The organism is Blautia sp. AF14-40, from assembly GCF_003479665.1.
Taxonomy (GTDB): Bacteria; Bacillota; Clostridia; order Lachnospirales; family Lachnospiraceae; genus Fusicatenibacter; species Fusicatenibacter saccharivorans.
Genome location: NZ_QUHK01000015.1, coordinates 25747 through 83417, shown reverse-complemented (window position 1 = coordinate 83417; position 57671 = coordinate 25747). Strand labels below are relative to the sequence as shown.

The 57671-nt window shown below is 51.0% G+C and carries 52 protein-coding genes, 8 tRNA genes and 2 riboswitches (1 of these 62 running past the window's edge); of the genes, 52 read left to right on the top strand and 8 right to left on the bottom strand.

Annotated features, from left to right (window positions below):
- On the top strand, positions 1-191 hold the 3' portion of the coding sequence (locus DWW13_RS11845; protein WP_118720157.1) for a uracil-xanthine permease family protein. 1192 nt of this gene lie to the left of the window's left edge; the window shows 191 of its 1383 coding nt (coding positions 1193-1383); its start codon lies beyond the left edge, outside the window; it ends in the stop codon at positions 189-191.
- 282 nt (positions 192-473) lie between these two features.
- On the opposite strand, the gene DWW13_RS11840 is transcribed toward DWW13_RS11845, so the two are convergent.
- Positions 474-956 carry an acetyltransferase gene (locus DWW13_RS11840; protein WP_055265833.1) on the bottom strand — a complete coding sequence of 161 codons (483 nt, stop codon included), beginning with the start codon at positions 954-956 and terminating at the stop codon, positions 474-476.
- Positions 957-1172: 216 nt separating this feature from the next.
- On the opposite strand from DWW13_RS11840, the gene DWW13_RS11835 reads away from it, so the two are divergent.
- Complete coding sequence (locus tag DWW13_RS11835; protein WP_118720155.1) at positions 1173-2414, top strand: Nramp family divalent metal transporter; 1242 nt, start codon at positions 1173-1175, stop codon at positions 2412-2414.
- A gap of 76 nt (positions 2415-2490) precedes the next feature.
- Here DWW13_RS11835 and DWW13_RS11830 read toward each other — a convergent pair whose 3' ends face one another.
- Positions 2491-3348 (bottom strand): LysR family transcriptional regulator, encoded by an 858-nt coding sequence (locus DWW13_RS11830; protein WP_055219702.1) that lies wholly within the window; start codon positions 3346-3348, stop codon positions 2491-2493.
- Positions 3349-3485: 137 nt separating this feature from the next.
- On the opposite strand from DWW13_RS11830, the gene DWW13_RS11825 reads away from it, so the two are divergent.
- The 41 genes from DWW13_RS11825 (at position 3486) to DWW13_RS11620 (ending at position 39728) form a co-directional block, all read left to right on the top strand.
- Positions 3486-5246 carry an ABC transporter ATP-binding protein gene (locus DWW13_RS11825; RefSeq protein WP_118720153.1) on the top strand — a complete coding sequence of 587 codons (1761 nt, stop codon included), beginning with the start codon at positions 3486-3488 and terminating at the stop codon, positions 5244-5246.
- A gap of 41 nt (positions 5247-5287) precedes the next feature.
- Complete coding sequence (locus DWW13_RS11820) at positions 5288-6997, top strand: ABC transporter ATP-binding protein (protein WP_117760599.1); 1710 nt, start codon at positions 5288-5290, stop codon at positions 6995-6997.
- A gap of 312 nt (positions 6998-7309) precedes the next feature.
- A riboswitch (glycine riboswitch) is annotated at positions 7310-7400 on the top strand.
- A 207-nt stretch (positions 7401-7607) separates the two neighbouring features.
- Positions 7608-8972, top strand: a complete 1365-nt coding sequence (locus DWW13_RS11815) for an alanine/glycine:cation symporter family protein (protein ID WP_118697249.1) — start codon at positions 7608-7610, stop codon at positions 8970-8972.
- Positions 8973-9525: 553 nt separating this feature from the next.
- Positions 9526-9726 (top strand): hypothetical protein, encoded by a 201-nt coding sequence (locus DWW13_RS11805; RefSeq protein WP_055227027.1) that lies wholly within the window; start codon positions 9526-9528, stop codon positions 9724-9726.
- Positions 9727-9845: 119 nt separating this feature from the next.
- Entirely contained in the window at positions 9846-10163 is a 318-nt protein-coding gene (locus DWW13_RS11800; protein WP_022462633.1) for a rhodanese-like domain-containing protein, read from the top strand.
- 106 nt (positions 10164-10269) lie between these two features.
- Positions 10270-10812 (top strand): phosphodiesterase, encoded by a 543-nt coding sequence (yfcE, locus tag DWW13_RS11795; RefSeq protein WP_022462632.1) that lies wholly within the window; start codon positions 10270-10272, stop codon positions 10810-10812.
- A gap of 16 nt (positions 10813-10828) precedes the next feature.
- A complete protein-coding gene (locus tag DWW13_RS11790) occupies positions 10829-11986 on the top strand; it encodes a THUMP domain-containing class I SAM-dependent RNA methyltransferase (RefSeq protein WP_022462631.1) in 1158 nt (385 codons plus the stop codon).
- 161 nt (positions 11987-12147) lie between these two features.
- Positions 12148-12672 (top strand): hypothetical protein, encoded by a 525-nt coding sequence (locus DWW13_RS11785; RefSeq protein WP_055219714.1) that lies wholly within the window; start codon positions 12148-12150, stop codon positions 12670-12672.
- Between the two features lie 44 nt (positions 12673-12716).
- Positions 12717-14447, top strand: a complete 1731-nt coding sequence (locus DWW13_RS11780; RefSeq protein WP_118720149.1) for a carbon starvation CstA family protein — start codon at positions 12717-12719, stop codon at positions 14445-14447.
- 128 nt (positions 14448-14575) lie between these two features.
- Positions 14576-15178: an XTP/dITP diphosphatase gene (locus DWW13_RS11775; protein ID WP_117760504.1), complete on the top strand. Its 603-nt coding sequence runs from the start codon at positions 14576-14578 to the stop codon at positions 15176-15178.
- A 14-nt stretch (positions 15179-15192) separates the two neighbouring features.
- Positions 15193-15678 carry a metallophosphoesterase family protein gene (locus DWW13_RS11770; RefSeq protein WP_022462627.1) on the top strand — a complete coding sequence of 162 codons (486 nt, stop codon included), beginning with the start codon at positions 15193-15195 and terminating at the stop codon, positions 15676-15678.
- A 320-nt stretch (positions 15679-15998) separates the two neighbouring features.
- Positions 15999-16073, top strand: a tRNA-Pro gene (locus DWW13_RS11765).
- A 6-nt stretch (positions 16074-16079) separates the two neighbouring features.
- Positions 16080-16150, top strand: a tRNA-Gly gene (locus tag DWW13_RS11760).
- Between the two features lie 26 nt (positions 16151-16176).
- Positions 16177-16250, top strand: a tRNA-Arg gene (locus tag DWW13_RS11755).
- Between the two features lie 46 nt (positions 16251-16296).
- A tRNA-His gene (locus DWW13_RS11750) sits at positions 16297-16370 on the top strand.
- A gap of 20 nt (positions 16371-16390) precedes the next feature.
- Positions 16391-16462: transfer RNA gene (locus DWW13_RS11745), tRNA-Gln, on the top strand.
- An 18-nt stretch (positions 16463-16480) separates the two neighbouring features.
- Positions 16481-16553 (top strand) — tRNA-Lys (locus DWW13_RS11740).
- A 68-nt stretch (positions 16554-16621) separates the two neighbouring features.
- Positions 16622-16703, top strand: a tRNA-Leu gene (locus DWW13_RS11735).
- Between the two features lie 133 nt (positions 16704-16836).
- On the top strand, positions 16837-18501 hold the full coding sequence (gene rho, locus DWW13_RS11730; RefSeq protein WP_118720147.1) for a transcription termination factor Rho: 1665 nt from the start codon (positions 16837-16839) through the stop codon (positions 18499-18501).
- A 131-nt stretch (positions 18502-18632) separates the two neighbouring features.
- On the top strand, positions 18633-18833 hold the full coding sequence (rpmE, locus tag DWW13_RS11725) for a 50S ribosomal protein L31 (protein WP_022462139.1): 201 nt from the start codon (positions 18633-18635) through the stop codon (positions 18831-18833).
- A gap of 104 nt (positions 18834-18937) precedes the next feature.
- Entirely contained in the window at positions 18938-19921 is a 984-nt protein-coding gene (locus DWW13_RS11720; protein WP_022462138.1) for a DUF1385 domain-containing protein, read from the top strand.
- A gap of 3 nt (positions 19922-19924) precedes the next feature.
- On the top strand, positions 19925-20782 hold the full coding sequence (gene prmC, locus DWW13_RS11715; RefSeq protein ID WP_055219720.1) for a peptide chain release factor N(5)-glutamine methyltransferase: 858 nt from the start codon (positions 19925-19927) through the stop codon (positions 20780-20782).
- Positions 20783-20857: 75 nt separating this feature from the next.
- On the top strand, positions 20858-21934 hold the full coding sequence (gene prfA, locus DWW13_RS11710; RefSeq protein ID WP_022462136.1) for a peptide chain release factor 1: 1077 nt from the start codon (positions 20858-20860) through the stop codon (positions 21932-21934).
- A gap of 91 nt (positions 21935-22025) precedes the next feature.
- On the top strand, positions 22026-22946 hold the full coding sequence (locus DWW13_RS11705) for a nucleotidyltransferase family protein (protein ID WP_022462135.1): 921 nt from the start codon (positions 22026-22028) through the stop codon (positions 22944-22946).
- Between the two features lie 104 nt (positions 22947-23050).
- Positions 23051-24397 (top strand): phosphoglucosamine mutase, encoded by a 1347-nt coding sequence (gene glmM, locus DWW13_RS11700; RefSeq protein ID WP_022462134.1) that lies wholly within the window; start codon positions 23051-23053, stop codon positions 24395-24397.
- Positions 24394-25428: a tetratricopeptide repeat protein gene (locus DWW13_RS11695; RefSeq protein WP_022462133.1), complete on the top strand. Its 1035-nt coding sequence runs from the start codon at positions 24394-24396 to the stop codon at positions 25426-25428. Before glmM ends, DWW13_RS11695 begins: the two co-directional genes overlap by 4 nt.
- An 18-nt stretch (positions 25429-25446) precedes the next feature.
- The gene (gene hflX, locus DWW13_RS11690; protein WP_055227015.1) at positions 25447-26682 is read left to right on the top strand and encodes a GTPase HflX; all 1236 of its coding nucleotides are present in this window, start codon (positions 25447-25449) and stop codon (positions 26680-26682) included.
- A gap of 247 nt (positions 26683-26929) precedes the next feature.
- Positions 26930-29341, top strand: coding sequence for a ribonucleoside triphosphate reductase (locus tag DWW13_RS11685; RefSeq protein ID WP_055227013.1), 2412 nt, complete (start codon positions 26930-26932; stop codon positions 29339-29341).
- A 158-nt stretch (positions 29342-29499) separates the two neighbouring features.
- Complete coding sequence (locus tag DWW13_RS11680; protein ID WP_118720145.1) at positions 29500-30777, top strand: O-acetylhomoserine aminocarboxypropyltransferase/cysteine synthase family protein; 1278 nt, start codon at positions 29500-29502, stop codon at positions 30775-30777.
- 41 nt (positions 30778-30818) lie between these two features.
- A complete protein-coding gene (locus DWW13_RS11675) occupies positions 30819-31301 on the top strand; it encodes an acyl-CoA thioesterase (protein WP_022463109.1) in 483 nt (160 codons plus the stop codon).
- A 116-nt stretch (positions 31302-31417) separates the two neighbouring features.
- Positions 31418-31657, top strand: coding sequence for a metal-dependent transcriptional regulator (locus DWW13_RS11670; RefSeq protein ID WP_118720143.1), 240 nt, complete (start codon positions 31418-31420; stop codon positions 31655-31657).
- Positions 31658-31721: 64 nt separating this feature from the next.
- Positions 31722-31802: riboswitch (ZMP/ZTP riboswitch) on the top strand.
- 78 nt (positions 31803-31880) lie between these two features.
- Positions 31881-32594: an IMP cyclohydrolase gene (locus tag DWW13_RS11665; protein ID WP_022463110.1), complete on the top strand. Its 714-nt coding sequence runs from the start codon at positions 31881-31883 to the stop codon at positions 32592-32594.
- Between the two features lie 31 nt (positions 32595-32625).
- Complete coding sequence (locus DWW13_RS11660; protein ID WP_118720141.1) at positions 32626-33804, top strand: phosphoribosylaminoimidazolecarboxamide formyltransferase; 1179 nt, start codon at positions 32626-32628, stop codon at positions 33802-33804.
- A 143-nt stretch (positions 33805-33947) separates the two neighbouring features.
- Entirely contained in the window at positions 33948-34133 is a 186-nt protein-coding gene (locus DWW13_RS18850) for a hypothetical protein (protein WP_118720139.1), read from the top strand.
- Positions 34114-34356 (top strand): hypothetical protein, encoded by a 243-nt coding sequence (locus tag DWW13_RS11650; protein ID WP_118720137.1) that lies wholly within the window; start codon positions 34114-34116, stop codon positions 34354-34356. The genes DWW13_RS18850 and DWW13_RS11650 overlap by 20 nt, the downstream gene beginning before the upstream one ends.
- On the top strand, positions 34343-34870 hold the full coding sequence (locus DWW13_RS11645; RefSeq protein ID WP_118720135.1) for a DNA-deoxyinosine glycosylase: 528 nt from the start codon (positions 34343-34345) through the stop codon (positions 34868-34870). The genes DWW13_RS11650 and DWW13_RS11645 overlap by 14 nt, the downstream gene beginning before the upstream one ends.
- A 4-nt stretch (positions 34871-34874) precedes the next feature.
- Entirely contained in the window at positions 34875-35105 is a 231-nt protein-coding gene (locus DWW13_RS11640; protein ID WP_022463115.1) for a hypothetical protein, read from the top strand.
- Between the two features lie 38 nt (positions 35106-35143).
- Positions 35144-35488: a metal-sensing transcriptional repressor gene (locus DWW13_RS11635; RefSeq protein ID WP_055219739.1), complete on the top strand. Its 345-nt coding sequence runs from the start codon at positions 35144-35146 to the stop codon at positions 35486-35488.
- Between the two features lie 30 nt (positions 35489-35518).
- On the top strand, positions 35519-36343 hold the full coding sequence (locus DWW13_RS11630; protein ID WP_055219741.1) for an Mrp/NBP35 family ATP-binding protein: 825 nt from the start codon (positions 35519-35521) through the stop codon (positions 36341-36343).
- Positions 36344-36678: 335 nt separating this feature from the next.
- Positions 36679-36906, top strand: a complete 228-nt coding sequence (locus tag DWW13_RS11625; RefSeq protein ID WP_022463118.1) for an HPr family phosphocarrier protein — start codon at positions 36679-36681, stop codon at positions 36904-36906.
- 329 nt (positions 36907-37235) lie between these two features.
- The gene (locus DWW13_RS11620) at positions 37236-39728 is read left to right on the top strand and encodes an ATP-dependent DNA helicase (RefSeq protein WP_118720133.1); all 2493 of its coding nucleotides are present in this window, start codon (positions 37236-37238) and stop codon (positions 39726-39728) included.
- Here the strand turns inward: DWW13_RS11620 and DWW13_RS11615 are convergent.
- Entirely contained in the window at positions 39719-40612 is an 894-nt protein-coding gene (locus tag DWW13_RS11615; protein WP_055219743.1) for an AraC family transcriptional regulator, read from the bottom strand. The genes DWW13_RS11620 and DWW13_RS11615 overlap by 10 nt on opposite strands.
- A 272-nt stretch (positions 40613-40884) precedes the next feature.
- On the opposite strand from DWW13_RS11615, the gene DWW13_RS11610 reads away from it, so the two are divergent.
- From DWW13_RS11610 to DWW13_RS11580, 7 genes are all read left to right on the top strand, one after another.
- Positions 40885-42054 carry a galactokinase gene (locus tag DWW13_RS11610; RefSeq protein ID WP_022463121.1) on the top strand — a complete coding sequence of 390 codons (1170 nt, stop codon included), beginning with the start codon at positions 40885-40887 and terminating at the stop codon, positions 42052-42054.
- Positions 42055-42094: 40 nt separating this feature from the next.
- The gene (gene galT, locus DWW13_RS11605) at positions 42095-43588 is read left to right on the top strand and encodes a UDP-glucose--hexose-1-phosphate uridylyltransferase (protein WP_055219747.1); all 1494 of its coding nucleotides are present in this window, start codon (positions 42095-42097) and stop codon (positions 43586-43588) included.
- A gap of 74 nt (positions 43589-43662) precedes the next feature.
- Positions 43663-44679: a UDP-glucose 4-epimerase GalE gene (galE, locus tag DWW13_RS11600; protein WP_022463123.1), complete on the top strand. Its 1017-nt coding sequence runs from the start codon at positions 43663-43665 to the stop codon at positions 44677-44679.
- 187 nt (positions 44680-44866) lie between these two features.
- Positions 44867-46768 carry an ATP-dependent zinc metalloprotease FtsH gene (gene ftsH, locus DWW13_RS11595; RefSeq protein ID WP_118720131.1) on the top strand — a complete coding sequence of 634 codons (1902 nt, stop codon included), beginning with the start codon at positions 44867-44869 and terminating at the stop codon, positions 46766-46768.
- Positions 46769-46860: 92 nt separating this feature from the next.
- A complete protein-coding gene (gene uvrC, locus DWW13_RS11590) occupies positions 46861-48720 on the top strand; it encodes an excinuclease ABC subunit UvrC (protein ID WP_055219750.1) in 1860 nt (619 codons plus the stop codon).
- Between the two features lie 94 nt (positions 48721-48814).
- Entirely contained in the window at positions 48815-49750 is a 936-nt protein-coding gene (hprK, locus tag DWW13_RS11585; protein ID WP_022463126.1) for an HPr(Ser) kinase/phosphatase, read from the top strand.
- A 4-nt stretch (positions 49751-49754) separates the two neighbouring features.
- Positions 49755-50699, top strand: a complete 945-nt coding sequence (locus DWW13_RS11580) for an ROK family glucokinase (protein WP_117509663.1) — start codon at positions 49755-49757, stop codon at positions 50697-50699.
- A gap of 91 nt (positions 50700-50790) precedes the next feature.
- Here DWW13_RS11580 and DWW13_RS11575 read toward each other — a convergent pair whose 3' ends face one another.
- A complete protein-coding gene (locus tag DWW13_RS11575) occupies positions 50791-53388 on the bottom strand; it encodes a transglycosylase domain-containing protein (RefSeq protein WP_118720129.1) in 2598 nt (865 codons plus the stop codon).
- Between the two features lie 205 nt (positions 53389-53593).
- Between DWW13_RS11575 and DWW13_RS11570 the strand changes: the two genes are divergently transcribed.
- Positions 53594-54289, top strand: coding sequence for a YigZ family protein (locus tag DWW13_RS11570; protein WP_022463129.1), 696 nt, complete (start codon positions 53594-53596; stop codon positions 54287-54289).
- A gap of 13 nt (positions 54290-54302) precedes the next feature.
- Positions 54303-55331: a S66 family peptidase gene (locus DWW13_RS11565; RefSeq protein ID WP_055265801.1), complete on the top strand. Its 1029-nt coding sequence runs from the start codon at positions 54303-54305 to the stop codon at positions 55329-55331.
- 72 nt (positions 55332-55403) lie between these two features.
- On the opposite strand, the gene DWW13_RS11560 is transcribed toward DWW13_RS11565, so the two are convergent.
- The 4 genes from DWW13_RS11560 to DWW13_RS11545 all read right to left on the bottom strand — a co-directional run bounded on the left by DWW13_RS11560 (position 55404) and on the right by DWW13_RS11545 (position 57669).
- On the bottom strand, positions 55404-56087 hold the full coding sequence (locus tag DWW13_RS11560; RefSeq protein ID WP_117509659.1) for a Crp/Fnr family transcriptional regulator: 684 nt from the start codon (positions 56085-56087) through the stop codon (positions 55404-55406).
- Between the two features lie 152 nt (positions 56088-56239).
- A complete protein-coding gene (trxA, locus tag DWW13_RS11555; RefSeq protein WP_022463132.1) occupies positions 56240-56557 on the bottom strand; it encodes a thioredoxin in 318 nt (105 codons plus the stop codon).
- A 108-nt stretch (positions 56558-56665) separates the two neighbouring features.
- On the bottom strand, positions 56666-57514 hold the full coding sequence (gene nudC / locus DWW13_RS11550; protein WP_055226996.1) for an NAD(+) diphosphatase: 849 nt from the start codon (positions 57512-57514) through the stop codon (positions 56666-56668).
- A gap of 83 nt (positions 57515-57597) precedes the next feature.
- A tRNA-Gly gene (locus DWW13_RS11545) sits at positions 57598-57669 on the bottom strand.
- Positions 57670-57671 lie beyond the last annotated feature (2 nt).

Below are 57671 nucleotides of genomic sequence, written 5' to 3'. Positions count from 1 at the left end.
GCGTCATCTTTGTCTGCGGACTGGGCTTCAGCAACGGTCTCTCCTTTACGATCGGCGGAACGACCGTCACCCTGACTGCACTTGCCATTGCAGCCATCGCAGGAATCCTGCTGAACATGATTCTGCCGGGCAATGATTACGAATTCGGCGTAAACGAGTCCGGGGACGAGAACAGAGGAATCCACGCATAAAGAAAAATGAAAAAGAAAATCCGTTTTTTCTGCATCTGTATTCTGCACAAAGGAATGTGCAGAAACAGAGGGGAAAAAGCGGATTTTCTTTGCATTTCGGTACGGGCAAGTGCATACTGGAGAGTAAGAAGATGTAAGGCTGGTAAAAAAATGACACACGAAAGATCGAAAAATGGGATGATGGGACAGGTCGTCGGATCCTTATATTATCTGGATCCAACGGTGATTCCGCGGCTGAAAAGTCTGCGAAGCGGTGACGATCCGGTGTTTTCGTTTGGTGTTTTATTTTACGCGTTCAAACGCAATCCGCGGAGAGTGGTTCAGCACGTAGATGATGCCGCGCCGTTCAAATCCGTTTTTCTGGATCAGATGCTGCATGATTTGATTGTCCGCATGCGTATCGACGCGCAGGTGCGGGATCTGTGCCCAGCAGTAATCGACGATCTGGGAGAAAAATCCGTGGATTGTTCCGTCTGAGGCAACCTGGTGGATCGTGCCATACGGCGCATCGGAGAGCCAGGAGCCGTCGTCGATCTGCAGATACGTCGGATCCTCACCGATGATGAAGGCAAACGCGCCGTGCAGCGTGCCGTTTTCTTCCAGGACAAAAAGCTGTTTGTCACGGATTCTGTTGTGAATCAGCTCCTCCGGCGGAAAATGGTTTCCCCACTGATTCGGATTTCCGGTTTCCTGCATAAAAGAGCGGGCGTACGCATAGATTGACATGATCGAAGTAAAATCCTCCGGGACGGCAAGTCGTATCATGATAAAAATTCTCCTTTTAGTTCAAAATAAGCAGTTTTATTGTAGCACAGCGGACGATGAAGCACAAGAAAGAGAAAACAGGATTTGACTTTTTGAAAAATCCCATGTACAATGCAGTTAGTTATAACTAACTAAAGCAACCAAAACCACAACAAAACGATTTCTGCCGGTCCTGGATGGGCCGGTTCCGTATCAAATTGTCAGAAAGGAAAGAATATGAAACAAAATCGAAAACGAAAAGAGACGGCGGGCATGAATTTTCTCCGCTATCTCGGCCCGGGACTTCTTGTCACGGTCGGTTTTATCGACCCGGGAAACTGGGCATCCAACATTGCCGCCGGATCGGGTTACGGCTACGAGCTTCTGTGGATGGTCACCTTGTCCACGATCATGCTGATTTTTCTGCAGCACAATGCGGCGCATCTCGGCATTGCCACGGGAAAGTGCCTCTCGGAGGCGGCGAGCCTCTATCTGCCTGCATGGCTGAAAAACACGATTCTTGCGACGGCGATGATGGCAGCAGTGGCGACCGCAATGGCGGAGATCCTAGGCGGTGCGATTGCGCTCCAGATGCTGTTCGGCATTCCGATCAAGCTCGGCAGCATGATGATTCTCGTGCTGGTTCTGATCTGCGAGTTTACAAGTGCTTACAAACGGATTGAAAAACTGATCATTGTGTTTGTCTCGCTGATCGGCTTTTCATTCCTCTTTGAGGTCTGGATCGCCGATATCGACTGGGCGCAGGCGGCTGTCGGCTGGGTAAAACCGTCGTTTCCAGAGCACTCAATGCCGGTCATCTTAAGCGTCCTCGGTGCGGTCGTCATGCCGCACAACCTGTTTCTCCACTCGGAAATTATTCAGAGCCGCCAGTGGAATCTTGAGGATGATGAGGTGATTGCGCGCCAGTTAAAGTATGAGTTCAAAGACACCCTGTTTTCCATGATCATCGGATGGGCCATCAACAGTGCAATGATCCTGATGGCGGCCGCAACGTTTTTCCAGCCGCAGAATGCAAAGCAGGTGGATGATCTCGCAACGGCGGGAAAGATGCTGACACCGCTCCTTGGAAATGCCGCATCGGTGATTTTTGCAGCAGCGCTTCTGCTCGCCGGAATTTCATCGAGCATCACCGCGGGAATGGCGGGCGGAACGATTTTTTCGGGGATTTTTAACAAGCCGTATGAGATCAAGAGTAAGGAGACACGCTGGGGAATCCTTCTTGCCATGATCCCGGCCGCAGCGGTCATTCTTCTGATTGATTCCCCGTTCCAGGGCCTTCTCTATTCACAGATGTTTCTTGGAATGCAGCTCCCGATTACGGTATTTACGCAGATTTATCTGACATCCTCGAAAAAAGTCATGGGAAAATACGCGAACAGTCTGCGGCTGAAAATTGCCCTGTTTGCGATTGCGGTGATTGTGACACTGCTGAATATCGCGCTGCTGTTTGTGCAGTAAAAAGAATGAGAAATAAAAAAAGGAAGTCCGCTGCGCTGATCCCTGAAAAAGAGACCGGCGCAGCGGACTTCTTCTATTATAATATGCTCTCCATGCAGGCATCGACAAAGTCCTGTAGAAGCGGAGAGAGTTTCCGCCCCTTTTTCCAGATCACGGCGATCTGCGTTTCCAGGTCGCTTTCTGCGAGCGGCTGGATGCGGAGTCCCTGGCAGAGAGAGCTCATGGACTGCGGGAAAATGGCAGTGGCAAGGCCTTCCTTTGCCCAGAGCATCGCGCCGCGGGGATCGTCGCAGACGCAGAAAAGATCGGGCTCCATGCCGCGCGAGTGGAACGCATCCATGATGAGCGCCTCATACCGGCGGTAGATGATGAGCGGAATATTCAAAAGATCCGAGAGCTTTAGCGATCCGTTCTTCTCGGGAAGCATATCTTTTGAAGAAACGGCAATCATAGGTTCAGAGCTTAAAATTTTATAGTCGACATCGTCGAGCCGCAGCGGCGTGCGGGCGATGGAAATGTCGATGATGCCGTCCATCAGATAGCGGTACAGCGTGTAGGTGATGCCGTCGTGCACCTCGAAGTTGACATCGGGATTGCGGCGGGAAAAAAGCGAGACGCACGGCATGATCGTCGCAACGGTGGTCGGTGTGATGCCGAGGCGCAGAACCCGCTTTTTGCCGACCTTTGCGACCTCAAGCTCCGTCGATTTCACGTACTCGAGCAGGTTGGCGGAGCGGTCGTACAGCAGTTTTCCGGCTTCGGTCAGGCGGACGCCCTGGCGGGTACGTTCAAATAAAGTGACATTCAGTTCGGCTTCCAGCTGCTTTAACTGATAACTGAGCGGCGGCTGGGACATATTGAGGCGGCGGGCGGCCTCGTGAATGCTTTCGGTTTCGGCGATGACGCGGAAATATTCAAGCTGGCGCAGTTCCATAAGAGACTTCCTTTCGTGAAATTATCTATGATATTAAAATTGTATCACTAAGCCATAAAAACAATACTATTCGTATTAATCATATGAGATTATACTGTCAATGTCAAGAAACAAAGAAATGGAGAGTGAAAAAGAAGATGAAAAGTCTTGGAGTCTACTTGAAGCACTACAAAAAAGAGAGCATCATCGCTCCTTTGTTCAAGCTTCTGGAAGTCGTATTCGACCTTCTTGTGCCGATGGTTGTTGCCCAGATCATCGATGTGGGTATCGCAGGCAATAACCGTCCGTACATCGTCAGCCGTTTTGGAATCCTCGTTCTGATGGCGGCAGTCGGACTTTGCTGCAGCTTCACCGCGCAGTATTTCGCGGCAAAAGCGAGCGTCGGCTGTGCAACCGAGCTTCGCCAGGCGGTCTTTGACCACATCCAGGCTCTGTCCTTTACGGAGCTGGATACCATTGGAACCGATACGCTGATCACCCGTCTGATCAACGATATCAACCAGGTGCAGAACGGAATCAACATGGGTCTGCGTCTGCTGCTGCGGAGTCCGTTTATCGTATTCGGTTCCGTTGTGATGGCATTTACCGTCAACGTAAAATGTGCCATTGTATTCCTGGTTACTATTCCGATCCTGTTCGTTGCCGTATTCGGCATTATGCTGGTCAGCATCCCGCTGTTCAAAAAGGTACAGGCGGCACTCGACCGCGTCACCGGAATGACAAGAGAAAATCTGAACGGTGTCCGTGTCATCCGTGCGTTCTGCCGTGAGGAGCAGTCTGTTGCCGATTTCGAAAAGAGCAACGATGAGCTGACTTGTCTGAACGAGTTTGTCGGAAAAATTTCCGCACTGTTAAATCCGCTGACCTATGTCCTCATCAACATCGCAGCCGTTGTCCTGATCTGGCAGGCAGGCCTTCAGGTCAACATCGGCAGTATGCAGCAGGGACAGGTTGTCGCACTTTACAACTACATGCTGCAGATCATCGTGGAGCTGATCAAACTGGCATCGCTCATCATCACCTTAAACAAATCCGTTGCCTGTGCAGAGCGTGTCTCCGGCGTACTGGCGGTTCCGACAACCATGAACTACCCGGCAAAAGGCGGCGCTGCAAAGAAAGTAACTGGCGATGCAGCTGTTACATTTAAAAATGTCAGCTTCACCTATGCAGGAGCCGGCGCAGAGAGTTTATCGGATATCAGCTTTACCGCAAAACGCGGCCAGACCATCGGAATCATCGGCGGTACCGGAAGCGGAAAATCGACGCTGGTCAGCCTGATTTCCCGTTTCTACGATGCGACCAGCGGTGACGTCATGGTAGACGGCGAGAATGTAAAGAATTACACGAAAGAAGAGCTCTGCAATAAAGTCGGTGTTGTTCAGCAGAAAGCAGTGCTCTTTAAAGGCAGCATCCGCGACAATATGAAGTGGGGCAAAGAGGACGCCACCGATGCAGAAATCTGGGAGGCGCTCACCACAGCCCAGGCGAAAGAAGTCGTAGAAGGCAAACAGGATCAGCTCGATTTTATGCTGGAGCAGAACGGAAAGAACCTCTCCGGCGGACAGAAACAGCGTCTTTCTATTGCGCGTGCGCTGGTAAAAAAACCGGAAATCCTGATTCTGGACGACAGCTCGAGTGCGCTTGACTTTGCAACGGATGCAAAACTCCGCAAAGCCGTCCACAATCTCGAAGGAAACACGACAACCTTCCTCGTATCCCAGCGAATCGCCGGCATCCGTCAGGCAGACCAGATCCTCGTTCTTGGAAATGGTACGCTCGAAGGAAACGGCACACACGACGAGCTGATGAAAACCTGCGAGGTTTACCGCGAGATTTACTTCTCCCAGTTCCCGGAAGAGCGTGCAGCTTATAACAACGAAAGCGGGGTGATCGCATGAAAAAGACAGAAAACAAGTCCGGAAAAAGCGGCATGCAGGTCATGAAAAAGCTGATGGCGTTTATCGGAAATTATAAAATTTTCTTAGGCCTTAGTATTGTCCTGGCTGCGGTTACCGTTATTTTACAGCTTTATATTCCGATCCTGTTCGGCGATGCGATCGATGAGGTCGTTGCAGCCCACCAGGTCAATTTCCCGGAGATGTGGTTCTATCTGAAACGAATCGTATTCTTTACCCTCGTTTCCGCACTTTCCGCATGGATCATGAACCTGATCAACAACCGTATGACGTACCGCATCGTGCGCGACCTTCGTTCCCAGGCGATCCGTCATATCCAGGTGCTGCCGCTGTCCTATCTGGATCAGCACAGCTCCGGAGACATCGTAAGCCGTGTTATCGCAGATACCGATATCTTATCGGACGGTCTTCTGCTTGGCTTTACACAGCTGTTCTCCGGCATCGTAACCATTATTGTGACACTGTTTTTCATGTTCTCGAAGAACGTATGGATCACCCTTCTTGTGATCTGCCTGACACCTCTGAGCTTCTTTGTGGCAAAATTTATTTCCGGCCGCTCGTTCAAAATGTTCCAGAAACAGAGTGAGACGAGAGGAAAACAGACCGCACTCATCGATGAGATGATCGGAAACCAGAAAGTAGTCAAAGCGTTCGGCTATGAGGAAAAAGCTTCCGAGCGTTTTGCAGAGATCAACAAAGATCTGCAGAAATACAGCCAGCAGGCCGTGTTCTACAGTTCCTTAACGAACCCGTCCACCCGTTTTGTCAACAACGTGATCTATGCCGGTGTTGCCCTTGTGGGAGCTTTCATGATCCCGGGCGGCGCGCTGACCGTCGGCGGACTTTCCGTTCTGCTGTCGTACGCAAACCAGTATATGAAACCGTTCAATGATATCAGTTCCGTTATCACCGAGATGCAGAACGCGCTTGCCTGCGCAGGCCGTATCTTTGCTCTTCTGGAAGAGAAAGAGGAGAGTGCAGACCCGGCCGGAACGATCGATACCGTGACGGGAAATGTGACGATCGATGATGTAGCATTTAGTTATGACAAAGAGAAAAAACTGATCGAGAACTTTAATCTTGACGTACAGCCGGGCATGCGTGTTGCCATTGTCGGCCCGACCGGATGCGGAAAGACGACGTTTATCAACCTGCTGATGCGCTTCTATGATGTCGATGCCGGAAAGGTCTGCATCGACGGAAAGCCGATCGACGAACTGTCCCGCCATGCGCTCCGCAGCTGCTTTGGTATGGTGCTGCAGGATACCTGGATCAAACAGGGAACCGTGCGCGACAACATCAGCTTCGGAAAGCCGGATGCGACGGAAGAGGAGATCATCAATGCGGCCAAAGAGGCACACAGCTGGGAGTTTATCAAGCGTCTGCCGAAGGGACTTGACACGGTTCTCAGCGAAGACAGCATCAGCCAGGGGCAGAAACAGCTTCTTTGTATCACCCGTGTCATGCTCTGCCTGCCGCCGATGCTGATCCTCGACGAGGCGACCTCCAGCATCGATACCCGTACCGAACTGCAGGTTCAGGAGGCGTTTGACAAGCTGATGCAGGGCAGAACGAGTTTTGTCGTTGCCCACCGTCTGTCCACGATCCGCAACGCTTCGCTGATCCTCGTCATGAAAGACGGAAAGATTATCGAGCAGGGACGCCATGAGGAGCTTCTTGAGAAGAAAGGCTTCTACTACAATCTGTACAACAGCCAGTTCCAGGCGTCATAAAAGATATTTGGAAAAGAGAACAGCAGATCTGTGCCGCGCATGCGATTTTGAGGCGTGCGCGCGCAGATCTGCTGATTTTTTATATGTTTTTGCAATATTCTGAAAAAAAATACGGCATGGGGTATTGACGAATCCTATCACAGGTGCTATAGTTTTACAAAAATAAAAAAAGACGTAGAAGTTTTTAGAAAATGTGCGGAGAGCTTTTGGAAATTTAATTTTCGAAAGGTGCACGACCGAAGAAGTAAAACTTTCAGGTGCTGGTTCTCTTCTTAAAACAAGAACGGACGGGAGACGGCGAGGACTAAAAACGGAGTGGTCTCTGGAGAAGCTCTTGAAAAGAGTGCCGAAGGTGCAATGCAGCGATGCAGAATCTCTCAGGCAAAAGGACAGAGTCAAAAAAGATACAGAAGAAAAACAGCCGCGGAACAAAAAAGCGGTGCGCAGAAACGAAAAAATTCCGGAAGCGCGGTTTTTTGCTGTATTTTCAATCAGAGCCATGTTCTGCAGGAAAAGTCCCGCAGGAGATGGTATTTTTTTTCTCAAAACGGTGCGGATGTGTGATCCACATCGTTCAGACCATACGTCGAATGGAAAGGGAGAAAAGAAAATGGATGCATTGAATCAGGCAATTGCGCAGATCAGTGATGTGCTCTGGAACAGCGTACTGCTGTTTCTGCTGGTAGGTACGGGAGTTTATTTCTCTGTTCGGACCCGCTTTGTACAGGTAAGAAAGTTTAAGACCGCGTGGAACCGCGTCTTCGGCGGTTTCTCGTTAAAGGGTAAGAAGGCCGGAAAAGACGGCATGACTTCCTTCCAGGCGCTTGCAACAGCGATCGCCGCACAGGTCGGAACCGGAAACATCGCAGGATGTGCGACCGCACTCGTATCCGGCGGCCCGGGAGCCATCTTCTGGATGTGGCTTGCTGCGTTCTTCGGCATGGCAACGATCTACGGCGAGGCGTATCTCGCGCAGATCTCCAAACGCCGCGATGAGAGCGGAGAAATCATCGGAGGACCGGTTTACTACATTACCCACGCATTCAAGGGAACGTTTGGAAAAGCACTGGCAGGCTTCTTTGCCGTAGCCGTTATTCTGGCGCTTGGCTTTATGGGAAATATGGTACAGTCGAACTCCATCAGTGATGCGTTCTACACCGCATTTTCCGTACCGAAATGGGTGATGGGTGTGATTGTAGCCGTTCTCGCCGCATTCATTTTCATCGGAGGTATCTCCCGTATCGCATCCTTCACCGAAAAAGTTGTTCCGGTGATGGCAGCACTGTATCTCGTCGGAGCCCTTGTTGTTATTCTGATCAACATCCAGCATGTGCCGTCAGCGATTGCTTCGATTTTTATCTGTGCATTCCGTCCGGACGCCGTATTTGGTGCAGCAGCCGGTATTACCGTGCGGAAAGCCATGCGTTACGGTGTTGCCCGAGGCCTCTTCTCTAATGAAGCCGGTATGGGTTCCACCCCGCATGCCCATGCGATTGCCGATGTCGAGAACCCGGAGGATCAGGGTGAAGTAGCGATGATCGGTGTCTTTATTGATACCTTCGTTGTCCTGACCATGACCGCTCTCGTTATTCTTTCTTCCGGCGTTCTGGAAGAGATGATGAGTACCGGTGTTAAAGGAACCCCGGTCGCACAGGCGGCATTCCGAACCGGCCTCAAAGGCTTCGGACCGGCGTTCGTAGCGATCTGTCTTCTGTTCTTTGCATTCTCGACCATCGTCGGATGGTACTTTTTCGCAAGACAGAACGTACAGTATCTGTTCGGAAAGAAAGCAGTCGTTCCGTTCTCGCTGATCGTCGTTGTGTTCGTTTTCCTCGGCTCTCTGCTGAAAGTGGATCTCGTATGGAACCTGTCAGACCTCTTTAACGGCCTGATGGTAATTCCAAACCTCATGGCGTTGATCGTCCTCGCAGGAACCGTAGCAAAAGCGGCAAAAGGTGAAAAAGTAGAATTCTAATCATATATACAGAACGGGAAAAAGGAGGAAAGTCTGCTGATGCAGACTTTCCTCCTTTTTGCAATTATTCAGAGCCACATCTCGATTCCGCTGCGCTGCATCTCGATGTGGCTTCTCGCCATATAAAATTTCAAGAAGAACTGTTCGTTCATGCGAGCATGACTCACAGTTCTTCTTGAAATTTTGCATGGCTCTGAATAATTGCAAAAAGAAAGACCGGCAGGGGAGCTACCGATCTTTCAAGGGGAGTATAAATAATTAATAAGGGGTTATTAATTGTAAAAAAATTTATGAAGGGTAAATTCTTTTACAAAATTGATTATAATACAGATAACGGGAAAAAGCAACATCGAAATTCAAAAGTTGGAAAAAATTACCACAATTTGGAAAGCAGTGGTCCGAAAGCAGGAAAAACACGGTATTTTTGGGCTTGCATTCCCCACTTTGGAACAGATACCGTGGAAAAACAGGGTTCTGGATGCATAATCTGCGCGGAAAAAGCGATACTAAAGGATGTCGCAGGACAAAAAAACATTCAGGAGGAAACAAGATTATGACCAGAAACAGCAAAAATGAATACAGCAAAAATGAATACAGCAAAAACGAGTACAGCAAAAACGGATACGAGAAAAGCGAATACAGCAAAAACCAGAAGAACAGCAGAGACTGCAATCATGTGAAAGACCGTGAGATGTCATCCTACGGTCAGCAGAACCGGGAGCAGGACGAGAAGGATGAGTATGAAAAATACTAAGTAAACCTTGGGATTCCGGCAGAAAAAGCCGGCGGAGGGTCCCATACGGACTCTGCCGCCGGTTTCTGCATACATATAAAACAGGAGAGAAAGTCAGATCCGGAGAGGGGGACCAGGATATGGCAGGCATGACACTGCTGGCGGCAGACCAGCTGGACTGGTACGTGGGAAAACCGTGGGCGATGATCATCGATGTGCGGAACCGGCGGGAATACGAAAAAGGGCATGTGAAAGGAGCGGTGAATCTTCCCTATGACCATCTGCTCGAACGGGTCTGTCTGCCGCGGGACAAAATTCTTGTGATCTGCTGTGAGCGGGGTGCCGCGAGCATGGCGGAGGGAAAGCGGCTGGCGGAGAACGGATACGAGGTCAAAACGGTCATCGGCGGAATGCATGCATACCGCGGACGATATCTGGTGGCGGGAGAAGAACTGTAAGGGGGCGGCAATCCAACATTTCTTCTTGTCAAGCGGGAAAAGATACGGTAAGATGAAACAGAAAACAATACAAAACCAAACCACAAAACGAAAGAGAGATCACGATATGAAATACATGTTTGCATCTGATATTCACGGTTCTGCCTATTACTGCAGAAAAATGCTGGAAGCCTTCGAGGCAGAGGGCGCAAGCCGCCTGTTTCTGTTAGGCGACCTTCTCTATCACGGCCCGAGAAACGATCTTCCAAAAGAATACGCACCGAAACAGGTCATCGCCATGCTGAATGAGAAAAAACAGTACCTCACCAACGTGCGCGGAAACTGCGACGCAGAAGTAGATCAGATGGTACTGGAGTTCCCGGTGCTGGCAGATTACGGCATCCTGATCGAGGGAGGCCATACCTTCTATATGAGCCATGGCCACATCTACAATGAGCAGAATCTGCCGCCGCTGATGGATGGAGATATCTTCCTGTACGGCCATACCCACGTCCTGCGTGCCGAGAAAAAAGGCGCACACACCTTTCTGAACCCGGGTTCTGTATCTCTGCCGAAAGAGGGCAATATCCCGACCTATGCAATCCTCGAGGACGGCGTATTTACGATCAAAGGCTTTGACGGCACCGTCGTAAAACAGCTCACATTATAAGAGGGGACGGGAGAGTATGGAATTATATGAATTGATCGCCCCGTGCCACTTCGGCCTGGAGGCGGTGATGAAACGTGAAATTCTCGACCTCGGCTACGAAATCGAGCGCGTGGAGGATGGAAAAGTAACGTTTCTTGCAGATGCAGAGGGAATCGCCTACGCCAACCTGTTCCTTCGCACGACCGAGCGTATCCTGCTCAAAGTAGGACAGGTCCACGCCGAGACGTACGATGAACTCTTTGAAGCGACAAAAGCGCTCCCGTGGGAGAAATTTATCCCGAAAAACGGAAAGTTCTGGGTAACGAAGGCAAACTCCATCAAGAGTAAGCTCTTCAGCCCGTCCGATATCCAGTCGATCATGAAAAAAGCGATTGTCGAGCGATTGAAACAGGTCTACCACATGGAGTGGTTCCCGGAGGACGGTGCACAGTACCCGATCCGTGTTTCGATTTTAAAAGACGAGGTTACGATCGGACTCGATACCTCCGGCGTTTCCCTTCATAAGAGAGGCTACCGCAAGCTGACCGCGAAAGCGCCGATCACCGAGACCCTTGCCGCAGCACTTATCATGCTGACTCCGTGGAAGGGTGACCGGATTCTTGTCGATCCGTTCTGCGGAAGCGGTACGTTCCCGATCGAGGCGGCCATGATGGCGGCCGATATTGCACCGGGTCTCAACCGTTCTTTCCTTGCGGAGCAGTGGACGCACCTCGTGCCGAAAAAATGCTGGATGGATGCGGCGGAGGATGCACGCTACCGGATCCGGAACGATATTGAGACAGATATTCAGGGCTTTGATATCGACGGAGATGTCATCAAGAGTGCCAGAGAGAACGCAAAGCTGGCCGGTGTGGATCACCTGATCCATTTCCAGCAGCGTCCGGTTGCCGAGCTGTCGCACCCGAAAAAATACGGTTTTCTGATTACCAACCCGCCGTACGGTGAGCGCCTGGAGGACAAAAAAGATCTTCCGGCCCTGTATCAGACATTAGGAGAGCGGTACCGCGCTCTCGATTCCTGGTCGATGTATCTGATCACGAGCTACGAGGATGCCGAGCGGTATCTCGGCAAAAAGGCGGATAAAAACCGTAAAATTTACAATGGAATGCTGAAAACCTACTTTTACCAGTACGCGGGACCGAAGCCGCCGCGCCGGGAAAAAGAACAGAAATAATACAAATGGAGGAGCAATGCCGAATGATTTTTGGCGTTGCTCCTTTTTGATAACAAAAATTAAAAGAAAAATTTTAGAAAGGTTTAATATTTCCTTGAAATCACTGCACTACTGTGCTAAACTGTCCTCATGCGAAATTTTTTCATCAAGCGGAGGAAACCATGAACGGACAGGAGATCAGAGACAGGCTGCTGCATTCCTACGAGAGGAGCTACGATATCGTAAAGCCGTCCGAAGTAAACGGCCATACATACGATGCCTGTGCAAGCTACCACGAGAGCGGCGCAAAATACGTGCTCTCAAAGAAAGCAGAGCTGTGGAGGATCAGCTGTCATGAGCATGCGTATTTTAAAGCGGTGGAAGAACTGAACGACCAGGACGTCGAAACATTTCTGACGGACCTGACAGAATGGATAGAGCCAAAGGTGGTTCGCGAGGGGAAGGAAGTACCGGATACCGACCACATGTACACGCTGGTCACCGGTATTTTTTTTGCGGACAAACCGGTTGCGGACAGCGTAAAGAAGAAAATCCGAAAATATAAGTATTATAAAAATTACCGGTTTTCTTTGAGAGGCTACTGTCAGGTGCGGCTGCTCGTCTTTGATACGGCAGAACAGAAAGTGTTTGGAAACCGGGCGGCTTGGGAATTGGTAAAGGGATATGCTAAGATGTTCCGGTCTTAGTTATCTATAAATTTATTCTACCAAAAAGAGGGAGGAAAAAACAAATGAATAGTATTCTTGTACTGGTTGTCGGAATCGGCATTCTGATCGCCGGATACGTATTCTACGGAAAATGGCTTGCCGAGCAGTGGGGCGTTGATCCGAAACGGAAAACCCCTGCATTCACCGAGGAGGACGGTGTGGACTACGTTCCTGCCAAAGCTCCTGTCTTAATGGGACATCACTTCTCATCCATCGCAGGCGCAGGTCCGATCAACGGACCGATTCAGGCCGCTGTCTTTGGATGGGTTCCGGTTCTTTTATGGGTACTCATCGGCGGTATCTTCTTTGGAGGCGTTCATGATTACGGCGCACTGTTTGCATCCCTGCGCCACAAAGGACAGTCCATCGGCGAGGTTATCGCAGACACCATGGGAAGTAAAGCGAAAAAACTCTTTATCGTCTTCGCTTACCTGACCCTGATTCTCGTTGTTGCAGCCTTCGGTTCCATCGTTGCCAATACCTTCAAGGCAGCCTACACCGAGAGCGGCGCTGTCGATGTGGCAGCAAGTTCTGCAAATGCAACAACCGCTATGATTTCCATTCTGTTCATCGTACTCGCCGTTGTGTTCGGTTTCATGGTATACAGAAGAAATGTATCTCTTGGCGTTTCCACCATCGCAGGCGTTGCAGCTATCGTTGTCTGCGTTGTTGTTGGATTAAACTTCCATCCGATCTATCTCTCCGAGACAGCATGGATGGTAATCGTTGGTATCTATATCACCGTAGCTTCTGTTGCACCGGTCTGGATTCTGCTTCAGCCGCGTGACTACTTAAGCTCCTTCCTTCTGTACTTCATGATGATCGTAGCCGCTGTCGGTGTCATCGGAAGTGCTCTGATGGGCCATGCATCCCTGGATATCCCGGCATTCACCGGATTCAAAGATACGCTGGCTCCGACCGGAAGTTCTCTTGGATTTATGTTCCCGGCCCTGTTCGTAACCATCGCCTGCGGAGCAATTTCCGGATTCCATTCACTCGTTGGTTCAGGAACTACATCGAAACAGCTTGACAATGAGAAAAATGCCCGCCCGATCGCATACGGCGGTATGCTGATTGAGTGTGCGCTTGCGATTGTATCTCTGTGTGCAGTCGGCTACATCTGGTCCAGATACGCAGACGGAACCACCGTTGTTCCGACCGCTGTATTTGCAACCGGTATCTCCGAGATGGTAGCAACCATTCCGGGACTTGGCGGATCGACCCATGTACTGTACTCTCTGCTGGTTCTGACTGTATCGGTATTCTGCCTGACTTCTCTGGATACCGCAACCCGTCTGGCAAGATACATGTTCCAGGAGTTCTGGCTTGAGCCGGGACAGACTTACAAAGAGGCAACCGGCTACAAAGCCGTTCTGACCAATCCGGTTGTATCAACCGTTATCACCGTAGTACTCGGCATCGGCCTTGGCCTGACCGGTTATTCCAAAATCTGGCCGCTGTTCGGTGCATCCAACCAGCTGCTGGCAGCCATCGGACTTCTTGCTGTTGCCACCTGGCTCGGAAAAGTCGGCAAAAACAACAAAATGTTCCTGTTCCCGATGGTATTCATGCTGATCGTAACCATCACATCCCTTGTACAGACCCTGATCGCAAACTTCAAGGGCCTTGGCGCAGGCGTTGGCATCGGCTGGTGCGTAGCACGTATCGTGCTGGCAGGCCTGCTTGTCATCCTGGCGCTGATCCTGGCTTTCGATGGATTCAAGACTCTGGCAAATCAGAAAAAAGCAAAATAATGTGTGATTACAAAAAAAGGCTCCCGGATAAAACGGGGGTCTTTTTTTGTGACAGGGTTCTTGTGTTTGCGTCACACATACGGTATAATGATCGCAAGTTATTTCAGCGTGAAAGAAGGAAAACGGTTATGAAAAAAATTGTATTTGCAACAGGAAATGCCGGCAAAATGAAAGAAATCCGTGAAATCCTTGCGGATCTGCCGGTGGAAATTTATTCGATGAAAGAAGCCGGCATTTCGGTCGAGATCGATGAGAACGGCAAAACCTTTGAGGAGAATGCAAAAATCAAAGCACAGACCGTTGCCGGATGCACAGACGGCGACATGATCGTGCTGGCGGATGACTCCGGTCTGGAAGTGGATGCCTTAAACGGCGAGCCTGGTGTCTATTCGGCAAGATATATGGGAGAGGATACGTCCTACCGCATCAAAAATCAGAGCCTCGTTGACCGCCTGGAGGGCGTGCCGGTGGAAAAAAGAACGGCACGATTCGTCTGTGTGATTGCAGCCGCCTTCCCGGATGGAACAGTCTGTACCACCAAAGGAACGATCGAGGGAAAAATCGGTTACGAGGAACGCGGGGAGAACGGTTTTGGCTATGACCCGATTTTCTATCTGCCGGATATGAGCCGCACGACCGCAGAACTTTCTCCGGAAGAGAAAAACGCAGTCAGCCACAGAGGAAAAGCACTGGCGGCGATGAAAGAACAGATTGCATCATATTTGAAATAAGAAGAGGGAAGAGAATGAGTATGAAATTTCTGATAGTGAGCGATACCCATGGACGGATGTATAACCTCGAGGAGGCCATGGAACGTGAGGAGTTCGACGGCATGATCCACTGCGGTGACGTGGAAGGGATGGATGACCTGATCAAATCCAAGGTAAACGGCCCGTGCTATATGGTCATGGGAAATAACGACTGGTTTTCAAACCTCCCGGCGGAGATTCAGGTGAACATTGATGATTACCGTGCCTTTATCACACACGGTCATAACTACGGCGTATCGCTCGGCCTGGAGGGAATCTATGCGGAGGCGCTTTCCAGGGGTGTGGATATCGTACTGTTCGGCCATACGCACCGGCCGGTCGCAGAAAAGCGTGGAAATCTCTGGATTGTCAATCCGGGCAGCCTCACGTATCCGCGTCAGATGGGAAGAAAACCAAGCTATGCCATGCTGACGATCAACGAAGAGCATGAGCTTTCGGTGGAAATCAAGTATCTGGATTAAAAAACGGGTCGAAAAAGGGCGGAGAACAGCCCAAAATCGAATGAATTATCGCAACTAACATGACTATTCCAAAGAAAACAGGGTAGTACCGGAGCAGGTTCTGACTAATTCTTAAAAAGTTTGTCAAAAAAATACAATTTAGGTGTTGACAGATGAGAAAAGATATGATAAGATCTCTTTGTTGTCCGGTGAGAACAAAACAACACAAAAAACATTTTGAAAAAAATGAAAAAAAGTGTTGACAAACCGAAAACAATGTAATATAATAAATCTTGCGTCGAGCGCGAAAGGGTTAAACGCAAATCGGGAAACCTTGTTTACGGGGTGTGGCTCAGCTTGGCTAGAGCGCCTGGTTTGGGACCAGGAGGTCGCAGGTTCGAATCCTGTCACCCCGATGTCGTGCGGGTGTAGTTCAATGGTAGAACACCAGCCTTCCAAGCTGGATACGTGGGTTCGATTCCCATCACCCGCTTGCTGCTACAATTTTGTAGAAGCTGTGTGCTTGTAGCTCAGTTGGATAGAGCAACGGCCTTCTAAGCCGTGGGTCGGGGGTTCGAATCCCTCCAAGCACGCTTCACTAAAATTAAATAGTGAAAAAGACTGTAAGTCGTAATTATGGTGGGTATAGCGCAGTTGGTTAGCGCGCCAGATTGTGGCTCTGGAGGCCAAGGGTTCGAATCCCTTTATCCACCCTGCCAGCAAGGCGAAACATTGGGCTATCGCCAAGCGGTAAGGCACAGCACTTTGACTGCTGCATTCGCTGGTTCGAATCCAGCTAGCCCAGTTGGATGCAAAAGTATACGGAGCATTAGCTCAGTCGGTAGAGCACTTGACTTTTAATCAAGTTGTCCGGGGTTCGAATCCCCGATGCTTCACTAAATACCCCATAGAAAACGCCCATGGAGGTTTTCTATGGGGTTTTTCTTTTTTGAAAAAATAATATGCGGTTATGACGGAATTGGCAGACGTGCAGGATTTAGGTTCCTGTGCCTTTCGGCGTGTGGGTTCGAGTCCCACTAACCGCAGAAAAATCCACAGCAGTAAAATGACAAAAATCAGATTCTAAATAATTGCAGCAAAAATATTCGCGCATCAAATATCTTAAAAACTCCAAACAGAACCGAAAATCAAATAGAGAATAGATAGAGGAAAAATGGTATGACAAGAGAAAAGTATGAGTCATTGCCTTTGAGCACGCTGAAAGCGCTGGCAAAATCCAGAAACATGAAGGGGATTTCCACTCTGCGGAAAGAAGCGCTGATTGAGCGGATGCTGGAAGAAGATCAGAAAGAAAACCAGAAAAACATGGAAGAGCCGGCGGTTCTAAAAGAGGAAAAAAAGACGGAAACTGTACAGGATCAGAATCAGGAACCGCAGGAAAAGCGGGAGGACGGTATGGAGCGCCAGAATCGGGAAACCTCGGAAAACGGCACCGCGCGCCCGTACCAGAGACCGCGGTATGTCCGCCGGGAAGAGCGCAGTGAAAACGGAGAGCGCCAGGAGTACCGTCCAAGAGCGCCGCGTTTCAATGAGCGTAGATTTCAGGAACCACGGAATTATAATCAGAATAACCGTGAGGAAGAGCAAAGACAGGAGCCGCGTCAGGAAGCAGGGCAGGAAATGAGACAGGAGCCGCTGCGTCAGGAAGCAAGACCAGAGACGAGACAGGAACCGCGTCAGGAAACCAGCACGCTCGACAGCGGCCAGGAGGCCTGCGGCATCCTCGAGGTCATGCCGGACGGATTTGGATTTATCCGCTCCGACAACTATATGCCGGGCGACAGCGATGTCTACGTTTCCCCGTCCCAAATCCGCCGTTTCGGACTGAAAACGGGAGATATCATCCGTGGAAACACGAGAGTAAAGTCCGCAACCGAAAAATTCAGCGCCCTTTTATACTTAAAGAGCGTCAACAATCTGCCGCTCGACCAGATCATGCGCCGCGGCAATTTCGAAGATATGACACCGGTCTTCCCGGATGAGCGGCTGCGCCTTGAGCGCCCGGGCGGAAGCATGGCGATGCGGATCGTGGATCTTGTAAGCCCGATCGGAAAAGGCCAGCGAGGCATGATCGTCTCCCCGCCGAAAGCCGGAAAAACGACGCTTTTGAAGGATGCGGCAAAATCCATCCTGCGGAACAATCCGGAGATGTATCTGATCATCCTTCTGATCGACGAGCGTCCGGAGGAGGTCACCGACATTAAAGAAGCGATTCAGGGATCGAATGTGGAAGTCATCTATTCCACCTTCGATGAGCAGCCGGAGCACCACAAACGCGTGTCCGAGATGGTCATTGAGCGCGCGAAACGTCTTGTGGAGAGTAAAAAAGACGTTACGATCTTCATCGACAGCATCACACGTCTCGCCAGAGCTTACAACCTGACCGTTCCGCCGAGCGGCCGTACCCTTTCCGGCGGTCTCGATCCGGCAGCACTCTACATGCCGAAACGGTTCTTCGGCGCGGCCAGAAACATGCGCGAGGGCGGAAGCCTGACGATTCTTGCAACGGCGCTTGTGGACACCGGAAGCAAGATGGACGATGTCGTTTACGAGGAATTCAAAGGCACCGGAAACATGGAACTCGTGCTCGACCGGAAACTGCAGGAACGCCGCGTCTTCCCGGCCATCGACATAGCCAAATCGGGAACAAGAAGAGAAGATCTGCTTCTGACACCGGATGAGCAGGAGGCCGTTTACAATATGCGGAAGGCATTAAACGGCATGAAATCCGAGGAAGCCGTGGAAAATATTCTGAACATGTTTGCCCGCACCAGAAACAACGGCGAACTGATTCAAATTTTAAAGAAACAAAAAATAGTATAAGGCTTGCAATTTTCAAAATTGTGTGATACAATGAGAAAGCTGTGCAAGGTTGATGAGATTTTGTCAGCCTGAAATACGAAATCATCAGAGTAAATCTGAGAAGATAACAATATTAAGAAGAGGTGAATAAAATGAGAGAAGGAATCCATCCAGAATACCATCAGGCAACTGTTACCTGCAACTGCGGAAATACTTTCGTAACAGGTTCTACCAAGAAAGAGATCCACGTTGAGATCTGTTCTAAATGCCATCCGTTCTACACTGGCCAGCAGAAAGCTGCTGCAGCTCGTGGACGTATCGAGAAGTTCAACAAGAAATACGGCATGAAATAAGAATTGAATCAAGCAAGATGAAAAACGGGCTGAGGTTGGAAGATCTCAGCCCGTTCTTGCGTTACGGATGCAGAAAATCCCCTTTGAGGAGGTAAACGTAAATTATGAAATCATCCAATATTGGCGGCCAGGCCGTGATGGAAGGCGTCATGATGATGAACAAGGACCGCTATTCCGTCGCAGTACGCCGGCCGGACGGGGAGATTGAGGTTAAAGTAGAGCAGCACAAGCCGCTGACAAAGCACAAGGGGCTTTTAAAAGTTCCGATTCTGCGCGGTGTCTTCAGCTTTGCCGATTCGATGATCGTCGGCATGAGTTCCCTTATGTACTCCGCTTCGTTCTATGAGGACGAGGAGGAGGAAAAGAAAAAGCCGGCGACGAAAGAGGAAGAGGAGCAGCAGAAAGCGAAAAAAGAAAAGACAGACAGGCTGATGATGTACGGAACCGTCACATTTTCCGTTGTCATCGCCGTCGTTCTCTTTCTGATGGTGCCGTACTTCCTGTCCGAACTGCTGCACAAAGCGGGAGCCGGAACGACACTGACCGCGGTGGCAGAGGCCTTTGCGCGTGTGGCACTGTTCCTCGGCTATCTGGCAGCCATTTCCCGTATGGAAGACATTCAGCGCGTGTTTATGTACCACGGCGCCGAGCATAAATGCATCAACTGCGTCGAGCACGGTCTGGAACTGAACGTGGAAAACGTCTTAAAGAGTTCCCGGGAGCACAAGCGCTGCGGAACGAGCTTTCTTATGTACGTCATCGTCATCAGCATCATCTTTTTCATGTTCATCCGGGTCGATTCCCCGGTGCTGAAAATTGTGATCCGCCTGCTTCTCATTCCGGTGATCGCGGGCGTTTCGTATGAAATTATCCGCCTGGCGGGAAAAAGTGACAATAAACTGGTCAACCTGATCAGTAAACCGGGCCTGATGCTGCAGCACCTGACGACGCGCGAGCCGGATGCCGAGATGGCAGAGGTTGCGATCGCCGCTGTGGAGGCTGTGTTTGACTGGAGAGCGTACCTGAACGAAAACTTTGGTTATACGTACCCGGCCAAAACCGAAAAGAAAGAACATGAGGAGCCGTGACCGATGAGTGTGCACGATAGAAAAAACTTGAAATCTGCACTGGAATCCGCTATTCTGTACTTACAAAAGCAGGGGGTGGAGGAAGCCCGGCAGGACGCATGGCTTTTACTGGAACATGTCTGCGGGATCAGCCACAGCACCTACTTTGTACACAGTGAAGATGAAATGCCAAAAGAACAGCAGGAGCAGTACGAAGCGCTGGTCAGAAAGCGCGGCGAACACATTCCGCTGCAGCAGCTGACCGGAGAGGCGTGGTTCTACGGAATCCCGTTTTTTGTGAATGAGCATGTACTGATTCCGCGGCAGGACACCGAGATTCTTGTGGAGGAAGCGCTCCGCGGCCTTCCAAAAGATGCACGGATTCTCGATCTCTGCACCGGTTCGGGATGCATCCTCATATCGCTTCTTGTGACGAGAGAGGACTGCACGGGAATCGGCGCGGATCTCTCCGAGAAAGCCTTACAGGTTGCGGAAAAGAACGGCGCACAGGCGGGCGGACGGGCATCGTTCGTAAAGAGCAACTTATTTGAAAACATCGAGGGAACCTTCGATGTGATCGCAAGCAATCCGCCGTATATCCGCACGGATGTGATTGAAACGCTGATGCCGGAGGTGCGCGACCATGAGCCGCGGATGGCACTCGACGGCAGTGCGGACGGTCTTGTCTTTTACCGGAAGATTACAGAGCAGGCAGGAAGCTATTTAAAAGAGGGCGGAAAGCTCTGTTTTGAAATTGGATACGATCAGGGAGATGAAGTGAGGGAGCTGATGGAAACCCACGGCTTTGCCGATGTACAGGTTCTGAAAGATCTGGCAGGCCTGGACCGCGTGGTGACCGGTATCTGGCACAAAGAACCCTGACAGAAATGAATTTTAATTTTGACACCATAATGACATCATAAACAGACGAAAACAGCAAAAAGGAGCAGTCATTTTATGTTTGATAAACTTGATGATATCCTCATGCGTCTCGAGGAGGTACTGAATCAGTTAAGCGAGCCGGACGTCGCTGCCGATGCGGCGAAGTTCCAGAAGCTGATGAAGGAGCAGGCAGAACTCCAGCCGATCGCAGACGCATATAAGGACTATAAAACACAGAAACAGACCATCGAAGAGAGCCTGATGCTTCTCGAGGAGGAATCCGACGAAGAGATGCGCGAAATGCTGAAAGAAGAGCTCTCCGATGCAAAAAAACGCGTAGAGGAGCTGGAGCAGGAGCTCAAAGTCCTGCTTCTGCCGAAAGACCCGAACGATGACAAGAACGTTATCGTAGAGTTCCGCGCAGGTGCCGGCGGAGACGAGGCGGCACTCTTTACCGCAGAAATCTGCCGTATGTACATCAAATACGCAGAGAGCCGCGGCTGGAAAACAGAGCTGACCAGCGCCGATGAAAACGGAATCGGCGGCTTTAAAGACGCAACACTTCTGATCAACGGAGCAGGCGCGTACTCCCGGATGAAGTACGAGAGCGGCACGCACCGCGTACAGCGTGTGCCGGAAACCGAGTCCGGCGGAAGAATCCATACCTCAACCATGACCGTAGCGATCATGCCGGAGGTGGACGACGTCGAAGTACAGATCGACCCGAAAGATTACAAATTCGATGTATTCCGTGCTTCCGGAAACGGCGGCCAGTGTGTCAATACGACCGACTCAGCAGTCCGTCTGACCCACTTCCCGAGCGGCATCGTCATTTCCTGCCAGGATGAGAAATCACAGTTAAAGAATAAGGACAAGGCACTGAAGATTCTGCGTGCCCGTCTGTACGACTTAGAGCAGCAGAAACAGCACGATGAGATGGCCGAACTTCGAAAGAGCCAGGTCGGAACGGGAGACCGCTCCGAGAAGATCCGTACGTACAACTTCCCACAGGGACGTGTGACGGATCACAGAATCAAACTGACCTTATACAAACTGGACGCCATCATGAACGGTGATCTGGATGAAATCATCGACAGTCTGATTGCAGCCGATCAGGCCGCAAAGCTGAGCAGCATGCAGGAAGAAGCATAATAATAAACGCTGCGAATCACGATTGGTCTACAGGATCGATTGCTGATAGAATAAACAAGAGAAAAAAGGGAAAAGAGAAAGGGAAAACGCTATGAAGAAAACAGCACTTGTGATCATGGCAGCCGGAATCGGCAGCAGATTTGGAAAGGGAATCAAGCAGCTTGAGCCAGTAGGACCAAACGGGGAGATCATCATGGATTATTCCATCCACGATGCACTGGAAGCCGGCTTCAACAAAGTAGTCTTCATCATCCGCAAGGATCTGGAGAAAGATTTCAAGGAAGTCATCGGCAACCGCATCAGCAAAATCACAGAGGTGGAATATGCATTCCAGGAGCTCGATGATCTGCCGGCAGGCTTTGCAAAACCGGAAGGCCGTACCAAACCGTGGGGAACCGGCCAGGCCGTTCTTGCATGCAAAGGTCTTGTAAAAGAGCCGTTTGCTGTTATCAATGCTGATGACTATTACGGAAAAGATCCGTTCGTAAAACTGCACGACTACCTCGTACAGGAGCATGATGTGGATGAAGTTATGCCGATCTCCATGGCAGGATTCGTGCTTGGAAACACCTTAAGTGACAACGGCGGTGTTACAAGAGGTGTCTGCGTCGTTGATGAAAACGGAAACCTGACCGGTGTCAACGAGACGAAAAACATCGTAAAGACCACAGAGGGCGCAGGCGTTGAAAAAGAAGACGGAACGGTTGATCCGATCGACAAAAACTCCCTTGTTTCCATGAACATGTGGGGACTGCAGCCGGAGTTCATTGATCTTCTGGAGAAAGGCTTTGTTGAATTCCTTTCTGCACAGAAAGAGGGAGATGTAAAAGGCGAGTACCTCCTTCCGATCTACATCGACGAGCTGCTGCACGCAGGAAAAGCAGAAGTAAAAGTTCTTCCGACCGACGCAGAGTGGTTCGGCGTAACGTATCAGGAAGACAAAGCTTCCGTAACAGAAGCATTCCGCAAACTGATTGCGGACGGCGTATACAGCGAGAAGCTGTACGACTAATTACGATATTTTGTTATTTGAGTGAATAACCAGAAAAAGCGTGTTTGAATGATTGCAAAAAATTTCAGACACGCTTTCTGCCCGAAAGGGGAAAGGAGCATACCATGGGTAAATATTTTGGAACAGATGGATTTCGCGGAGAAGCAAACATTGATCTGACGGTTGAGCATGCATATAAAGTGGGAAGATTCCTCGGATGGTATTTCGGAAAAGACCACAAAGCACAGATCGTCATTGGAAAAGACACCAGACGCTCCAGCTACATGTTCGAATATTCGCTGGTAGCAGGACTGACCGCATCGGGAGCAGACGCTTATCTGCTGCACGTAACGACCACCCCGAGCGTTTCCTATGTTGTCCGTACCGAAAACTTTGACTGCGGAATTATGATCTCCGCCAGCCACAACCCGTTCTATGACAACGGAATCAAAGTCATCAACGGCCTGGGACAGAAACTGGAAGCCGACATCGAAGCGCAGATCGAAGCCTACATCGACGACGGAACACCGAAGATCCCGTTCGCAACGAGAGAAGACATCGGACGCACCGTGGATTTTGCAGCCGGAAGGAACCGCTACATTGGACACCTGATCTCGATTCCGACAAAATCCTTTAAAAACATGAGAGTTGGACTCGACTGCTCCAACGGAAGTGCCTCTTCCGTAGCCAAGAGCGTGTTTGATGCCATCGGCGCCAAGACATATGTGATCCACAACGAGCCGGACGGAACAAACATCAACTGCGGCTGTGGTTCCACCCACATCGAAGAGCTTCAGAAATACGTAAGAGAGAAACACCTCGATGTCGGATTTGCCTACGACGGAGACGCAGACCGCTGCATCGCTGTCGATGAGCTGGGAAATGTGGTAGACGGAGACCTGATCATGTACGTCTGCGGTAAATACTTAAAAGAAAAAGGCCAGTTAAACGGAGATACGATCGTGACCACGATCATGTCAAACCTCGGTCTTTACAAAGCGTGTGACCGCGCCGGTATCCGGTATGAGAAGACGGCAGTCGGCGACAAATACGTGTGCGAGAACATGATGGCAAACGGCTATTCTCTCGGCGGAGAGCAGTCCGGCCACATCATTTTCAGCAAGCACGCGACGACCGGTGACGGAATCCTGACCTCCCTGATGGTGATGGAAGTGCTGATAGATAAGAAACTCCCGCTCAGCACCCTGACAGCCGAGGTAGTGATTTACCCGCAGCTCTTAAAGAATGTCCGCGTGGCAAACAAAGCAGCTGCAAAGGCCAACCCGGCAGTACAGAAAGCAGTAGAAGACGTAGCAGAGGCCCTGGGCGATGACGGACGCATCCTCGTAAGAGAGAGCGGCACCGAGCCGGTGATCCGTGTCATGGTGGAAGCACCGGACGACGCAACGTGTGCAAAATACGTAGACCAGGTTGTTTCTGTGATGCATAAAGAAGGACTTGTGACAGAATGAAAAAAAGACTGGTAATCTTTTTTCTGGCGGCGGCAATGGTGCTTGGCGGCTGTGAAAATAAAAATTCAAAGCTTTATAAAAAGGGCATCGAGGCGCTCGAACAGAAGGACTACGTAACGTCGATTGCGATGCTGGAGGGAGCCGTAAAGGCAGGCGACCGACTGGCGGAGAGCTACCGGTCGCTCGGCATCGCTTATCTGAAAAGCCAGGAGTATGACAAGGCAAAAGAGGCTTTCAAGAGCAGTCTTTCGAGCATGAAGCACAAAGACGCGGAGTTTTCGCGCGATGTCATGTATTACGAGGCGGAAACCTGCGTACAGGCCGGAGATCTGGATGGAGCCATTGAGATCTGCACCAATATTCAGGAAGAAAAGGCAGATGCCGATGCGCTGTTCCTTAGGGGACGCGCGTACTTCCTGCAGAAGAATTACGAGCAGGCGAAGGTGGATTTTGATGCGGCAGTGGAGACGAAGGAGAGCTATCAGCTCTGCCTTGACATTTACGAGCTGTATCAGGAGAGCAGCATGAAGGCGGACGGAGACCGTTACCTCGAAGCGGCAGTGAAGATTGAGCCGAAAACGACCGAGGATTATTATAACATCGGCTGCGCATACTACTATCTGGAGGAGCAGGACGAGGCGGTCAAAGCGTTCTCGAAGGCAATGAAGGACGGCAGCAGCGCGGCGATGGAAATGCTCGGCGAGGTTTACCTTTCCAATGGTCAGAACGACAAGGCGAAAGCACTGTTTTCTTCGTATCTTTCGACAGATGGCTTTGCGGCGGCAGCAAACAACGGGCTGGCGCTCTGCGCACTTGCGGAAAACGACACGGACAGTGCACTCTCGTATATCGAGGAAGGACTCAAAACGGCAGAGGATTCCGACCGGGAAAATCTGCTGTTCAACCAGATTGTATCCTATGAAAAACGGGCGGATTTTGATACCGCGAAGTCGCTGATGGCGGATTTTCTGGCAGCATACCCGGAAAACACCGCGGCGCAGCGGGAAAATACGTTTCTCCAGAACCGATAACAGACGGAGGAAGTTGGATTGTTTGATTTAAGAGAAGAACAGGAGCGCGTGATTCTGGTCGGCGTACAGGAAAACGGCGGCGCAAACGCAGAAGAATCGCTCGACGAGCTGGCGGAACTGGCCAGCACCGCCGGTGCGAAGGTGGAGGGCCGCCTGGTGCAGGTGCGGGAGGCCATTCATCCGGGAACGTACATCGGAAAAGGAAAATTAGAGGAATTGAAAATTCTGGTGCGCGCCTGCGATGCGACGGGCATCATCTGCGACGATGAGCTCTCCTCGATCCAGTTAAAAGGGCTGGAGGAAGCACTGGAATGCAAGATCATGGACCGTACGCTTTTGATCCTGGATATCTTTGCGGCGCGCGCCGTGAGCAGCGAGGGTAAAATCCAGGTTGAGCTGGCCCAGTTAAAGTACCGTGCGTCCCGACTTTCCGGCCTTGGCACATCGCTTTCCCGTCTCGGCGGCGGAATCGGTACGAGAGGACCGGGAGAGAAAAAGCTGGAAACCGACCGGCGCCTGATCCGCACGCGTATTACGCAGTTAAAACGTGAGCTTGAGGAAGTACGCCAGCACAGAGAGCTCCTTCGTGAAGGCAGAAAACGTTCCAAAATCCCGGTAGCGGCGCTCGTAGGCTATACGTCAGCGGGAAAGAGCAGTCTTTTAAATGCACTGACAGGATCGGAAATTCTGGCAGATGCAATGCTGTTTTCCACGCTGGATACGACGACGCGGTCACTGACCCTTCCGGATGGACAGGAAATCCTGCTGACCGATACGGTTGGATTTATCAATAAGCTGCCACATCATCTGATCGATGCATTCCGCAGTACGCTGGAGGAAGCACGGTATGCCGACTATATTCTCCACGTTGTGGATACGTCAAATCCGCAGATGGAGCTGCAGATGCAGGTGGTATATGACACACTGCGGGAACTGAAAGTTGAGGACAAAAAAATTGTCACCCTGCTGAATAAGCAGGACAAGCTTCTCGCCCCGATGGTTGTAAAAGATTTCCGGGCAGACGCGAGCCTTGCGGTCTCTGCCAAAACAGGACAGGGACTCGAAGACCTCAAAAATTTACTCTCCTCGTGGATGATGGAGGGAAAAATCTATATCGAGCGCCTCTATCCGTACGATAAGGCGGGAACGATTTCACTGATCCGCGGATACGGAATTCTGCTCGAAGAAGAATATCTGCCGGAAGGCATCCGCGTAAAAGCCTATGTACCGAAGGATATCTATCCGAGGGTATAGAGGTATGGCAAGCGGGCTTAAAAACGGCAGTACATCCCTTTAAGCGCCGTACAGCGCCGAAAAATGGAAGGGACAGAATACAAGTAAAAGTACCATATCTAGTGATGTTAGAAAATTTCACACTAGATATGGTACTTTTTACTATTGACGGGAGAAACATGCTCTGCTATCATATGGTTCAGACACTGCAAAGAGTGGAACCTTAAAAAGGCCTTGCAGAAACGGTTGAATTAACAGGAGGGATTCCATGTTTCAGGTAGAAAAGAGAGACGGAACGATTGCAGAGTTCCAGATGAAAAAGATTACCGATGCGATTGGAAAAGCATTCGGCGCAAAAGATATGCAGTTCAGCGATGACATGCTTCAGATGCTGGCACTGCGCGTAACAGCGGACTTTCAGTCCAAGATCAAAGACGGAAAAATTTCAGTGGAGGCAATTCAGGACAGCGTGGAGAACGTGCTGATCCAGTGCGGCTACGCAGAAGTGGCAAAAGCTTACATTCTGTACCGCAAGCAGAGGGAAAAAATCCGCAACATGAAATCGACGATCGTAGACTACAAAGAGATCGTGGACAGCTACGTAAAAGTAGAGGACTGGCGTGTCAAAGAGAATTCGACCGTAACGTATTCTGTCGGCGGTCTGATCTTAAGCAATTCCGGCGCGATCACAGCCAACTACTGGTTATCAGAGATTTATGATGACGAGATCGCCGAGGCACACCGCAACGCGGATATTCACATCCACGACCTGTCGATGCTGACCGGCTACTGTGCAGGATGGTCGTTAAAACAGCTCATCAAAGAAGGACTTGGCGGCATCAACGGAAAGATTACTTCTTCTCCGGCAAGACATCTTTCGGTTCTGTGCAACCAGATGGTCAACTTCCTCGGCATTATGCAGAACGAGTGGGCAGGTGCGCAGGCATTTTCTTCATTTGATACGTATCTGGCGCCGTTCGTCAAAGTGGACAACTTAAGCTACGGCGAAGTGAAGAAGTGCATCGAGGCGTTTATCTACGGCGTCAACACACCGAGCCGCTGGGGAAGCCAGGCACCGTTCTCCAACATCACACTCGACTGGACCGTACCGGATGACCTCGCAGAGCTTCCTGCGATCGTCGGCGGCAAGGAGATGGACTTCAAGTACAAAGACTGTAAAAAAGAGATGGATATGGTCAACAAAGCGTTCATCGAGACGATGATCGAGGGAGATGCCAACGGAAGAGGCTTCCAGTACCCGATCCCGACCTACTCCATCACATCCGATTTTGACTGGTCCGATACGGAGAATAACCGTCTGCTGTTCGAAATGACTGCAAAATACGGTACCCCGTACTTCTCCAACTACATCAACAGCGATATGAAACCAAGCGACGTGCGCTCCATGTGCTGCCGTCTCCGCCTGGATCTGCGTGAGCTTCGAAAGAAAACCGGCGGATTCTTCGGTTCCGGCGAGAGCACCGGATCGGTCGGCGTTGTCACCATCAATATGCCGCGTATCGCATATCAGTCCAAAGATGAGAAAGAGTTCTACCGCCGTCTCGATCATATGATGGATATTGCCGCACGTTCGTTAAAGACGAAACGTGAGGTCATTACCCGCCTCCTGGACGAGGGACTGTATCCATATACGAAACGGTACCTTGGAACGTTTGAGAACCACTTCTCAACCATCGGTCTGATCGGTATGAACGAGGCCGGCTTAAATGCCGCATGGCTCGGAAAGGGTCTGGAGGATCCGAAGACACAGCAGTTTACGAAAGAAGTTCTGAACCATATGAGAGAGCGTCTTTCTGATTACCAGGAGGAGTACGGCGATCTGTACAACCTTGAGGCAACTCCGGCGGAGTCGACCGCATACCGTCTGGCAAAACACGACCGTGCAAAATGGCCGGATATCAAGACCGCAGGCCATGAGGGAGATACCCCGTACTACACCAACAGCTCCCATCTGCCGGTGGACTATACCGAGGATATTTTCTCTGCGCTTGATATTCAGGATGATCTGCAGACGCTGTACACCTCGGGAACTGTCTTCCATGCGTTCCTTGGCGAAAAACTGCCGGACTGGAAAGCAGCAGCTTCCCTTGTGCGGAAGATTGCAGAGAACTACAAACTGCCGTACTACACGCTGTCCCCGACGTATTCTGTCTGTGCGAACGACGGCTATCTCGCCGGCGAGCACTTTACATGTCCGATCTGCGGAAAAGAGGCAGAGGTTTACAGCCGTATCACGGGATATTACCGTCCGGTCAAGAACTGGAACGACGGAAAACGCCAGGAGTACAAGAACAGAACTGTATATGATATCATCCACTCCAAATCGCCGGAGCAGAAAATGAAATCGTACGGTGCAGCAGAGAAACTGGCAGAGCAGGCCGCTGGAAAAGAAGAGCCGAAAGCCGCTGCAGCAGCAGATAAAATCGAGGAAGACGGCATGTACCTGTTCACGACAAGCACCTGCCCGAACTGCAAAATGGCAAAAGAAATGCTCGCCGAGGAGCAGTATGAGGTGATCGACGCAGAGCGTCACCCGGATCTTGCCGCACAGTACGGCATCATGCAGGCACCGACTCTTCTCGTTGTGGAGGACGGCCAGGCGCAGAAGATTGTGAATGCTTCCAATATCCAGAAATATGTGGATGAATATCTCTCCTAAATCTGTGCGCATATAGTTGCAGGAAAGAACAAACAGAGTTATAATAGGAAAAAGTGATACCCTCGCCCGGGCATCCCGGGTGGGGGTATTATTATGGCGCTGAGCACAGCAGAAATCGGCCCGGTGGACCGGTTTCACTTACAGAAGGGAGAAAAATTATGGGATACAGCCAGGACACAATCTGTGTACAGGGAGGATGGCAGCCGAAAAACGGTGAGCCGCGTGTACTTCCGATTTACCAGAGCACAACATTCAAATATGCAACCAGCGAGGAAATGGGAAAACTGTTCGATCTGGAGGAGGAGGGATATTTCTATTCCCGTCTGCAGAACCCGACGAACGACGTCGTAGCACAGAAAATCTGCGATCTGGAGGGCGGCGTGGCAGCCATGCTCACATCTTCCGGCCAGGCGGCAACGATGCTTGCTGTTACCAACATCTGTGAGGCAGGCGACCACGTTGTCTGCGCGGCAAAGGTTTACGGAGGAACCTCCAACCTGCTCGCCGTTACCTTAAAACGATTCGGCATCGAGACTACTCTCGTGGACCAGGATGCGCCGGCAGAGGAGCTGGAAAAAGCATTCCAGCCGAACACCAAAGCTGTCTTTGCCGAGACGATTTCCAACCCGGCAGGTGTTGTACTTGACATTGACAAGTTTGTTAAACTTGCACATGAGCACGGCGTTCCGATGATCTGCGACAACACCTTTGCAACCCCGATCAACTGCCGTCCGTTCGAGTTCGGTGTAGATATTGTCACCCATTCCACCACAAAATACATGGACGGCCATGCAATGGCGCTCGGCGGAGCGATTGTCGATTCCGGAAACTTCGACTGGGATGCGCATGCAGACAAATTCCCGGGCCTTACTACACCGGACGAATCGTACCACGGCGTGATTTATACGCAGAAATTCGGTAAAAAAGCGTATATCACAAAAGCAACCGCACAGCTGATGCGCGATATGGGAGCGTGCCAGTCCCCGCAGAATGCATTCCTGACGAATGTCGGTCTGGAGACCCTGCACCTGCGCGTGGAGCGTCACTGCAGAAATGCCGAGAAAGTGGCAGAGTTCCTGAAAAACCACCCGAAGGTAGCATGGGTTGAGTACGCAGGCCTTGCAGACAGCAAATACCATGCGCTGGCAGAAAAATACATGCCGAACGGAACCTGCGGCGTTCTCTGCTTCGGACCAAAGGGCGGAAGAGACGGCGCGATGCGCTTCACGAACGGCCTGAAAATGGTAGCAATTGTAACACACGTTGCCGATGCAAGAAGCTGCGTTCTGCACCCGGCAAGCCATACCCATCGCCAGCTGAACGATCAGCAGCTCATCGAAGCCGGTGTTCTGCCGGATCTGATCCGTCTGTCAGTCGGCATCGAGGATGTGAACGATATCATTGCAGACATTGATCAGGCGCTTGCGAACGTATAAAGATACAAAAAACAGGATGTGAAAAGGAGCGTATTGGTAAAATGGAAGAAATGGCAAAGAAACGCGTAAAAGATTCTGAGACAGAGCAGTCGTATCTTCTGATGCACCGCCATATCAACGGCTATGGCCGTCTGTTCGGCGGCCAGCTGGTCGCGTGGATCGATGAGCTTGCCGGTCTGGTGGGACGCCGCCACTGCGGCCACGAAATCACCACCGCGTGCATCGACAATCTGAACTTCAAGCATCCTGCTTTTCTGAACGACACCGTCGTACTGGTCGGAAGAGTGACGTATGTCGGACGCACCTCAATGGAGGTGCGCGTCGACACGTACGTGGAAGAGCTTGCGACCGGCATTCGGAAAATGATCAACCGTGCCTACGTGGTGATGGTGGCCATCGACGAGAACGGCCGCGCACTTCCCGTCCCGGGCCTGATTCTGGAATCCCCGGAGCAGGAGGCCGAGTGGGAGGGCGGAAAACGCCGGTATGAACTGAGGAAAGAGCGTCACAGAGAGGGCTTCTAAAAGAGGCTCTCTTTTTTTCGAAAAATTCCATTGACATTTCTGTTTCTTACGCCCTATAATGCCAGATAGCGGTTCGTAAGAACTAACAGAAATTACCATAAAGCAACTACAAAAGAATCAGGAGACACAAAAATGAAGAAACTGAATCGAGGGAGGATTATCTGGAAGCGGCGTATGTTTTAAAACTCCGCAAAGGCTACGTCCGAAATGCGATGATCTGCAGATATATGGGGTATTCACAGGCAAGTATCTCGGTCGGCATCAAAATGCTGCGGGAAGACGGCTGTCTGGTCCGCGACAGTGACGGTTTTCTGGACATTACAGAAAAAGGCGAGACACTCGCAAAGAAAATTTAAAAAACTGATTTTGAGAAAATCCCGCTTCGTCCCTTGACAGGCGGGATTTTCCATGTTAAGGTAAAGGCAGTTATACGACTGACGGAAGTGGAAATGACCACAGGGAGTATAGCGTGAGAAAAGGCCGACCGTCTGGGCAGAAGAATGCTTGGGGGAGTGGGTCTGTTTTTTTATCCAAAAACAAAAAATCCCATTCCAGCCACCTTGAAAAGGAGATCAGAAGATGAAAAAAGTATCACTGGAACAGGAATTAAAAGGAAATGCATATCCAGGAAGAGGAATTGTGATCGGCAGATCCAAAGACGGCACAAAAGCCGTTGCCGGATACTTTATTATGGGCAGAAGCCAGAACAGCCGCAACCGTGTCTTTGTTGAGGAGGGTGAGGGAATCCGCACACAGGCGTTTGATCCGTCGAAGCTGGAAGATCCGAGCCTGATCATCTACGCACCAGTACGCGTTCTGGGAAATGATACGATCGTAACAAACGGAGACCAGACCGATACCGTATACGAAGGACTGGAGCAGGGAAAAACGTTTGAGGTATCCCTTCGAAGCAGAGAGTTTGAGCCGGATGCACCGAACTACACTCCTCGTATTTCCGGTGTGATGCACGTAGAGAACGGAACGTACGGCTACCAGATGTCGATCTTAAAGAGCAACAACGGCGATCCGTCCCAGTGCAACCGCTACACCTTCTCCTATGATAACTGTGTAGCAGGGGAAGGCCATTTCATCCACACCTACATGCACGACGGCAATCCGCTGCCAAGTTTTGAGGGTGAGCCAAAACTGGTCGAGATTCCGGATGACATCGATGCCTTCACCGAACTGCTCTGGAGCAGCTTAAACGAGGACAACAAGGTGTCCCTCTTCACACGCTATATCGACATTGCAACCGGCAAGTATGAGACAAGAATCGTGAATAAAAATAAATAAGAAATCGAGTGTTTTGCGAAAGGAGAAAATCATGAAAGAATTAGCGTTAAAATACGGATGCAACCCGAACCAGAAACCTTCCAGAATTTACATGGATGATGACAGAGATCTTCCGATCGAAGTATTAAGCGGCCGTCCGGGCTATATCAATTTTCTGGATGCCTTCAATGGCTGGCAGCTGGTACGCGAGCTGAAAGCAGCCACCGGTCTTCCGGCAGCAACTTCCTTCAAGCACGTTTCCCCGGCAGGTGCAGCCGTAGGTCTTCCGCTGGACGAGACCCTGCGTAAAATTTACTGGGTAGACGATATGGGAGAGCTTTCTCCGTTAGCATGCGCTTATGCAAGAGCCAGAGGCGCAGACCGTATGTCTTCTTTCGGCGACTTTATCGCACTTTCTGATGTCTGCGACAAAGACACCGCATCCCTGATCAAACGCGAGGTTTCTGACGGTGTCATCGCTCCGGGATTTACCGATGAAGCACTGGAAATCCTGAAAGCAAAGAAAAAAGGTAACTACTGCGTCATCAAAATCGACGAGAATTACCGTCCGGCTCCGCTCGAGCACAAACAGGTCTTCGGCATTACCTTTGAGCAGGGCCGTCAGGAGCTGCCGATCGACGATGAGCTGCTCTCCAACGTGGTAACCGAGAACAAAGAGATTCCGGAAGCAGCAAAACGCGATCTGAAGATTGCACTGATTACCTTAAAATATACCCAGTCCAACTCCGTATGCTTCGTCAAAGACGGTCAGGCCATCGGTGTCGGCGCAGGCCAGCAGTCCCGTGTGCACTGCACCCGTCTTGCCGGACAGAAAGCCGACAACTGGTTCCTGCGTCAGTGCCCGAAGGTGCTGGATCTGCAGTTCGTAGACGGCATCCGCCGTGCAGACCGTGACAATGCGATCGACGTTTACATCGGCGAGGAGTACATGGATGTTCTCGCAGACGGCGCATGGGAGAAGATCTTCAAAGTAAAACCGAAAGTCTTCACAAGAGAAGAGAAACGTGCATGGCTCGACCAGATGAAGGGCGTAACCTTAGGTTCCGATGCCTTCTTCCCGTTCAGCGACAACATCGAGCGCGCACACAAGAGCGGCGTCGAGTACATCGCAGAGCCGGGCGGATCGGTTCGTGACGACGCTGTCATCGAGTGCTGCAACAAGTACAACATGGCGATGGCATTTACAGGAATCCGTTTGTTCCATCACTAAAAAGAAATGCGTTTTATATTTATATAAGAAGAAAGAATCCGGTCTCTGGGCGGCCGGATTCTTTCTTTTTTTCGCACATGCGGCAAAATATGCATAGTCGGAATCCGGGTTTTTGCGCTATACTGGACACGGAGGATTTGTGAATGAAAGCAAGAGAAAAGATCTGGAAAATGATCAAAACAAAAATTCTGGGGGCGAGGGTCCGGTACCGCCTTTTTCTGTCGAAAACCCCTGTTCTTTTTCGGAAAAGTGTGATAAAATACCCCATGGGCGTATCTTTTGCCCGCTGCAAAAAGGAGGATGAGGAATATGCGGCAGATGGAATTTAAAATGGAGCGACAGGGACTTCTCGAGGAAGGCCAGGAAGTCAACGTGACAGAAAGCGCACTGCCTACCTCCTATTATTATACGATTACCCCGGCAGTGGCCATGAGCAGGAATTATCAGGCATATGAGAGGCTGCAGTCCCGGAAGGGAATCGTAAAAGAAGTAAAAGAGACACCGAGAGGATTCTATACGGTAGTGGAGTTTGATGAAGATGAGCCGATCTGACGAGAACAAAAATGAGCACCCGGTGGTGCATCCGATTCCGCCGGTTTACCGCGCCGATTCCCGGATTCTGATTCTCGGCAGTTTTCCGTCCGTAAAATCCAGGGAGACCGGATTTTTTTACGGCCATCCGCAGAACCGTTTCTGGAAAGTGACGGCAGCCGTGTGCGGGGAAGAGGTGCCGCAGACCGTGGAAGAGAAGAAGGCGTTTCTGCTCCGGAATCATATCGCTGTCTGGGATGTGATCGCGTCCTGCGTCATCACAGGCTCGAGCGATGCGAGCATCCGCGATGTTGTGCCGAATCCGCTGCAGGACATTCTGGAATGCGCCGATATTCGGCAGATTTACTGCAACGGGGCGACCGCGTGGAAGTATTACCGGAAGTACCAGGAGAAGCAGCTGGGACGGGAAGCGGTTCGCCTTCCGTCGACGAGTCCCGCGAACGCCGCATGGTCTGTGGAGCGGCTGCTTGGCGAGTGGAGCCAGTGTGGAGAAGTCTTACGAAACGGAGAGTGACAGGATGAAAAAAGAGTACGAGACCGTCTGGGAGATTTTTAATGAGTGTGCCAATAATCAGATGCGGGACGTCTTTTTCGACGAGATCGAGACGGATGACCCGGAGGCGTATATCCGTCAGAAATTTCCGGACAAAAACTTAAAATATGAAAAAACGGTGGAAGCGGACGGATCTCTGGTCTTTGACATTGAGACCTCCGGCATCCGCCAGCGGTTTACGTTTACAGAAATCTGAATCGCGCAGAAAATACCAGAAAAGCGGAGAAAAAAACGATGAGTGAAGAAAAACACACGCATGTGCATGTGCTGGAAGACGGCACCGTGATCGAGCATTCCCACGATCACGCCCACGGGCACCATCATACAAATACAAAAGCAGTCTTAAACCGCCTCTCCCGCGCGATCGGACACATGGAGTCGATCAAGCGGATGGTAGAGGAAGGCCGGGACTGCACTGAGGTTCTGATCCAGCTGTCTGCCGTGAAGGCGGCCATTAACAATACAGGAAAAATTATCCTGGAGGATCACATTGAACATTGCATCGTCGATGCAGTCGAGCATGGGGACACAAAAGCGATTCAGGAGCTGAATAAGGCGATCGACCGCTTTGTCAAATAAGCAAGAAAAACAAGAAAAGAGGAAAGAAACATGGCAAAAGAATGCAGCAATTCGAGCTGTTCCAAAGAAAGCTGCGAAGGATGTCCAAGCAAAGCAGGACAGGGCAAACCGGATTTTCATATTGATCTGAATGCCGATTCTTCGATCAAACATGTCATTGGCGTTGTCAGCGGCAAGGGCGGTGTTGGTAAATCCATGGTAACCGCATCTCTGGCAAACCAGAAAGCAAAAGAGGGCTACAAGGTTGGTATCCTCGATGCCGATATCACAGGACCGTCCATCCCGAAAATGTATGGCCTGAAAGGACCTGCAAACGTAGATGACAAGGGCGTTTACCCGGCAGTTGCAGCAAACGGCGTAAAGGTAATGTCCATCAACCTCCTGCTTCCGGGCGAGGAAGAGCCGGTCATCTGGAGAGGACCTGTCATCGCAGGAACCGTAAAACAGTTCTGGACCGACGTCATCTGGGGCGACCTGGACTATCTCTTCGTCGATATGCCGCCAGGAACCGGTGATGTTCCGCTGACCGTTTTCCAGTCTCTTCCGGTAGACGGCGTAGTGATCGTATCTTCCCCGCAGGATCTGGTGCGCATGATCGTCATGAAAGCCTACAAGATGGCACAGATGATGAGCGTTCCGGTGCTCGGTATCGTAGAGAACTACAGCTACCTCGTATGTCCGGACTGCGGCAAAAAGCTGTCCATTTTCGGCGAAAGCCACATCGACGAGATCGCAGCCGAGATCGGCGTGCCGGTTCTCGGCAAAATGCCGATTCATCCGGAGTTTGCCGAGCTGGTGGACGAAGGAAGATTTGCAGAAGTGGATAACACCGATATTGCAAAGATCAACATCTAATCATTAAATATAGAAGCAAGTAATGGCATGAAAAACTCGTTTTTCCTTGATTTTACAAGGAAAAGCGGGTTTTTTTGACAAGATTTTTACGTTTCTTTTGGCAAAAACTATTTTATTTTAAACGGATTTTGTGTAACCGGTTACACACGACTGCGCAAATGAGACAAAAAGCGACAAATATGAAGGGTTAATGAGAAAAACTTGCATAAAAAACATGCATAATATGGCAAAAACAAGGAAATAAATTCAATATTGACATTTAAAGAGAAAAAGTGCATAATCTACCTCAACGATAGGAAAACAAACAGCTATTGATTAAGAAAGAGGTGAATCGTATGTCACACTGCGTAGTAAGACTCAATGGAACTGAGGAAGTAGAGGAGTTTGTAAAAGCAGCTTCCAAATGTGATTTTGATATTGACATTTTTTACAACCGCGTTATTATTGATGCAAAATCCATTCTTGGAATCCTCAGCATGGATCTGAACCGTGATCTCACCGTACACTGCTATGGTGACAGCCCGGCATTCAATAAAACCCTGCAGAAATTTGCTGTAGCATAAATTTTATTAAGGGAAACGAAAAAAATTCAGCCTGCGCCGCCAGCGAGAGTAGAGACAGAATTTGCGCAGGGGACTTTCTGAAGAAAAACTAATCACACGAGACACATAACTTCAGAGAGAAAAAAAGGAGACTGTTGCGGCAGTCTCCTTTTTTCTGTATAATGATAACTATTCAGAGCCATGCGAAATTCCAGAAAAGGACACGAATCATGCTTGCATGAATGAGCGTTCTTTTCTGGAATTTCATATGGCGAGAAGCCACATCGAGATGCAGCGCAGCGGAATCGAGATGGGGCTCTGAATAGTCTGGTTAGAAAAGGAGCGGGCTAGTGGAAGAGAAGAAGAAAGAGATCCGGATTTCCGTGCGGAATCTGGTGGAGTTTATTCTGCGCAGCGGGGATCTGGACAACTCGTCGGGAGGTTTTGGCGAGCGCGATGCCATGCAGGCGGGAACGCGGGTGCATCAGCAGATTCAGAAAAAACGGGGCGCCGATTACCGTGCGGAGGTTCCGCTGGTTCACGAAAAAGAATATGAGCATTTCATCCTGCGCGTCGAGGGAAGAGCAGACGGCATGTACGAGGACGGAACCACGACCGTGATCGAGGAGATCAAGGGAACGTACCGTGACCTCGAAACGATGGAAGAGCCGGTTCCGGTACATCTGGCACAGGCGAAGTGCTACGCTTACATCTACGGCCTTCAGAACCGCAAAGAGGAGATGGGCGTGCTGATGACGTACACCCTGCTCTCCTCCGAGGAGGAAGGCCTTCTGCGCCCGCTCACCAAAGAAGAGGTAAAGCCGGAGCACTCCAACTGGCGCATCCGCCATTTTCTGCAGACGTACAAGCTCCCGGAACTGGAGCAGTGGTTCGGTGAGCTACTCGACGCCTGGTTTATCTGGGCGGAATTCCAGTACCAGTGGCAGAAAGCGCGAGATGCCTCAATGCAGCACCTCGAATTCCCCTTCCCGTACCGGAAGGGCCAGCGGGAACTGGTGAGCGGCGTCTACCGTACCATTCTGCGGAAAAAAGAACTCTTCGTCCAGGCGCCGACCGGCATCGGAAAAACAATGTCCACGGTCTTTCCGGCCATCCGCGCAATCGGAGAGGGCTGCGGCGACCGTCTTTTTTATCTGACTGCGAAAACCATCACCCGTACCGTGGCAGAGGAGGCGGTCTCCATTCTAAAAGAGAAGGGACTGCAGTTCAAAGCAATCACGCTGACCGCAAAAGAAAAAATGTGCATCCTCGATGAGCCCGAATGCGATCCGATCCACTGCCCGCGCGCGAAAGGTCATTTTGACCGGATCAACGCGGCGGTGTACGAGATGCTGACGGAATGTGATTCCTACACAAGAGAGGAAGTCCTGCGCCAGGCGGAAAAATGGAACGTCTGCCCGCACGAGTTCCAGTTTGATGTGGCTTCGTGGGTGGACGGCGTGATCTGCGATTACAACTATGCGTTTGATCCGACCTCGAAATTAAAACGCTTTTTCGCAGAAGGAACGAAGGGTGACTACATCTTTCTGATCGACGAGGCGCATAACCTGGTCGAGCGGGGCCGCGATATGTTCAGTGCCACGCTCGTCAAAGAGGAGATTTTAAAGGTCCGCCAGCTCCTCCGCCCGTATGCACCGGGCAAAAAGCTCGAGAAGGCGCTGAATCGCTGCAATCACCAGATGCTCGTCTACAAAAGAGAGTGCGATTCCTGCACGGAGCTGGAAAGCGTATCGACGTTTCTTATGATGGTCAATCAGCTGCTGGAAGAACTGGCGGGCTGGCTGGAAGCGCATAAGACAAGCGAAATCCGGAAGCAGGTTCTGGAATTTTACTTTAACTTGCGAAATTTTTCCGAGATTTACAATTTAGTGGATGAAAATTATCTGATCTACACGAGTTATCTCGATAACGGCGATTTTGCACTGCGCCTGTTCTGCGTCAACCCGGCGGAGAATCTGCAGCAGTGTATCAACCAGGGGCGGTCGGCCGTCTTCTTTTCCGCGACGCTGCTGCCGGTGCAGTATTATAAGAAGATGTTCAGCACGAATACGGACGATTACGCGATTTACGTGGAGTCCCCGTTTGATCCCGCGAAGCGGTGTCTGGCGATCGGAAGCGAGGTCAGCACGAAGTATCAGCGGAGAAACCGCGCAGAGTTTGAGAAGATCGCCGCCTATCTGAACGAGATGATCCAGAGCCGGAAGGGCAACTATATGGCGTTCTTCCCGTCATACCGCCTGATGCAGGATGTCTATGCGGTCTATGAGGAACTGTATGCAGATGAAAACGTGACCTGCCTGATCCAGGAGTCGGCGATGCGGGAGCAGGAGAGAGAAGCGTTTCTGGAAGCGTTTGCGAAAGACAACGAGAAAACGCTGGTGGGATTCTGTATCATGGGAGGCATTTTCTCGGAGGGAATTGATCTGGACGGGGAAAAGCTGATCGGCGCGGCCGTTGTGGGAGCCGGAATCCCGCAGGTGGGGCCGGAGAGAGAACTTTTAAAGCAATATTTCGACCGCAGCGGAGAGAACGGTTTCGACTACGCGTACCGCTATCCCGGCATGAATAAAGTATTGCAGGCGGCAGGGCGCGTGATCCGTACGACGGAGGACACGGGTGTGATTCTGTTGCTCGACGAGCGGTTCCGAAACCGGGAGTACCGCGAGCTGTTCCCAAGAGAATGGGAGGACTGCCGGATTGTGCAGCGCAGCAGCCTCCCGGAGGTAATCCATTCGTTTTGGGAGAGGGTGGATTGTGAGAGCGGATCAAAAGCCGGGCAGCAGGAAATGAAATCTCGGTGCAGCGCTGAACGTTACGTGTGATCCGCACGGTTCCGGTATTCGCTCGGTGAGCAGCCCATCTGCTGCCGGAAAATTTTAGAAAAATAGGCAGGACTGGAAAATCCGGTCTGTTCCGCTACGGAAGTGATACTGGCCTGGCGCTCGAGAAGGAGCGGCAGGCTTTTTTCAATACGGTAATCGAGAAGATAGTCAAACAGGGATTCGTTCATGCATTTCTTGAAAAAACGGCAGCATTCACTGCGGCAGATGTGGATCTGTGCGGCGAGATCCTCGAGCGTCAGATGCTCCATATAATGGCGGTGGATGTAGTCGAGCAGAATGCGGAGCCGCTCAACATCACGCGCTGCCGCCGTGTTCTGGGATTCACCGGAAAACGATGCGTGGCGGTAAATCTCAATCCAGATCGACAGCAGAAGCTCCTGGATTTCCATCTCAAACGCGGACGGCTGTGAAAGCGAGAGGTCGTAGATGCGGTGCATACAGGCAAGTACCTGGTTCTGCCAGTCGATCTCCGGCGAAAAGACGATGGAGGCGAGCTGCATATCCGTCAGCACCGGTTCGACGTAGCGCGTCTGGATCACACTGTTTGAAAAACCATAGAGAAAGCGCGGGGCGAACGTGGTTGAAATATAGACGCAGTCCATCCCGTCGATCATGTGGCCGCTGTGAAGCGCATTCGTGTTGCAGAAAATGCCGTCCCCTTCTTTTAAGACATACGATTTGCCGTTGACCTGATATCCGATCTGCCCCGAGAGGACAAACGTCAGCTCAATTTCCGGGTGCCAGTGCCAGGAAAAGGAGCCGCGCTCGTAGCGGGAGAGCTGTTCGTAACTGATGTTGACAGGAAATTCATAGCTGCCGTGGGCCTTCAGCTCACGGTTTTCTTTATCCATGCGGATCTGCATGAAACGTACCTCCAATCCATAAAATCCATTAAAAATCATACGATAAGTAAAGTATGCGGCAAAAAGGGAAAAAAAACAAGAAAAAATCGAAGATCACCTCAATATAATTATCGCTTGCCCCAATATTGTTGTTGCAGATGGGCGTACGGCTCACTATAATGATACTTAAGAAGATAAGAAAAAACACACAAACACACAAACACACAATACACACACAACACACAAAACGAAACCATGAAAACAACACACCAAAAAGAAAAGGAGACAACAAAATGAAACAGCAGGTACTGGATTGTTTTGCAAAACTGTTCGGGGGAGAGGGCGACATCCGCACCTACTTCGCACCTGGACGTGTGAACCTGATCGGTGAGCACACCGATTACAACGGAGGCCACGTATTTCCATGCGCACTGACCATCGGAACCTACATGGCAGCAAGAAAACGTGACGACAGAAAGCTTCGTTTTTACTCTATGAACTTTGAAAAACTCGGCGTGGTAGAATCTTCTCTCGATGAATTCCTGATGGGAAAAGAAGGCAACTGGACCGCATATCCGAAGGGAATGATGTGGGCATTTTGCCAGAAGGGCTTCCCGGTAGAGCAGGGCTTCGATATCGTGCTCTACGGAAACATTCCGAACGGCTCCGGCCTTTCCTCTTCCGCATCCGTTGAGACCGTAACCGGCGTAATGCTGCGTGACATGTTCGGCTACGACACCATCTCCATGATCGACATCGCTCTGTACGGCCAGTTCTCCGAGAACAATTACAACGGCGTCAACTGCGGTATCATGGATCAGTTCGCCATCGCCATGGGCAAAAAGGACTGTGCGATCTTTCTTGACACCAGCGATCTGAAATATGAGTACGCACCGGTTAAACTGGAAGGCGCAAGAATTGTCATCTCCTGCAGCAACAAGAAACGCGGCCTTGGCGACTCCAAATACAACGAGCGCCGCAGCGAGTGCGAGACTGCTCTGGCTGAGATTCAGAAAGTCAAAGACATCAAGAGCCTTGGCGAGCTGACCGAGGAAGAGTTTGAGGCAGTGAAAGATGCCATCAAAGATCCGGTCCGTCAGAAACGTGCAAAACATGCTGTTTACGAGAACCAGAGAACCGTTCAGGCCGTTGCAGCTTTAAAGGCAAACGACATCGCAAAATTCGGCGAGCTGATGAACGCATCCCACGTTTCCCTGCGTGATGACTATGAGGTAACCGGCATCGAGCTGGATACTCTTGTGGAAGAAGCATGGAACTGCCCGGGTGTCATCGGATCCCGTATGACAGGCGCAGGCTTCGGCGGATGCACCGTCAGCATCGTAAAAACAGAAGATATTGACAACTTCATCGCAAAAGTAGGCGCAGCTTACAAAGAAAAAATCGGCTATGCCGCAGACTTCTATGTCGTAGACATCGGAGACGGCGCAGGCGTATTAAAATAAGAAATAAAAAAGCTGGATCGGCAGCAGGGAGGAAGCTACAGTGATTAACGAGAGTATTGCAAAACTGGTAAAATATGGAGAAAATGCCGGTCTTGTTTCGGGACTGGATAAAATCTATGCGACAAACCGGATTCTGGAAGTCATGCAGATTTCCGATTACGAAGAGCCGGAGCAGATTCCGGAGACCCCGGATCTGGAAGAGACTTTAAATGAACTGCTTGATGATGCAGCTAAGCGCGGTCTTCTCGAACACAACAGCGTCGTTTACCGCGATCTGTTCGATACGAAACTGATGGACTGCCTGATGCCGCGCCCGGGAGAGGTGGTAAAGAAGTTTGAGGAACTCTATGCGAAGAGCCCGCAGGAGGCAACCGATTACTTCTACAAACTGAGCCAGGATTCCAACTACATCCGCAGATACCGCATCGCAAAGGATATCCGCTGGAGCGTACCGAGTGCCTACGGCGATATTGATATCTCGATCAACCTCTCCAAACCGGAGAAGGACCCGAAGGCGATCGCGGCTGCAAAACTGGCAAAACAGAGCGGTTATCCGAAATGCCTGCTCTGCAAGGAGAATGTGGGCTATGCGGGACGCGTCAACCACCCGGCGCGCCAGAACCACCGCATCATTCCGCTGACGATCAATCAGACGGAGTGGGGATTCCAGTACTCGCCATATGTGTATTACAATGAGCACTGCATCGTGTTCAATTTCCAGCATAACCCGATGAAGATCGAGCGCGCGACCTTTGTGAAGCTGTTTGACTTTATCAAGCTGTTTCCGCACTACTTCATCGGTTCCAATGCGGATCTGCCGATCGTGGGAGGCTCCATTTTAAGCCACGATCATTATCAGGGCGGCCACTATACCTTCGCAATGGCGAAAGCGCCGATCGAGCGCCATTTTACCATCAAAGGATACGAGGATGTGGAAACCGGCATCGTCAAATGGCCGCTGTCCGTCATCCGGATCCGCCACAAAGATGAGAAACGGCTGATCGATCTGGCAGAGCATATCCTGAACTGCTGGAGAGGTTACACGGATGAGGATGCGTTTGTATTCGCCGAGACTGACGGAGAGCCGCACAACACGATCACGCCGATCGCAAGAAAAGTGGGCGATACGTTCGAACTCGATCTGGCACTGCGCAACAACATCACGACGGACGAATGCCCGCTCGGTGTTTACCATCCGCATGCACAGTATCATCACATCAAAAAAGAGAACATCGGCCTTATTGAGGTTATGGGACTTGCGATTCTGCCGGCGCGCTTAAAAGATGAGCTGGAAGAGCTTTCCAAATGCCTCGTAGAGGGAAAAGATGTCCGCGCTGTCGCAGAGCTGGAGAAACATGCCGACTGGGTAGACGAATTCCTGCCGCGCCATCCGGAGCTGAACAGCGAAAATGTGATGGATATCCTGAAAGAGGAAGTCGGAAAAGTCTTTGTCGGCGTACTCGAGGATGCCGGCGTTTACAAGTGCACCGAGGAAGGCAGAAGTGCATTTGCAAAATTCATGGAAACGTTGTAGAATAAACTAAATGCTTCAATTAACCCGCTGCGGCAAAAAAAGCAGCAGCGAAGGAAAACATGGAGGATACCAAAATGAAAATCTTAGTTACTGGCGGTGCAGGCTATATTGGAAGCCACACCTGTGTGGAACTGCTGAACGCAGGCTATGACGTTGTTGTCATGGACAACCTTTACAATGCAAGCGAGAAAGCCATCGAGCGTGTAGAACAGATTACCGGAAAGAAAGTAACCTTCTACAAAACCGATATGCTGGACCGCGAAGGCGTAAAGAAAATTTTCGACAACGAGAAAATTGACGCTGTCATCCATTTCGCAGGCTTAAAAGCAGTCGGCGAGTCCGTACATAAACCGATTGAATATTATCACAACAACATGACCGGAACCCTGATTCTCTGCGATGAGATGAGAAACCATGGCGTAAAGAACATCATCTTCAGTTCTTCTGCAACCGTATACGGCAATCCGGCACAGATTCCGATCACCGAGGAGTGCCCGAAGGGAACCCCGACCAACCCATACGGCTGGACAAAAAGCATGCTCGAGCAGGTTCTGACCGACATCCACACCGCAGATCCGGAATGGAATGTTATCCTGCTTCGTTACTTCAACCCGATCGGAGCGCATAAGAGCGGCCTTATCGGAGAGGATCCGAAGGGCATCCCGAACAACCTGCTTCCGTATGTCGCACAGGTTGCCATCGGAAAACTCGAGTGCATCGGCGTTTTCGGTGATGACTACGATACTCCGGACGGAACTGGTGTCCGCGATTACATCCATGTTGTTGACCTGGCACGCGGCCATGTAAAAGCCATCCAGAAACTGGCTGACAACGAGGGCGTTTCCATTTACAACCTCGGAACCGGCAAAGGCTACAGCGTACTCGATGTGATCCACGCATTCGAGAAAGCATGCGGCCATCCGCTGAAATACGAAATCAAACCGCGCCGTGACGGTGATATCGCAACCTGCTACTCCAAATGCGACAAAGCAAAAGAGGAGCTTGGCTGGGAGGCTGAGTACGGCATCGAGGAGATGTGTGCCGATTCCTGGAACTGGCAGCAGAAGAATCCGAACGGATATAACGACTAATGTAATGTGAGTGTTATCTGGCGGTCCGCCGATACTTGAAAGAGTGTCGGCGGGCCGTTTTTGTATAGATAAATTCAGTCTTTTTTCACAAAGTCCGGCTTGCTAATTAAGAGGGAATCCGATATAATGTAAGAGTTAAAGTGTCCGTAAAAAAAGAGGGGCGGTTTGACATACAAGGAGGAAAAGCATGGACGATAGAAAAAATCAGAACCGGGAACCAGAAAACGGCTCCGGGGGAGGACCGAAAAACAGACAGACGATACTCATTATCCTGATCTGCCTCCTCGTCAGCCTGATGGTGATGGGACTTCTGAACAATGCCCTTGGGGGAATTACTTCCGAGGATCTTGACTATAGCAAATTCCTGGATATGGTAAACAACGATGAAGTGCAGGAAGTTGTCTTGAAATCGGGAACACTGACCGTAACGCCGAAAGACCAGAAATCGGAGGGAATCACCTATCAGGTAACGATGATGGGAGATGAGCAGGAGCTGGTCGATCTGTTACAGGAGAAAGGCATTACGTACCACAAAGATCCGCCGGATTCTACCGGAACGATCATTTACACATTGCTGACCGTCATTCTGCCGGTTGTGATGCTTGTTGCTGTCATGGTATGGGTGATGCGCAGCATGAACAAAGGCGGCGGAGTCATGGGCGTAGGAAAGAGCAGAGCAAAGGCCTACGTACAGAAAGAAACCGGCGTGACATTCCGCGATGTTGCGGGACAGGACGAGGCAAAAGAATCGCTCCAGGAGGTTGTGGATTTCCTGCATAACCCTGGAAAATACACGACAATCGGTGCAAAACTTCCGAAAGGAGCGCTTCTTGTAGGCCCTCCTGGAACCGGAAAAACACTGCTTGCCAAAGCCGTAGCCGGTGAGGCGCACGTACCGTTTTTCTCGATGTCCGCTTCGGAATTTGTCGAGATGTTCGTCGGTGTCGGTGCATCGCGTGTGCGTGACCTGTTTGAGGAAGCAAAGAAAAACGCACCGTGCATCATCTTTATCGATGAGATCGATGCGATCGGAAAGAGCCGTGACAACAGCTACAACAGCAATGACGAGCGGGAGCAGACGTTAAACCAGCTCCTCGCCGAGATGGACGGATTCGACAGCTCCAAGGGTATTCTGATCCTTGCGGCCACAAACCGCCCAGAGGTTCTTGACCCGGCGCTGCTGCGTCCAGGCCGTTTTGACCGCCGGATTATCGTAGAAAGACCGGACCTGAAAGGCCGTGTGGAAATCCTGAAAGTACACGCCAAGAACGTATCGCTCGATGAGACGGTTGATCTCGACGGCATCGCACTTGCGACATCGGGAGCCGTTGGTTCTGATCTTGCAAATATGATCAACGAGGCAGCGATTCTTGCGGTCAAGAACGGAAGAAAAGCCGTTTCCCAGAAGGATCTTCTCGAGGCAGTCGAGGTTGTCCTCGTCGGAAAAGAGAAGAAGGACCGCATCCTAAGCCAGGAAGAGCGAAAGATCGTTTCCTACCACGAGGTAGGCCACGCACTTGTTACTGCACTGCAGAAGGATTCCGAGCCGGTACAGAAAATCACGATTGTGCCGCGTACGATGGGTGCGCTCGGCTACGTCATGCAGGTGCCGGAGGAGGAGAAATACCTCAACACGAAGAGCGAACTCGAGGCGATGATCGTCGAGTGCCTCGGTGGAAGAGCGGCAGAGGAGATCGTATTCGGCAACGTGACAACGGGAGCTTCGAATGATATCGAGAAAGCGACGAAGATTGTCCGCGCGATGATCACGCAGTACGGTATGTCGGAGAAATTCGGTCTGATCGGTCTTGCGACCCAGCAGAATCAGTACCTCGACGGAAGAATGGTCTTAAACTGCGGCGATGCCACAGCAACCGAAATCGACCACGAGGTCATGAAGATCTTGAAAGAGTCGTATGAGCAGGCAAAAGAACTTCTGGCAGCTAACCGCGATGCGATGGATGAAATCGCAGCTTACTTGATCCAGAAAGAGACGATCACCGGAAAAGAATTTATGGAGATTTTTCATCAGGTGATTGCAAAACGGAATGGAAACGCGGAAGAAGCGATTGAAAATCCAGAAATATAAAAAGAAAGCGAAAAGGCCCGGCGGGAGCAGAGAAAACGATCTCTGCACGCTGGGCATTTTCAACATTACAGTCCCAAAAAGAGGAGGGTCATATGGCGTTTGATATCCAGGAAGAACTGAAAAAACTGCCGGGGAAACCCGGCGTCTATCTGATGCACGACGCGGACGATACAATTATCTACGTAGGAAAGGCGATTTCGCTGAAAAACCGTGTCCGCCAGTATTTCCAGACGAGCCGCAACAAAGGGCCGAAGATTGAGCGGATGGTCACGCATATCGCCCGTTTTGAGTATATTGTGACGGATTCCGAACTGGAGGCGCTCGTGCTGGAGTGCAACCTTATCAAAGAGCACCGTCCGAAATACAATACGATGCTGAAAGATGACAAGGCGTACCCGTACATTAAGGTGACCGTGAACGAGGATTTTCCACGCATTCTGTTTTCCCATCAGATGAAGAAGGACAAGGCGAAATATTTCGGCCCGTACACGAGCGCCGGAGCTGTGAAAGATACGATCGAACTGTTGCGGAAGCTGTACGATATCCGTTCCTGCAATAAGAGCCTGCCAAAGGAGATCGGCAAGGACCGCCCGTGTCTTTACTATCACATCCACCAGTGTAAGGCGCCGTGCCAGGGATACATTTCCAAAGAAGAGTACGGCGAGCAGATCAAAAAGGCGATCAGTTTTCTGAATGGAAATTACAATGACATTATCAAAGAGCTGACTGGAAAAATGACGGAGGCGGCTGAGGAGATGCGGTTCGAGCAGGCGGCGGAGTACCGTGATCTGATCGACAGCGTGCGCAGGATCGGCGAGCGGCAGAAGATTACGAACAGTGACGGCGAGGACAAGGATGTCATTGCGCTTGCGATGGACAAAGAGGATGCGGTGGCGCAGGTCTTCTTTATCCGGAACGGAAAGCTGATCGGGCGGGAGCATTATTATCTGCGGATCGGCGAGGAGGAGCAGAAAAGCGAGGTGCTGCTCACGTTTATGAAACAGTTCTATTCCGGCACGCCGTTCATCCCGCGGGAAATCATGATTTCCGAGGAGATTGCCGAGCAGGAGCTGATGGAAGAGTATTTAAGCAGCAAACGGGGCCAGAAGGTCCGCATCCGCGTGCCGAAAAAGGGCAGCAAGGAAAAAATGGTGGAACTGGCAGAGCGGAACGCACAGATCGTTCTCGACCAGGACCGCGAGCGGATCAAGCGGGAAGAGGGTCGGACGGTCGGTGCCGTAAAAGAGATCGCCAGATGGCTGAACCTGCCGTCGATCGACCGCATCGAGGCGTACGATATCTCCAATATCAGCGGTTTCCAGTCGGTCGGCTCGATGATCGTCTACGAGAAAGGAAAGCCAAAGCGCGCCGATTACCGAAAATTCAAGATCAAATCCGTCGAGGGACCGAACGATTACGCCAGTATGAAAGAGGTCTTAAGCCGCCGTTTTCTGCGCGGCATCCAGGAGGACAGCGGTTTCGAGCGGCTGCCGGACCTGATCATGATGGACGGCGGACGCGGCCAGGTTAACATTGCGCTTGAGGTGCTTGAAGAAATGGATCTTGCGATTCCGGTCTGCGGTATGGTAAAGGACGACAAGCACCGCACGAGGGGTCTGTATTTCCGAAACGTGGAAATCCCGATCGACCGGAACAGCGAGGGCTTCAAACTGATCACACGCGTGCAGGACGAGGCGCACCGCTTTGCAATCGAATACCACCGCCTGCTGCGGAGCAAAGGCCAGGTCCACTCGATTCTCGACGACATCCCGGGCATCGGGCCGACAAGAAGGAAAGAACTGATGCGCCACTTTCAGGGAATTGATGATATCAAGGCGGCAACCGTGGAAGAACTTTCCGGACTTCCGGGCATGAATAAAAAGGCGGCGGAGCAGGTTTACACATTCTTTCACGCACCTGCACAGGAGGAAAATGAGGATTCGTCAAAATAGTTAAATTTCTAGGTTGCCCGTGATGCTTTATTGTGCTAAAATCATAGAAGAGACGGATTTAAAAAGACGTCGAATGAAGTCGGAGGACAGGAAAATGAAAGAAATTGAAATGACCAAAATGGTGGAGGAAATGGATCTCCGCAACCTGACACCAGAGGTTGATATGACAGATCTTGTCATTGCCACACCGGATATCAACCGTCCTGCACTGCAGCTGACCGGTTACTATGAGCATTTTGCCAATGAGCGTGTGCAGATCATAGGTTATGTAGAGTTCACGTATCTGCAGCATCTTGAAGAGAGCGAGCGCGTCCGCGCGTTTGAAGAGTTTGTAAGCCGCAAGATCCCATGTGTCATTTTCACCACGAAGATGATTCCGGGACCGGAAATTCTGGAGCTGTGCAATCGTTATCAGGTACCGGCCTTTGCGGTAGACAAATCGACTTCCGTTTTCATGGCTGAAATCATCCGCTGGCTGAATGTCCAGCTTGCCCCGATGATCTCCATCCACGGCGTGCTGGTCGATGTATTCGGCGAGGGCGTTCTGATCATGGGCGAGAGCGGAATCGGAAAGAGCGAGGCTGCACTGGAGCTGATCAAACGAGGCCATCGTCTCGTCAGTGATGATGTGGTTGAAATCAGCCGTGTCAGCGACATTACGCTGGTCGGAACGGCACCGGATATCACGCGTCACTTTATCGAGCTGCGCGGTATCGGTATCATCGACGTCAAGACGCTGTTTGGTGTCGAGAGCGTAAAGGATACCCAGTCTATCGACCTTGTTATCAAGCTTGAAGAGTGGGACAAAGAGAAAGAATACGACCGTCTGGGCCTGGAAGAAGAGTATATTGAGTTCCTTGGAAACAAGGTTGTCTGCCATTCCCTTCCGATCCGTCCGGGCCGTAACCTGGCGATCATCGTAGAAACCGCTGCTGTCAACCACAGACAGAAGAAGATGGGCTACAATGCCGCACAGGAGCTGTACCGCCGTGTACAGGCTAACTTAGTGAAAAAAAGAGAGGAGAAGTAAGAAAATGGCAAACTATGTATTTGGAATCGATGTTGGGGGTACTTCAGTAAAATGCGGACTGTTCCAGACAGACGGAACTCTGTTGGAAAAATGGGAAATCCCGACCCGCACCGAAAACGGCGGAAGCGAAATTCTGCCGGATATCGCAAAAAGCGTAAAAGCAAAAATGGCTGAGAAGGGTATCGCGGCAGATGATGTTGCCGGTGTCGGCATTGACGTACCTGGCCCGGTTAATGACAAAGGTGAGCTTTCCATCGCAGTCAACCTGAACTGGGGATATAAAAATATCGTAAAAGAGCTTTCCGACGAACTCGGCGGAATGGCAGTAAAAGCAGCAAACGACGCAAACGCAGCAGCTCTCGGTGAGATGTGGGCAGGCGGCGGAAAGGGAAGCAAGAACCTGGTTATGGTTACCCTTGGAACCGGTGTCGGCGGCGGAATCATCGTGGACGGCAAGATCGTAGCAGGTGCTCACGGCGCAGGCGGCGAGGTTGGTCATGCATGTGTTGAGCCGGAAGAAGAAGCGGTCTGCAACTGCGGAAACCACGGATGCCTCGAGCAGATGACATCTGCAACCGGTATCGTTCGTCTGGCAAAGAAATATCTGGCATCCCATGATACTCCGTCTTCTTTAAGAGAAAGAGGAGAGTCCATCAGTGCAAAAGCTGTCTTTGATGCATTAAAAGAAGGCGATGCAGCAGCAGAAGCAATCGTTCAGGAGTTCTCCGAGTACCTCGGAAGAGCACTTGCAGTATTCGCATGCGTTGTTGACCCGGAAGTTATCGTAGTCGGCGGCGGTGTATCCAAAGCAGGCCAGATCCTGATCGACGGCGTAGCTAAATACTACCGTGAAGCAGCATTCATCGCATGCAAAGATACCCCGATCGTACTCGCTTCCCTTGGAAACGATGCTGGTATCTACGGCGCAGCAAAAATGCTGATTGACTAATTGATTCAGATGGAAAAAGAAGTATAGAAAAACCGGTCCTGCTGGCATATGCCAGAGGGCCGGTTTTTTGTGTATAGACTGACTGAAAAAGTTATTCGGAAGAGCCGCTCTCTTCGGACTGCGGCTGTACTTCCGATATCTCCGCCGGGGTATCCGGTTCTGACGGTGCATCAGGGGTCTCCGGTGTGTCAGGAGTCTCCGGTGTGTCAGGAGTCTCCGGTGTATTAGAAGGCGGATCGGCAGGTGTTTCGGGCGGAGCCGGAGTTTCCTGCGGTGCCTCCGTCGGTGTCGGGGTTGCCTGCGGAGTTGATGCTGCAGAAGGGGTTCTGGTCGGCGTCGGTGTTGAGGCCGGCGCGGTGTAGTGGCCCTTGCAACGCTCGGTCGGCAGATCGGATACCGCAAAGTATTCGGTGATGGACGGGCAGCTTGAGCGGGCGAGCAGGCCGGTCTTCGTACAGATCGTTGCCTCCTGTACTGTTGCGGAAGTTTCGAAATCCATATCGGCAAGGCCTTCGTGGATTTCATTCATGACCTTTGCCCAGAGACGTTTGTGGAATTCACGGTCGCTCTCCGGAAACTCCGCGTGTGTATCATACGTTGCCCAGATGGCAGCGGTATAATATGGTGTAAAGCCTGCAAAGACGAGATCCTTGGCCTCGTTCGTCGTACCGGTTTTTCCAGCTGCGTGCATATTGTCGAGGCGGGCGGCAACACCGGTACCTTTTTCCAGAACATCCTCCATGGCATTGGTGAGGAGGGAGGCAGTGCTTGCCTTGAAGACCTGCGTTGCCTTGTTTTCTGTGTTGTCAATTAAAACATTTCCCTTGCTGTCGGTAACCTTTGTGTAGAACACCGGCTTGCGGTACTGGCCGCCGTCTGCGATTGCCGCGTAGGCTGCCGTCAGTTCGAGATCACTGACACCGTAGGTGATACCGCCGAGAGCCAGCGGCTGGATCACATCGTATTCCTCGGAGAGTTTGGAAAAACCAAGCTTCTTCAGATAATCAAAGCCGACCTTCGGCGTAAGCTCGGTCAGTACTTTGACGGCCGGGATATTGATGGAATTGATGATCGCCTGGCGGACGGTAACATCACCATGGTAGGTAAGATCCGAGTTCTGCAGCGGTGTGCCGTCACTGTAGTTGAACGGCTCATCCTTAATTACCGTAGCGAGTGTAATCTTTCCAAGGTCGAGCGCCGGTCCGTACGCGGAAAGAATCTTGAACGTGGAACCCGGCTGGGAATAATTATCGGTTGCGCGGTTGAAGGTAAGACTTGCTGTTTTTTCGCCGCGTCCGCCGACGATGGCTTTCACGTAACCGGTGCGCTGGTCCATAACGGTCATGCACGCCTGCGGCTGCGGGGTGAAGCTGCTGCGCTCGGCAACAATCGTATCGCCCTCCTGCATGATAGCGGCTTTGTACTGGTCGATATAGCTCTGTGCCTCCTCCTGGGAGTCAAAGAGCAGATCGAAATTCGGATCGCTGTTGCGGAAGTAGAGCTGCAGCATCTCTTTGCTGTAGTTCTGTACCTCGCCGTCTGCCTGCTCTACGGTGAGCGCCCAGTCGAGACCGATCTGCGTGTTCGCCGGGAAGTTCTCCGGATTCTGGAATTCCGTATCGAGGATTGACTGCATGTAGGAATCCTGTGTGGTATAAATTTTGAGGCCGCCGCTGTAGACAACGTTCTTTGCCTGCACTTCGGTGTAGCCTTTCTGTACCATCAGATCGTTGATCAGGTTGGTGATGACTTCATCGATAAAGTAGGAGTACGGCGCGCTCTCCGCCTGGGACTGCGTGTGCATGGCGATGCGGTCGTAAACGTTGTCGTTCATGGCAATGGTGTATTCTTCTTCGGTGATGTAGCCCTGCTCTTTCATGTTGTTCAGGATCTTGTCGCGGCGCTGCTGGTTTTTCTCCGGGTGGTTTTTCGGATTATATGCCGTCGGCGCCTTTGGAATTGCGGCAAGAACGGCGCATTCAGAGAGCGTCAGATCTTTTGCATCCTTTCCGAAATACGTCTGCGCTGCCGTCTGGACACCGTAGCAGCCGGAACCTAAGTTGATCGTATTCAGATAATTTTCCAGAATAACGTCTTTGGCGTTTTCACCCTCTGCGGTCAGTGTTTTTTCCAGCTTCAGCGCCAGGTACTGTTCCTGGATCTTCCGCTTGAAGCTCTGCATCCGCGTCTCTTCCATCCAGTCAGTGAAAACATTGTTTTTTAAGAGCTGCTGTGTGATCGTGCTGGCGCCCTCGGTAAAATGAAAGCCGTGGCTGACGCCGACAACGAAAGCACGGATGATACCGCTCGGATCGATGCCGTTGTGCTCATAAAAACGGGCATCCTCAACCGCGACGATCGCGTGCTGCATATCGAGCGGAATCTCCTCAATCGAAATCGAGACACGGTTTCCCTGAGCCCCGGTCAGCTTCTGTACCTGGTTGCCGTCAGCATCGTAGATAAACGACGCGTTGCCGAGCGGCATGATATTTGCCTCCGAGATATCAGGGGCACTGTCAATCACGCCGCGGACAGCGCCGATCACAAGCCCGGCACCGCAGACGAGAACGACAAGAAGAAGACAGAACGCGATGCGCAGCGCCGTCACGCCGGCCGTCTTTTCAATCTTTCCGTAATGGGACCGCAGATCTTCACGTTTGTCTTCCAGATGACTTTTTCCAAAGTGCATATAGAAAATCCTCCTTATGTCATGTTCCTGCAAAACTGATTTAGTTCAGTAATCAATGGTGTTCCTGCCCTGCAAAAAGCAGGGTATACTTATTTTTATTATACCAAATAAAGGGCTGGAATAAAAGTATTTCTGAAAAGAATGCTGATTTTTCAGAAATGATATGGTAAGATAGGTACATATTTGGATGAAGGAGTAAGGACATATGATCGATCAGTTTCGGACGGTTTACCGGGGTGGAACCGGGGAAATCGTGGAGAAGAAATCACGTTTTATTGCGACGGTGCGTCTGGTGGAATCTGAGGAGGAGGCACTTTCCTGCCTGGAAGCTCTGCGGAAAAAATACTGGGATGCGCGGCATAACTGTTTTGTGTATATTATTGGAGAAAATCAGGAGACGGTGCGCTGCAGCGATGACGGGGAGCCTTCCGGCACGGCAGGGCGGCCGATGCTCGATGTGGTACAGGGAGCAGGCCTCCGCAATGTGCTTGTTGTGGTGACGCGGTATTTCGGCGGTACGCTGCTGGGAACGGGCGGCCTGGTGCGCGCGTACTCGCAGGCGGTGCAGGAGGGGCTGGCAAACAGTGTTCTGATTGACGAGATCTGCGGCGTGCGGCTGTTGATTGAGACGGATTACAACGGCATCGGTAAAATCCAGTATCTGCTCGGCCAGCGGGGGATTCCGATTCTGGAATCCGAGTACACCGATCAGGTGAAAATCCGCGTTCTCGTTCCGAAAACGGAGGTGGACCGTCTCTGCGCGGAGATTACCGAGGGGACGAACGGAAAGGCAAAACTGGAAAAAGAAGAGGAGCTGTACTTTGCGCAGAACGACGGAGAGCTGATCTTCGGGGATGCGCTGACGCAGTATAAGAATCTGGAGGCAGAAGAATTAGGATAAAGGAGGATGCGACATGAGGTTTCCGGAAAATCTGAAAAAGAGCGGAACGATCGGCTTTGTGGCACCATCGTTTGGATGCACAACAGAGCCATACAAGTCCGCGTTTGCAAATGCACAGAAAAAATGGAAAGAGATGGGATATCAGCTGGATCTTGGGCCAAACTGCTATGCAGAGCACGGCATCGGAATCAGCGCGGCACCGGAGGAGTGCGGAAAAGAGCTGACGGAATATTATGTCAGTGAGAAGAATGACTGTCTGATTTCCTGCGGCGGCGGAGAGCTGATGTGCGAGGATCTCGATTACGTGGATTTTGAAAAGATCAGAAAGGCACCGGCGAAATGGTATCTCGGCTATTCTGACAATACGCATTTTACGTATCTTCTGCCGACCATCTGCGATACGGCGGCTGTTTACGGTCCGTGTGCGAGTGATTTCGGCATGGAGCCGTGGCATAAATCCGTAGCGGATGCGTTTGGCGTACTGACGGGAGAAGTGCGTACCGTCCGCGGCTATGAGGGATGGGAAAGAGACGATGCGAAGGGCAGAAGCGAGGAAAATCCGTATCTGCCGTACCAGATTACAGAACCGCGCGTTCTGCGCCGCTTCCCGGATGCGGACCGTGCATTTGAGGGACGACTCATCGGCGGCTGTCTCGACTGTCTCGTCAATATTCTTGGAACGAAGTACGACGGAACGGTTGATTTTGTGGAAAAATATAAAGAGGACGGTTTTGTCTGGTTTCTGGAAGCGTGCGATCTGAACGTCTTTGCGATCCGCCGCGCAATCTGGCAGATGGAGCACGCCGGCTGGTTCCAATATGTGAAAGGCTTTCTGATTGGCCGCCCGCTGCAGTTCGGACAGAAATTCGGGGAACTCGACCAGTACCGCGCCGTGACGGATCTGCTTGGAAAATACAACGTGCCGATCGTGATGGATCTCGACATCGGACACCTTCATCCGGCGATGCCGCTGATCGTCGGAAGTTATGCGAAGGTGGCCGTGGAAGGAAATGAGATTGAAATTAAGATGGAGTGCCGTTAGAACGCTTTTGAAAAATATTTTCTCGAGCGGCAGGGCAGAGCCTGTGGGAAAATGTCTGCGCGCGTAGAAGAACTATCGGCGCATCCGGCAGATGCCGCGGAGCTTTTTGACATCGAGAATCGTGACCGTGCCGCGGGAGAGTGCGACGATGCCGTCTTTCTCGAACGACTTTAAGGTGCGGGAAACGACCTCTCTGGCACTGCCGAGGTTCCGCGCGATCTGCTCGTGCGTGGTGGAGAGCACCGGGGAACCGGTGCGGATGCGTTCATCCTCGAGATATCCGGCAAGGCGCTGGTCAAGCCGCGTAAAGAGAAGCTGGCCCATCGCCCACATGACTTCGGAAAAATGCTCCGTTGTTTCCCGGTAAATGTAGTTTTCAACGTAAATATTCTGATTCAACAGTCTGCGGAACGTGCTGGCCGGAGTGATGAGAACTTTCGTCTCCTCCTCGGCCTCAATCAGAATATCAAAGCTGATTTCCTGCATCGCACAGGAGGCAGACAGCGTGCAGACTTCGCCGGGACCGGTGGTAAACAGGGTAATTTCCCGTTGCTCGCCGGACTGGATAAAGATGCGGAGCTTGCCGGAGAGGACAAGCAGAACGCCGAGACAGTCATCGTCACAGCTGTAGAGAAAATCGCCGCGCTGATACGTCGTCAGGACGGAAGAGAGCACGAGTGTCTGCTGTTCATCGGCGGTAAGCTTTGAATAAAATGGATAATGCTCCTGAAAACAGGATTCCAGAAAAGATGACATAAATAAAACTCCTTTCGGAAGAAGAACGTTCTTTTGTAAACTACGGCAGCAGCCGTTTCTTCCATGATAGAAAAGAACAGAAAGAAATGCAAGAAAAAACGTATCGGTTTTTGTGCCGATACGTTTTTTTTGCATTTCCAATATTACGCTGTTTATTTTACAGAGTTAATCAGCTCTTCCAGCTCCTCATAGGAAACGGCGCCGACGTTTTTCTTTACGAGTTCGCCGTTTTTGAAGAAAGCGAGGGTCGGAACGCTCATGACTTTAAAGGATCTTGCCAGCTCCGGTGCTTCGTCAACGTCTACTTTGTAGAACTGGATCTCCGGCATATCCTCAGCTGCCTCTTCGATGACCGGGGCGAGCATTTTGCACGGTCCGCACCAGGTAGCAAAGAAATCAACAACGGCAACGCCAGGTGCTGCCTGCAGAGCTTTTTCGAAGTTTTTGGATGTAACATGAATTAATGACATAATAGAAGTCCTCCTTTTTATTGTACGGGTAATTCCCGGTAACTGTTTTTCTGTTGTGACTGTAGAATATCACAGCAGAACGGGAAGTTCTGTGACTAAGTCACAAAACTATCTGGGTTCTTTTCCCTGGCGGAAACATTCGATCATTTCGCCGGTCAGGCTGATGAGATTTGGCGTTTCGGGCAGGGAACCGCGGTCAAACCATTCGGCAGTGGAGAGCTCGTCGCGATCGAGGGTGATGGATGGATCGCCGTCTACATCGCAATAGAAGCCGGCAAGCAGCGAACCGCTGAAGGACCATGGCTGACTCTTATAGTATCTCAGATTTTTGACTTTCAATCCGACTTCCTCCATAACCTCGCGGTGCACCGTCTGTTCCAGTGTCTCGCCGACTTCTGTATAACCTGCGACGAGGGCATAGGAACGGTGGCTGCTGTGGGATGGCGCATACTTCGTGAGCAGCAGGCGGTCGCCATCAGTGATGGCGACAATGACGCTTGGGCAGATCACCGGATAGGAGAGTGCGCCGCAGGACGGGCACTGCATCGCACGTTCATTTCCGGGCGCGTGCATCTTGGTTCCGCAGCGGCCGCAGTAGGTGTGGTCTGTGTACCAGGTGTGGATCTGGTAGCCGGTGATGCCGGCGAATCCGAGCCATCCCGGAACGGCGCGGCGCAGAATCAGTGTGTTTTCATATTTCCAGATATCAAATTCCGAAAGCTGCGGGCGGCGCAGTTCATAGTAATTGGTTTCGTCGATACGGAACAGAAATTTTGCTTTTTCCCGGATTTCCGGGAAAACAGGTGCAATTTCTGCAATCGAAGGATAGCGGATCTGCGGATCTTCAAAATTGCACAGAATTGTGTGATGACCGTAGATGAAAACGAGATCGGTATCGTTCGGTGTGGAAGGGTGGTAATCTACATAATATTTATGCGGAGCGATATCCTGAATCATAAGAACTCCTTTCCTTGGTAAAAAAAAGTTTTTGATAAAACAAAAAACCGAAATTCCTGTGAAGAAATTTCGGTAATAAAAAGAGCGCGAGACGGGATTCGAACCCGCGACCCCAACCTTGGCAAGGTTGTACTCCACCCCTGAGCCACTCGCGCAT

What these genes read in the sequence shown, in the direction of transcription:
- DWW13_RS11840 (WP_055265833.1), bottom strand. Translation starts at nt 956, where the DNA reads ATGATACGACTTGCCGTCCCGGAGGATTTTACTTCGATCATGTCAATC.
- DWW13_RS11835 (WP_118720155.1), top strand. Translation starts at nt 1,173, where the DNA reads ATGAAACAAAATCGAAAACGAAAAGAGACGGCGGGCATGAATTTTCTC.
- DWW13_RS11830 (WP_055219702.1), bottom strand. Translation starts at nt 3,348, where the DNA reads ATGGAACTGCGCCAGCTTGAATATTTCCGCGTCATCGCCGAAACCGAA.
- DWW13_RS11825 (WP_118720153.1), top strand. Translation starts at nt 3,486, where the DNA reads ATGAAAAGTCTTGGAGTCTACTTGAAGCACTACAAAAAAGAGAGCATC.
- DWW13_RS11820 (WP_117760599.1), top strand. Translation starts at nt 5,288, where the DNA reads ATGAAAAAGCTGATGGCGTTTATCGGAAATTATAAAATTTTCTTAGGC.
- DWW13_RS11815 (WP_118697249.1), top strand. Translation starts at nt 7,608, where the DNA reads ATGGATGCATTGAATCAGGCAATTGCGCAGATCAGTGATGTGCTCTGG.
- DWW13_RS11805 (WP_055227027.1), top strand. Translation starts at nt 9,526, where the DNA reads ATGACCAGAAACAGCAAAAATGAATACAGCAAAAATGAATACAGCAAA.
- DWW13_RS11800 (WP_022462633.1), top strand. Translation starts at nt 9,846, where the DNA reads ATGGCAGGCATGACACTGCTGGCGGCAGACCAGCTGGACTGGTACGTG.
- yfcE (WP_022462632.1), top strand. Translation starts at nt 10,270, where the DNA reads ATGAAATACATGTTTGCATCTGATATTCACGGTTCTGCCTATTACTGC.
- DWW13_RS11790 (WP_022462631.1), top strand. Translation starts at nt 10,829, where the DNA reads ATGGAATTATATGAATTGATCGCCCCGTGCCACTTCGGCCTGGAGGCG.
- DWW13_RS11785 (WP_055219714.1), top strand. Translation starts at nt 12,148, where the DNA reads ATGAACGGACAGGAGATCAGAGACAGGCTGCTGCATTCCTACGAGAGG.
- DWW13_RS11780 (WP_118720149.1), top strand. Translation starts at nt 12,717, where the DNA reads ATGAATAGTATTCTTGTACTGGTTGTCGGAATCGGCATTCTGATCGCC.
- DWW13_RS11775 (WP_117760504.1), top strand. Translation starts at nt 14,576, where the DNA reads ATGAAAAAAATTGTATTTGCAACAGGAAATGCCGGCAAAATGAAAGAA.
- DWW13_RS11770 (WP_022462627.1), top strand. Translation starts at nt 15,193, where the DNA reads ATGAGTATGAAATTTCTGATAGTGAGCGATACCCATGGACGGATGTAT.
- rho (WP_118720147.1), top strand. Translation starts at nt 16,837, where the DNA reads ATGACAAGAGAAAAGTATGAGTCATTGCCTTTGAGCACGCTGAAAGCG.
- rpmE (WP_022462139.1), top strand. Translation starts at nt 18,633, where the DNA reads ATGAGAGAAGGAATCCATCCAGAATACCATCAGGCAACTGTTACCTGC.
- DWW13_RS11720 (WP_022462138.1), top strand. Translation starts at nt 18,938, where the DNA reads ATGAAATCATCCAATATTGGCGGCCAGGCCGTGATGGAAGGCGTCATG.
- prmC (WP_055219720.1), top strand. Translation starts at nt 19,925, where the DNA reads ATGAGTGTGCACGATAGAAAAAACTTGAAATCTGCACTGGAATCCGCT.
- prfA (WP_022462136.1), top strand. Translation starts at nt 20,858, where the DNA reads ATGTTTGATAAACTTGATGATATCCTCATGCGTCTCGAGGAGGTACTG.
- DWW13_RS11705 (WP_022462135.1), top strand. Translation starts at nt 22,026, where the DNA reads ATGAAGAAAACAGCACTTGTGATCATGGCAGCCGGAATCGGCAGCAGA.
- glmM (WP_022462134.1), top strand. Translation starts at nt 23,051, where the DNA reads ATGGGTAAATATTTTGGAACAGATGGATTTCGCGGAGAAGCAAACATT.
- DWW13_RS11695 (WP_022462133.1), top strand. Translation starts at nt 24,394, where the DNA reads ATGAAAAAAAGACTGGTAATCTTTTTTCTGGCGGCGGCAATGGTGCTT.
- DWW13_RS11685 (WP_055227013.1), top strand. Translation starts at nt 26,930, where the DNA reads ATGTTTCAGGTAGAAAAGAGAGACGGAACGATTGCAGAGTTCCAGATG.
- DWW13_RS11680 (WP_118720145.1), top strand. Translation starts at nt 29,500, where the DNA reads ATGGGATACAGCCAGGACACAATCTGTGTACAGGGAGGATGGCAGCCG.
- DWW13_RS11675 (WP_022463109.1), top strand. Translation starts at nt 30,819, where the DNA reads ATGGAAGAAATGGCAAAGAAACGCGTAAAAGATTCTGAGACAGAGCAG.
- DWW13_RS11665 (WP_022463110.1), top strand. Translation starts at nt 31,881, where the DNA reads ATGAAAAAAGTATCACTGGAACAGGAATTAAAAGGAAATGCATATCCA.
- DWW13_RS11660 (WP_118720141.1), top strand. Translation starts at nt 32,626, where the DNA reads ATGAAAGAATTAGCGTTAAAATACGGATGCAACCCGAACCAGAAACCT.
- DWW13_RS18850 (WP_118720139.1), top strand. Translation starts at nt 33,948, where the DNA reads ATGAAAGCAAGAGAAAAGATCTGGAAAATGATCAAAACAAAAATTCTG.
- DWW13_RS11650 (WP_118720137.1), top strand. Translation starts at nt 34,114, where the DNA reads ATGCGGCAGATGGAATTTAAAATGGAGCGACAGGGACTTCTCGAGGAA.
- DWW13_RS11645 (WP_118720135.1), top strand. Translation starts at nt 34,343, where the DNA reads ATGAGCCGATCTGACGAGAACAAAAATGAGCACCCGGTGGTGCATCCG.
- DWW13_RS11640 (WP_022463115.1), top strand. Translation starts at nt 34,875, where the DNA reads ATGAAAAAAGAGTACGAGACCGTCTGGGAGATTTTTAATGAGTGTGCC.
- DWW13_RS11635 (WP_055219739.1), top strand. Translation starts at nt 35,144, where the DNA reads ATGAGTGAAGAAAAACACACGCATGTGCATGTGCTGGAAGACGGCACC.
- DWW13_RS11630 (WP_055219741.1), top strand. Translation starts at nt 35,519, where the DNA reads ATGGCAAAAGAATGCAGCAATTCGAGCTGTTCCAAAGAAAGCTGCGAA.
- DWW13_RS11625 (WP_022463118.1), top strand. Translation starts at nt 36,679, where the DNA reads ATGTCACACTGCGTAGTAAGACTCAATGGAACTGAGGAAGTAGAGGAG.
- DWW13_RS11615 (WP_055219743.1), bottom strand. Translation starts at nt 40,612, where the DNA reads ATGCAGATCCGCATGGATAAAGAAAACCGTGAGCTGAAGGCCCACGGC.
- DWW13_RS11610 (WP_022463121.1), top strand. Translation starts at nt 40,885, where the DNA reads ATGAAACAGCAGGTACTGGATTGTTTTGCAAAACTGTTCGGGGGAGAG.
- galE (WP_022463123.1), top strand. Translation starts at nt 43,663, where the DNA reads ATGAAAATCTTAGTTACTGGCGGTGCAGGCTATATTGGAAGCCACACC.
- ftsH (WP_118720131.1), top strand. Translation starts at nt 44,867, where the DNA reads ATGGACGATAGAAAAAATCAGAACCGGGAACCAGAAAACGGCTCCGGG.
- uvrC (WP_055219750.1), top strand. Translation starts at nt 46,861, where the DNA reads ATGGCGTTTGATATCCAGGAAGAACTGAAAAAACTGCCGGGGAAACCC.
- hprK (WP_022463126.1), top strand. Translation starts at nt 48,815, where the DNA reads ATGAAAGAAATTGAAATGACCAAAATGGTGGAGGAAATGGATCTCCGC.
- DWW13_RS11580 (WP_117509663.1), top strand. Translation starts at nt 49,755, where the DNA reads ATGGCAAACTATGTATTTGGAATCGATGTTGGGGGTACTTCAGTAAAA.
- DWW13_RS11575 (WP_118720129.1), bottom strand. Translation starts at nt 53,388, where the DNA reads ATGCACTTTGGAAAAAGTCATCTGGAAGACAAACGTGAAGATCTGCGG.
- DWW13_RS11570 (WP_022463129.1), top strand. Translation starts at nt 53,594, where the DNA reads ATGATCGATCAGTTTCGGACGGTTTACCGGGGTGGAACCGGGGAAATC.
- DWW13_RS11565 (WP_055265801.1), top strand. Translation starts at nt 54,303, where the DNA reads ATGAGGTTTCCGGAAAATCTGAAAAAGAGCGGAACGATCGGCTTTGTG.
- DWW13_RS11560 (WP_117509659.1), bottom strand. Translation starts at nt 56,087, where the DNA reads ATGTCATCTTTTCTGGAATCCTGTTTTCAGGAGCATTATCCATTTTAT.
- trxA (WP_022463132.1), bottom strand. Translation starts at nt 56,557, where the DNA reads ATGTCATTAATTCATGTTACATCCAAAAACTTCGAAAAAGCTCTGCAG.
- nudC (WP_055226996.1), bottom strand. Translation starts at nt 57,514, where the DNA reads ATGATTCAGGATATCGCTCCGCATAAATATTATGTAGATTACCACCCT.